Origin of the sequence: Acetobacterium sp. (assembly GCF_036508315.1) — a bacterium.
Lineage (GTDB): Bacteria > Bacillota > Clostridia > Eubacteriales > Eubacteriaceae > Acetobacterium.
The window spans coordinates 1-57,671 of sequence record NZ_DATCHP010000005.1 but is presented as its reverse complement, the minus strand read 5'-3'; the positions used below and the strand labels follow the sequence as shown (position 1 = coordinate 57,671).

Genomic DNA, 57,671 nt, shown 5'->3' with positions numbered 1-57,671 from the left:
AGCAAAACAGGAGCAGTGACTAATTTGCCGCTGCTCCTGTTTATTATGTGTTTATTTATTTTCAGGATTCAACATATCCTGTGCTTCAATGAACATTTTTTCCAGGTGTTCTTCCGGATGATTTTTAGTTGCCCATCCAAAGGAAACCGATAAAAAAATTTCATTCATTTTATTTTTGTCAATCGCATCCTGCATACGCTTCACAATCAGTTCTGCAACATCTGCATTGGTTTGTGGCAGTAAAAGCACAAATTCATCTCCGCTAATTCTTGTGACACTATCAACTGACCTGGATACATTTTTTATAATTTTCGCAATGGTCACTAACAGCTTATCCCCCATTGTAAACCCGTGTGCATCATTTGTGTTTTTTAAGCCATTTACCTGGACCAGAATCAGTGACATCGGACAATCTTTTTCTGTGTTTAGTCGTACTAATTCCTGTTCATAGAAACTTCTGTTATGCAATCCAGTGAGTTGATCGAAATAACTTAAGATTAATGCCTCTTCGTCCGCTTTTTTTCTTTCGTTAATATCACGGCTGACCCCGACAATTTCTATTTCTCCATCGGCGTTGACCCGGTATTTCATTGAAACTTCAATCCAGATAATACTGCCGTTCTTGCAAAATTGTTGAATCTCACTGATGTAATTTTTCGGATTTTTGGGATCAGCTCCAAACTCATCTAAATTTTTTCTGATTTCTTCATTGAATTTGATTAATGATTTTGGCGTTAACGATTCTTCCAGACTTTGGTTCATTGCTTCTTCAACCGTAAACCCTCTTTGTTGCATAATTCCCGGACTGATATAGGTGAATCTTCCTTTATCCAAATTTAACGCCCATATGACATCCGAAGCATATTCAGTGAGCAGCCGATATTTTTCTTCGCTTTGTTTTAAGGCATCGATCGCCTTTTTGCGATCGGTGATATCAATCATCAAATTCAGGATAGCCGGCTGGTCATTCCATAGGATCTTGATCCCATCAAATTCTACCCACCGAACCTCTTTATTTTTTTTGACAAGCCTAACTTGGAACTTCGTGTTTTCTTTCTCTCCCATGAATCGTTTTCTGTGAAAAATGCTTACCCTTAAACTGTCTTCGGGTCTGAATAAATCCAGGAAGGGCATTGATATCAAATCTTGAGTATTATACCCGGTTAATTCCTGTGACTTTGGGTTTGCTATTTTTATTTCCTGGTTTTGAATCACCATAATCGATTCCACAGCTTTTTCAAAAAGAATTTGGTATTTCTTCATATCAAAACCTTCGTGTTCATTTTCAATGATGGTATACTGGCCTTCTTTTAATTTAAATTTCTCATGTAATGCTTCATCTCTCATCTCCATGCCCCCCCCTTTGTGATATTGTGATATTGTGATATTGTTCGTACCCTAAACGGCTTCAAATTAACTTTTTGTAAAAAAAAACAGTTTGAACTTTATCAGGCTGTGAACTAACCCAATCATAGTCATTGACAAATTCTCGATAACCGTTATTTCGATTATATCATGCTGGTATTTAGAAAAACAGTCTTAAATGAAATTAATTTTTCTGATTTAAGTAATATCATTTGCTAAAATAATTGTCATAAAATATAATAAATCTGATCGGAGAAAAATATGAAAATTAAAGCTTATACACTAAATGCCTTTGCTAAAACAGCTGCAGGCGGGAATCCGGCGGGGGTTGTTATAAATAACCATAACCTCTCTGATAATGATATGAAAAAGATTGCCGCTAAGCTGGGCTTAAGTGAAACGGCCTTTGTTCTCAGGTCCGATTGTGCGGATTTTAAAGTACGGTTTTTTACGCCTAAAGAGGCGATTGATTTGTGCGGTCATGCCACTGTGGGAACCTTTTCCGCACTTACAAGCCTCGGAATCATTAAGCCCGGCCTTTATACCCAGGAAACCAAAGCCGGCATTTTTAATGTGGAAGTCAGGTCAGATCTGTCAATCATGATGAATCAAAGGGTTCCCGGTTTTTATGAAATAATCAATCGGTCGGAAATTGCCGATTCCTTGAATATTACTACCGGTGCGATCACTGCAGATTTGCCGGTGCAGATTGTTTCAACGGGGTTAAGGGATATCCTTGTTCCGGTTAAAAACATTAAAATCCTTGATTCCATTAACCCGGATTTTAAAAAGATAGCAGCAATCAGCCGGAAATATCAGGTCACTGGCTATCATGTGTTTAGCCTTGAATCACTTAATCATTCAAACGCCCAGTGCCGAAACTTTGCTCCACTGGTTGAGATCCCTGAGGAGTCTGCAACCGGAACCTCCAGTGGCGCCCTGGCCTGCTATCTGTTTAAATACGGAAAAGTCAATGCTATTGCAGCGAATCATCTCGTCTTCGAACAGGGTTACTCGATGAAAAAGCCATCGGAAATAATAGTTTCTCTTGGGATTGAAGATAATGAAATTATTGAAGTTAAAGTCGGCGGTAAGGCATTGACTTTGACTGAAATTGAAGTTGAATTTTGACACTGGGCAAACGTTTGTATGTGACACTAAACGTTGGTGTGAATGCCCGGGTTTAACGGGCGGGTAATACCCGCCCCTACGGGATAATGCGAAACCTCGTAGGGGCGATTATTAAGAATTTTTAAGCTCGATGTTTTCTTTAACCCATTCCAGAGCGCTGTAGGCATCGTCCGCATAGCCATCAGCGCCAATTTCTTTTGCAAACTCCGAAGTTACCGGACCTCCCCCTACCATGATTTTTATTTTAGTGAATTCTTTGGTGTTTTGTTTTCGAATTAAGTCGATAACACATCGCATTTCATTCATGGTTGTCATGAGTAAGGCACTAAGCATGACAAAGTCCGGCTTGTATTTTATGATTGATTTCACGAATTTTTCACCGGTTACATCCACGCCTAAATCAATCACATCAAAATTGTTGGCTTCCAACAATAAACTCAGCATGGTTTTTCCAATGTTATGAATATCCCCGTGGACGGTACCTATGACCACCCGAGTTCGACCCTTTATCATGACCTTTCCATCAAGTCTGTCTTGTTTTTCAATGGCTCTCAGTGCGGCATTGGCTGCTCTGGCCGATAAAAGAACATCGGTTATAAAAAAATCATCGGTCAGAAATTTTTTACCCACATCTTCAATGGATGGAATAATTGCTTCTTCTATAATCCTTTTTGTTGGCACCCTTCGCAATGCATATTCCTGAATTAATTCCTGAGCTCGTGGAACGTTGCCGCTATAAATGGACTCCTTAAGATCTTTAAACATATTTTCTCTTCCTTTAGCTTTTTAAAGCAATCTTTTCCGAAACTGAGTTGGGGTGATTCCCTCGTTTTTTTTGAATACCTTGCTAAAATAGCTTGTATCTCCAAAACCCAATTTTTCAGAAACATCTGCCACACTGTTTTTAGGATTGTGCAATAATTTTTTGGCTGTTTCCATTTTCACTTTTGTAATATACTCAATAACGGTACATCCTAATACCTCTCTGAAAACATGACTGAGATAGTACTGACTGATAAAAACAGCCTCTGCCACATCCAAAAGGGTAATATTTTTTCTTACATTTGAACGAATATATTCCGTTGCTGAATCCACAATTTGTTTTGTTTTAATCGAGGTTTGATTCCCCTCGAGTAAATCCATATAACTGTTTAGAATGATACAAACCCAACTGCTGATTTCCGCTGCATTGTCCAGGGTATAAATTTCATTAATGACTTTGGTATTAAGATGAATAACCTCAGACATCTCTGCTCCTGTTTCAATCACTGTTCTCGAAATCATAATGATTAGCTCAAGTACCATTGTTTTAAATAATTCCAGCTGTGTAATGTATTTTTTCATAATATCGGAAATGCATCCCAGAAGAGCCTGGTAAGCACCATCCCGATCTAAAATCGCAATTTTTCCTAATAGCTCTTTTTCTTTTTGGAGTTTATATTGTCCATACATGACGTCATTGGATTTCAACAGTTCCTGATGCAATCTTTTTTTCTCTTTAATTTCCTGATTCAGTAAAGACTGATGGTACATGATTTCTTTTTTGTGTTTCTTCGTTTCATTGTAGCTGTTTACAATCTGATTTGCGACCAGGTATAATAAGGATGCTGCTGCATGAACCTTGTTTGAGCTCACCACTTTTAATTCTGATGCGCTTTTTACCAAAGCCTCAATGTCCAGACCTTTGTTCTTTTCTCCCAGCTCCTCATAAAAAAAATCGTCTGGCTCCCACATAAGAATATTTCTGCAGATAATAATGCCTGAATATTTTTCATCAATCAGTAAAGGGGCTGCAAAGGCCAGAATTCCTGCATGGCACATGAAGATATAAGGCTCTGCGTATTTCATCGCCTGAAGGCCTGCGTTTTTATAACTGAGTTCACATTTTGTTTTACCACCAGGGGCTTTTTGAACAATCTCACAAAAGCTGACACAATTGGCACCGTCACCGGGTAATATTTGTTTTCCATTGATGTCCAAAATAACCGCATTAAATTCTGTGGCGCATTCAAAGGCATAGAGTATCTTTAATAATATCTCTTTAAATTCCTTATTTCCAAAATTTTCAATTTTATCCATCATTACCTCATTTTATGACAATTTTAACGCATGATACGCTAAATTTCAAGAAAAAACTCAAAAGAGAGGCATCCATCAGATAACTGAGGAATGTCTCCTTTCGGCGTTAGCGGTTTTAGTACCACTTTAATCCTTGGTATGTTCTTTCTTTGCATAGAGCCAAATAGGAATGAAAAGAAAAAGTAATAAAAACCCAATCAATGCCGGAACTAAACCATAATCCAGTTTATTTATGTAAAAAATTCCAGCTAAATATAACGGAATATTCAGTATACTGCAAGCAAGGGCAATATATTTCCACCATTTTGGAGCTAGTATTTTCTGTTCACCCTTCCCTTTGAAATAGGCAAACAGCGTAATGCCATTGGCAATGACATATCCCATTGCTGATCCAGCCACAATAGCAGAGGGAGTACCCACAAATATTAAGGCAAAATTTAAAATTGCAATTATAATCATGGCTTTAACAGGTGTACCGTGTTTATTCGTTTCAGCTAATACTTTCGGAAGATTACCCTCCAACGCCATTGACTCCATGGCTTTTGCGGATCCAAGTAAAGCGGTTTGAATGATTAATACCATTGCTGCCAACAGCATAATCAATGTAATGGCGGCGCCTGCATTTCCGAATGACATTTTTGCCATTAAAAGCATGGGTGAATAAGGTTCCTCAAGTATTCCCTGTATTCCCAATGTTCCGGTACAGGCAGTTTGGACTGCTAAAAATGTTATGAGACAAATAAATCCACAGGCAAACAATGCTTTTGGTAAATCTTTTTTGGGATTTTTATAGTCAGGACCATAAACTGCTGCGGTTTCCCATGCGCAGGCGCTCCACTGTGCCATTGCCAATATTCCTAAAAGGATCAGAATATGTGTGCCATCCCAACTCCAGGTTTCTGGAAATAAATTTCCAGTAATATTACTTAAATGAAATTGGCCCTTTATCACAGGTACTACCGAAAGAACGATGAGTGGTATCAGGGAAACGATTGCAAGAATATTCCCAATTGTAGCCCCACCTGATAAACCTTTCCAGTTGATAGCAATTAAAACGGTAAATATCAATGCTCCTGCCACAAGTGAAATGGTTTTATCGGAAACACCACTTAACACAGGGATCATGCCATGTAAATATTTACCTATCAGCAGTGAAAAAATTGCCAATACTGGATTCCAGGCCATCCAATATCCCCAGGAGCTAAACCCCCCTATGAATTTATTCATGTCATAATCTTTTGGATGTTTTCCTTTAAATACAGTCTGAACATAACCTGGCAAACCACGTGCTTCTGGATGCATTAGGGCAAAGTCAGCATACGCCATGTTTTGAAGAAATCCTTGTATGATTGAAATTAGCCAAACAATAATTGCAAACACTCCAACATAACCTGCAAAATACCCGATGCTTGGAAGTATCAACATCGGTACGCCTAATGCGATCACCAGACCTTGTTTCCAACTAATTTTATTTGAGTTTTCCGAGTTCATTTTTTTCCTTTCTATAATATGCATGAATACCCTGGTATTATTTACCAACAAATAAAATACACCGAATTGATCAATTACCTGTAATAATCAAATAAATTATTGCAGGTAATTTTATAAGACACTTGATTTTCAGAATTCTTTTAACTTAATTCACTCAAATAAAAGTAATCGTTGAATTGCTTTCCTTAAAAACGTCTTTTGCATAGGGAGTTATCATTGTTCCAGGGTGTAAAATTATCTCAGGCTCCACCACAAGCTGTTTTGCCAATTCATAAGTAATTAATTTCTTCTTGGTACTGTATTCAAGGTTTGAAGACGAGACTTTATTTTTAGACTCTTCAATCTTTTCTTTCTTTACAATTCCGGATGTTGTTAATTTTTCCTCTGAACTGAGTACACTTTCCAAAGCTACATAACTCATAATTCGAACTCCGCATCGGATTAATTGTTTTTCATATTCTCTGAAAATAGTGTAGTACAAAGGATTGGAAATAGCTTTGTACTGCCGATGTTCAATACCTTCTTCTATTATATAAACATGTTTTCCATTAAGTAAAAATTGGCGTAATGCTCTTGTTTTATCGTTAATGGCTATTCCGTTTACTGAAGAGGCTATTTCATCAATAGTAAGCTTACATACAACTAAAAATTCATATCCCGAAAATTCTTTTTTATCCTTGACATCATCTAAAAACACGGTCTCATATCCCGATATTATTACAGCGTCGCCATCACATTGAAGAAACTTTTTACTAGTAATCTCATCACATTTTACCTGATGGGGTTTTACTTTTTCCATCAACCGATTAAACACTTCATTGGTTATTAAATCAATGTCCATTTACTCACTCCTATCTTCTAGTTCTTCGGATTTTTTACGATTAATCCTAACATTCTTCCTTGAAGATTACAGGCATTTGCTTCATCATAGTCAATATGCATATAGGTATCGAAATGCTCTGAAACCCTAAGCTTTACATTTTTAAACATCATCGGACGATCTGTAAAAATTTCTACGTCAACGCGATCTCCATCTTTAAAAAACAGATTATCTGCATCTTCCATTGACATATGAATATGTCTTTCTGCTACCAGAACCCCCTCATTCAAATGCAACATTTTTCCGTTTGCACTTATTTCCAACCCTGGTGTCCCCTGAGTTTTACCGCTTGCTTTTACGGGCGCATTTATTCCCAGAATCTTAGCATCAGTTTTTGAAACCTCAATTTGTGGCTTGTCTCTTTCCGGGCCCAATACTACAACATTTTGAAGTTGACCTTTTGGACCTTTAAGCGTTACGCGTTCCTTACAGACAAATTGACCGGGTTGTGACAATGCTTTAATTTTTGTCAGTTTGTAATCCTTTCCAAATAATTTGTCGATTACTGCTCTTGTTAAATGAACATGACGTCCTGAAGCTTCAATTTCTACGTAACCCAATTTTTTAAACTTTCGGTAAATTTTATCAAAAATAATATCAACGTATTTTTCTAATTGATCACTCATTTGTTTCTCCATCCTGTATTAATGATCTAAATGCTTAAAGATGATAATATACATAACTGAAGATAAGCGATTGTACCCTTTTATTAAGTCACTCCTTGCTACAGTGCCATCCGTCAATTTAAAAGCTTCATAACAAGCTATTTCAGTCTTTCTAATCAACGCCCGGAGTGAATTCAGCAGAATCGGAATTTCTCCTATTTCATATGTAATATTAAATAAGTGTTCATGGCCAAAATATTTTTTAGGATTGTGGGACCTTTCTCTTATTTCGTTATGGTTGAGCCCTAAAATCTTAATTGTTTTTAGTGGTTCATCCAAAACTTCACTTCTGGACATTTCGCCGATATAATCGAAAACCTCTTGTAAATCTGAAACAAGGTCTTTTAATTTTAGTTCATTCGCTCTAATTTGAACCTTCATTATTTCAGCCATTAACAAATCCACTTCACCTCTGAGTTTAATACGTTTATGGTCCTTATTAACAAGCAGATTACCGTAAACCTGTGTCATATGCTCTGGCTTCTCGTCTAAATATCCGCCGCTTTCCAATATAAACTTACCTATATTATTTGCTGCCATCTCAGAAGCCTTTTCCAATACATTTGTAACTGGATTATCTATGATTTCATCAATCAAAACCAACTTTAATTTATGATCTGTTATCACTGATTTTGCTGAAGGCGTCAAAATGGAGCTTTTAGGGAGCCTCAATTCATTATTTTTAATAGTCTGTCCGGATTTAATGATTTTTTTCATTCCCTCTTCGGTTATTAGATTCATTGGTTCACTTCCTTAATTAAACTATAATAAAGCGCATGGCGTATTATTCTTGATAATTCAGGGAGACTTCAACTCCCTGAATTTCATTGAATATCAGTTTAATCCAACTAATTGTCTAAACCTTTTTCCTTTGGTAACATCTCATTTACATCGGCATGGGGACGTGGAATAACATGTACTGAAACCAATTCTCCAACTCTTTCAGCCGCAGCAGAACCTGCATCTGTAGCCGCTTTCACTGCGCCAACATCTCCTCTTACCATAACGGTTACCAGTCCGCTGCCAATTTGTTCTTTTCCAATTAAAGTAACGTTTGCCGCTTTTACCATAGCATCAGCTGCCTCAATAGCCGCAACCAATCCCCGTGTTTCAATCATTCCTAATGCATTTGTGTTTGCCATTTTATTTACCTCCCAGTAAAATTAAATATTTAATTGATTTTTTAGTTTTTCAAAAATTAAATCTGTAACCAGTTCCAGTCTATTCTCAATAGTTCTGTCCATTTCCGCTTCTTCGGTGGATTTTTTCTTTGAATGGTTTTTGCATTTACAATCCACGATGTTTCGTATTTCGTCCAGTTCTTTTATGCCATAGGCTACCCTCCGCAAGTTGAGTAAATTAAGGGGTGAAATATTATCTGAAGTTGCACTTCCACCAATCGCCCCACATCCTAAGGTTAAGGCAGGTGCTAAGTTGGTCGTTGCTCCAATTCCACCCAAGGCTCCAGGGGTGTTAACCAGCAATCGGCTTACTGGCTTCTTTAAAGCAAATTCCCTTATTCTTTCTTCATTCCTGGAATGAATGATCATTGTATGACCGGCACCTTCATTGCTTAAAATTTCAATTGCCCTTTTACAGGCCTTTGTCCAATCATCTTCAACATAAAAAGCTAATATAGGGCAAAGCTTTTCTCTTGAAAATGGAATTTTGTGTCCAACACTGGATTCTACGCCAATTAGAACTTTTGTATCTTCAGGCACATTTACTCCTGCCATTCCAGCAATGTAAGACGCCTTTTTTCCAACAATTTTAGGATTCATGGTCAGCTTGGGTGTTAACATTATTTTTTCCAGATGCTTCTTTTCTTCTGAGGACAATATATAACAGCCCTGTTTTTTCAATTCTTTTAGTACGCTGTTTTCAGATTCCTTTTCAACGATAATCGATTGCTCTGATGCACAAATAACGCCATTGTCAAAAGTTTTTGAGTCGATTATCTGCTTTACTGCAAGTGGAATATTTGCGCTCTTTTCAATAAAAGCGGGTCCATTCCCGGGACCTACGCCAATGGCAGGATTACCTGATGAATAAGCAGCTTTTACCATGGCTTCTCCGCCTGTCGCTAAAATTAAACTGGTATTTTCATTTTTCAAAAGTTCATTGGTGCCTTCCATTGTAATTTCAGTTACGCATCCTATACAATCCCCTGGCATTCCAGCCGCCACAGCTGCTTCCTTTATCACTTTTACGGTTTCGATAATGCATTTTTTTGCACTTGGATGGGGTGAAAACACAATGGAATTTCCAGATTTTATGGATATGAGGGTTTTATAAATAACAGTTGAAGTTGGATTTGTTGATGGAATGAGTCCTGCTACAACTCCAACCGGTACTGCTACTTCATATAGTTTTTTTCCTTTATCCACATTTACTATACCAACAGTTTTCATATCTTTTATACTGTCATATACAACTTGTGAGGCAAAATAATTTTTAATTATTTTATCTTCATAAACCCCAAAGCCTGTTTCTTCGTTGGCTGACTTTGCAAGTTTTTCAGAATTTTGCAATCCAGCATTTTTGATGGCTTCGCATATTTTATCAATTTCTGTTTGACTCATTTGGCCAAGTTTTACCTGTGCGTCTTTTGCATTTCTCAGTAACAGACGCGTTTCTTGAATTGATATAAGATCTTTGTCAACTAGCTGCACAATTTATTCCTCCTCTCTTTTTAATTCACTTAATATGGTTGATATAAGGTCAAATTTTCGGGATCTCTTAATTTTTTCTTTGCTCATACCTATCAGATTCATTTCACGAGCCAACTTTCTTAAGTTAGAAACTGTCATCATGTTTAACTCTTCTTCTGAATAATTCCAACTCTTAACTGCTTTATTTTCATTCTGTCCAAAGACTGTGTTTGTGTGAAAACATAGTTCTTCTTCTGATTCCTCCACACCTTCAATAAACGCTTCATCAATGTTTTGTTCTTTTGCATTATCGGGATTTTCATTAAGTCTTTTTTCTGTTTTAAGCATTTCTTCTGTTTGATCGTCCAATCTTGCAATGACCGTATGGTTTCTGTATCCTCCTACTGATTTTGCTGCCTCAACCCCTGCAGCAATACTGGCTGACACTGCCGCAACATCCCCATGTATCACTAGTGATACAATTCCCCCTGACATTTTTTCAGCCTTTACAAATTCAACTTCAGCTGTTTTAAGACATGTATCCAAGGCTTCAACAGATCCTACAAAGCCAAACGTATCAATGATACCGACGGCAATCATTTTTATACCACTATTGGATTGTTAGCAATATACTGACACGCTTGTGCAAAGGCCTCACAGGCAGCTTTACATGCTGACTGAGATCCTGTCATTAACGCTCCGCCAAAATTCGACGTCGCTGTAGGAGGCAGATATGTCTTGCAAATTTTTACATCGGCTGCTTTCAAAGCGGCATCAATACCATAAATTGACTCAATTGGTGGAGCTATACAATATGCCAGAGGCGTTCCAACAGGTATACCAGCCATTTCGGATAAATAAATGCCTGTACTTGAAATACAATGTGCTAAATATATTGATTCCCCATTATCATTTCCATTTACGAAAAATGCACCGTTTTTAATATAATTCGCACACGATTCAAGTCCGCTTTTCACTTCAGCTGGATTTTCACCTGCCAATATTCCGATAGCTTCTCCCGCAAATGTTGTAAAGTTCCCAACAAATGCCGAGAAAACACATTCTGCATATACTACCTCTACATCTGCTGCTTTTGTTGATTCATCAAGTGCAATAAAAGTAACATCATCAATTGACCCCGTAATAAGACCTAAACTCCTTTGATGGGGTTTAAGGTTTAGCGCCCTGGCTAAATCTTCACTTACATTGGGAATTACATTCTGACAAACTACATTGGCACGTATAATTTCTCCTATCACTGGTTAACGCTCCTTTCTAATCTATACTAATTTCAAATCAACGCCTGACATTTTATACTTGATCATTGTTTGACAAAGCTCGGCTATCTGGGCGCCGGCCTCAACGGGTACTGTTCCGAGTGCATGGATGTTGGAAATAACTGTTCTCCCGGCTTCTTCCATGCCCATTGTGGGTTTATATGTAATATATGCGCCCATTGATCCGGTAGAGTTTAAACCTGGTCTTTCTCCAACAAATACTGCAATAACATCCGCATCTGTTATTGCTCCAATTTCATCACCGATGGCGACACGACCATTGGTGACAAAGAATGGTGTTGAATAACTTAATCCCAATGATTTGAGCCCTTGCTCTAAAGCCGGTAAAAAATCTGCTGCGTTTTTCTCGATGGCACGGGAACTTAATCCATCAGCAAAAACAATTTGAACATTTAAATTCTTCACCGTATTTTTTTTGACGATTTCTACTGCTTCATCGGTTAGTTTTTTTCCAGTGTTTGGATTCTTGATATACTCGGCTTTGTCAACTGCAATGGTGGAAAGTGTAATAAATCCAAGTTCTTTAATAAGAGCAGGATTAACATCGGACCATACCGCATTTTGCGCAGCAGAATGGTCTGCTAAAAATCTCAAATATACTTTTGTTAAAGGTCTGGGACCTGCTCTCCAAATTCCTAATCGACCGGTTGTTGATTCCTTCATCTTCATATATCCGTCTCGATCATATGGATTCGGCACATAAAACGTTTCTTGCATCGTTGGTACAGTTAAATCTTCCACATAGCCATCATCGGTATTATCGGTTTTTGCTGAAACTTTCGATTCATCCTGATTAGAATGTGTTCCACTTTCGGCTAATTCTTCCTTAATCACATTTTTAATAATGTCACGAATTGTATCTTTTAAAGTAGCTTCGTTTAACATTTCATATCACCCCTTCTTATTATTTTAAGAAAATTGAAGCATCGCCGGCTTTTTCTGTAAATCTGCAGTTTTCATCGAGTATTTCCATTTTTTGCAACCATTTTTCAAATTCAGGTATTCTTCTCATTCCGGATAACTCTAAAAGTGTTTGCCAATCATGATTACCCAGTAATTGATAATTCAGCATAATGTCATCACCCATTGGTGCTGTTACAAATGCTGGCATCCCTGCATGGGCCAATAATAACGCAAGATTTTCAGAATCATTTTGACTTGCGGGCATATGATTGGTGTAACATACATCAACGCCCATAGGGAATAATGAAAGTGTTCCCATGAAGTGTTCTTCCAGTCCGGCACGTAATTGTTGTACTGAATCATAAATATACTCTGGTCCAATAAATCCGACTACGGACATGACATAAAATGGATCATAATGTCTGCCATAACCATAAGTACGTGCTTCGAGGGTAAGCATATCAACGCCCATATGTGCGTCAGCAGAAAGTTCTGAACCTTCTCCTGTTTCAAAATACATAATATTTTTCCCTCCGGAAATACACTCGCGTTTCCCAAGATCATAGGCCTCATCCAGTAATGCAGTGGTTACACCAAATGATTCATTTGCTTTTTGAGTCCCTGCAATCGATTGAAAAATCATATCCAGGGGTGCTCCCTTACGAAGTGCTGCCATTTGAGTGGTAATATGAGAAAGAACACAGTTTTGTGTGGGTATTTCCCATTTCATTCTAAATTCATATAATTTGTGAAGTAAGAATGTTGTTGATTCTACCGTATCCTGAACCGGATTCAGTCCAAGCATTGCATCCCCAACACCATAAGCAAGTGCTTCATAAAGTTCTGCAAAAATTGCATCGATGTCATCTGTTGGATGATTAGGTAATGCTCTGTTCGCTGCAATACCTCGGTTTCCTATGGTCGTAACACATGTGGCAACATTGTCAATTTTTTTCGCAACATAAATTAAATCCATATTAGACATAATTTTTGTTACTGCGGCAATCATTTCTGAAGTTAAACCCGTTGCGATTCTTTGAATAATCGGTCCTGTTGATGCGTATTGCATTAAAAAGTCGCGAAATTCTCCGACCGTCCAGTTTCTTATTTCTTTGTATACTGCTTCATTGACCTGATCCTGAATGACTCGGGTAACATCGTCAATTTCATAGGGAACTGCCGGATGATCCCGAATATCTGATAACAACATATCAGCCAGTACAATTTTTGCAGCAGCTCTTTCTTCTTTCGAAGTCGCAGCAAGACCTGCCAGCTCATCGCCTGACTTCTGTTCACTTGCTTTTGCCTGGACTTCATTAAGGTCTTTGAATTGATAGGTTCTTCCAAACAATACGGTTTTTAGTTTCATGCTTTCACTCCTTATTTTTTTAGATTATCCTGTATGCGATAATCAAAACTTTGATTCGTTCAGCTTTTCAGTTAACTAATCAAAGGATAAATGATCTTGTCTGCGGTAATCTATCCTTTGATCAGTTTAGCCTTACAGTTGAACTGATCTTATTTAAAGATTAAAGTTTTTACAACCACCGGCAATACCATCCCACCGGCAATCGGATTTCCAATATCAATGTAATCTCCATCACTGACTAAAATACTGTCAATACAAATAACCGGATGTTTGTTATCTAAAATCCGCTTAATTGTTTGCCCTAAAACTTTTGCTATATCCTCTTCAACTACAATTATTATGGGATAATTATGTTTGATCATTCCATTCAAACCTTTGATCAGTTGTTCAGCACAGGCTTCTATTTGTTTGAAAGTTGGTGAACATATTCCTTTAAATCCAATCGCTACTTTTTGAAATTCTCCTTCCAGTTTAAACCATTCAATACGCTTTGCAATCTCACCTGAAATTTCAGGAATACCACTATTTTCATTAAAAGGTATTCTCACAACTGGAATGTTTTTTAAAGGCAAAACTGATTTGTCATAGGTAACAGTACTCCCACTAATTTCAGCGGTGTGTGAACCCGCGCCTACTACTGTAGCTCTGATGGTTTCTTCTGATTCCATCACTTTTAATCTTGTGAACAGTTCTGATTGACGGATTTCACGACCTAAAATGATTCCAATATCCTGATACTTGAAAATGTCTTCGTTTTCATCGTAATGGTAAACAATATCTGCTACACCCCCAGAAAATGTAATGCAATCGATGGGCTTCTTTATTGGCATCTCTTTTGCCGTTAGCATCAACTCGTAGTATTGATCCCTGGCTTTCATACCAACAATAGTCTCAAGCTGACGAACCATTATTTTTGCCAATTTTGATAAACTCTCTTCATCAGCCATTTGACCCAACTCAATACCAAGTTTCTCAGTTTTAATTATTTGATTTATTTTTTCATTGATGTAAATTATTTTCCCATGATCGTCCATTTTAATTAAACGACCACCAATATCAAGACATCCTGTGCTGATTGGATCTCCATGATCAAATACGACTATGTTTGACGTTCCTCCTCCCACATCAATGTTTGCTACAACCGTATTCTGTTCTTTTGAAATCTTGTCTGAACCTGCACCTTTACCTGAAATGATACTTTCTAAATCAGGACCTGCCGTTGCCACTACAAAATCACCGGCATAACCGCTCAGTTTATGCAGAACCTCACTGGCATTAGCTCTTCGAGCTGTTTCTCCTGTAATAATAACTGCACCGATGTTAATATCTTTTTTTTCAATGTTCGCATTGCAAAACTCTTCATCAATTATTTTCATGACTTCATTCATATCAATACGATCATCTGAAGTCAGAGGGGTAAAATAGATTTTACTTTTGTAGATGATTCTCTTTCCAATAATTTCAATCCGGGCGATGTTAAAACTCGAAGCCATATTTTCAAGAAGGATCTTAGAAAATATCAGTTGCGTCGTTGATGTTCCAATATCTATTCCAACACTAAGAATCTCTTGTCTTTTAAAATTCTCCATAAATTATTCACCTCCTGGTTTCTTTATGAATTTAAACAATCACGAAAAAAGACGCAGCTTAAATTTTAAATATCTCTGTTAGATATTTAAACCTTAAGCTGCGTCGCCTAATACCATTGCTTCGTTGCAATGTAATAATTTAAATTATGTTCAATAAAAAAACGTAACCAAAAATATAAACATCTAAAAATAAGATATTCAAACTTTAAGCTACGTCACTTAATTAAATTGCTTCGTCGCAATTTATAGTTTAAATGCGAATGAAGTCGTTGTGCCTTCATTTCCTGTTTCAATGACTAATTTACCAGCCAGTTTTTCATAAACATAGGTTTTCACAATGGTAAGACCCAAACTATTTGATTTTATCTGTTCGGGATTGTAACCGATTCCATTATCTTTTACATCTACCACTTTGATTTTTCCATCACATGCAGTCGTAATTTCAATACAACCACCGCAACCATTAGGAAATGCATGTTTGAGTGAGTTTTGTATCAACTCATTCACGATTAAAGCGACTACCGTCGACTTTTCGCTGTCAATATAAAAATCAGTACCCTTCACAGAGATCTCAATCTTTTTATTCTCTGTTATTCCGTATGATAGCATATTTTGTTTTATTTTGTCAAGCACTTCTTTTACCGGCACCTTGTTGTTCGTTTTTTTTTCTAAAAGTTCATGTGTAACAGCTATACTCAGTATACGATTGATACTGTCACTTAATATGGCTTTAACTGCACTATCACTGCAACTCCGACTTTGAAGCCTAAGTAAAGACGCTACTGTTTGAAGATTATTTTTAATACGATGATGTATTTCATGAGAGGCTACCAAATAGCTGTTTACCTCATTTTCAAATTTTCGTATTTCCGTAATATCATCAATGAATACAATAATATCGATATTTGTTCTTTTAAGGACGAATATTCGTATTTTATAAAATTTGCTGCCAACTGAAACTTTTCCTTCGAAACTCTTTTCAATTACAAAATGACTATGATTTTCGGTATTAAATGAATCATTTACATTCGAAATGATATCATCAAAATTCTTTGATGAATAGTTCAGATTATCAAAATGCTGATTTTTTATGGATTTATATCCAAATTCCTGATATATTTTAATCGCACGCTGATTGAAATATTTTAAAAGGCCTTTGGCATCAAATATTAAAATCCCCTCGCGTATTTGCAAATCTTCATTTTCACTGTTAAATCCGAAAATTGAAATCAATATTTCATTTATTTTTTCAATATCAGGAAATGACTGCAACGAAACAATCGGTTCCACTGAGGAATTCAAATCAAGTACTTTTTCCAGTATTAAGGTGGCTACAACATTATTTTTATGAATAATTGGGACGACGGTTTGTCTTGTCCAAATTTTATTCTTATTTTTATCATAACTCACACCAATCGTATCTTTTGTTGTTACACCCAAATCAAAAGATCGAAACACAGCAGGTTCATTCTCCCTATATATAAGCTGTCCCATATATGAGTCAATATAAATCGATTTTCTTTTTTTATATGATTCGGCAACAACAACCGCAAGATCATCATCATGGACCTTAATATCGACAAAAGTCTCGCAATCAAATCCATCGTTAAAATAGGGAAGAATCTTTGCCACATCGATGATCGCCTCTATTTCATCGTTATTTAAAAGTGTAAACTCTTTACATTGCTTAACGATAAACTCTCGGTCACAATTATATGTCATATTGTCACCCTTTGCCTTTTTCCGCTGATAAAAGCAACACTTCGCTGATTACGCGGAGTGAACAACTTTTCTCCATACTTAGTGTTCTTAGTTTTTTATAGGCTGCGTCTTCATTAAGACCCTGGGTTTGCATTAAAAAACCTTTAGCCTTTTCAATTATTTTACGATCTTCTAATCTTTTTGTCACTTCATCAAGTTTTTGTTCAATATCTTCTGACTCAAGCGCTTTAGCATAAGCAATCTTTAATGCCGGAACCAATCTATTCTCATCTATGGGTTTTACGATGTAACCAAAAGCTCCGGCTTTTTTAGCACCCTCAATGTATGCATCGTCGGAGTATGCTGTTAAGAAAACGACACCCTTGCTAAGTTTGTCCCTGCGAATTATCTTAGCAGCACTCACCCCATCCAGATTAGGCATATTAATGTCAATAAGTACCATATCCGGATGATGCTCTTTGCATAAATTTATTGCATCAAAGCCATCTTTCCCTTCACCCAGAACTTCAAATCCCGCATCTTCCAGTATACACCTTATATCCATGCGTGTTATCGGTTCATCTTCAACAATGATAATTCTCATGATTAACCTCAACTCCACTCAAGAAATTTTCTTAACTCCTTGATTTTTTGATTTTTAAGTGATGAAATTTTAAATATTTCGTCAACACCTGATAATCTTAATGATTCTTCAGCATAAATATAATCTTCTTCATCCTGTATCAGGTCAATCTTAGTTACTATTCCAATGATCGGTTTGGTAAACATTCTGGCGAACCCTGGTGGGAATACATTTTGCCTGCTTTTGCAGTCCATTACCAGCGCAATAACATCAGCCTCTACGGATGTGACCTGTAAAGCTGAATAGTACCCTCGGTTTTCCAGATATTCTCCAGGTGTATCGATTACGTTTTTATGAAATTCTATTACTTGAGTTTTGTCATAATCAAACCTATAAGACTCCAATCTTTGAAATAATGTTGTCTTACCACTCCCGGATGAACCAATAAACATTACTTTTTTCATTGTAAAAACCTCACGTTCTAGTTACTATTGGTATTGACATCCCCTGTAACTTTGACAATGTTTTAAGAATCTTATCTACAGATGCTTCCACAGACGCCACATCACCCAGGATCACGAGAGAACCGTTAAAACGATCAACATAACCTATCGTAACGTCTCCAGCTTTTACTGCAACATCCGCTGCAATTATAGCAGCTTCACTGGGTGTTATTGTCAATATTCCAATAGAATTGTGATTCTCATCCAATCCTAATTTTTTATAGATGCTATTATCAGGATTTACAATAATATGCGCTAACGTAACCTGCTTACCTGGAACGTATTCCTGGATAACTCTTTGAACCTTTTCATTCATTATTGAACTCTCCTTAATTGGTTAAAGCGCTACCAACTTTTATTATCATATTAAATAATCATTTGTTTGTCAACACTTTAAACATTACATTCTTTATTTGAAATTTTATTTGTCATTCAACATAAAACTTAAATTACTGGTTATTCCTGATATGAGTTTTATACGTATTTCTTATTCCTTTTTTTCACAAAAATCCTGCCAATTTGCAGGGTATGCTGTAAAGAAAAATTTACAATGATCTGGGGAACCGAATGTTACGGATGAATCCTTTGGAATATAAAAGACATCCCCTGAATAACCAGTATATGTTTTCTCATTAATCGTTATTTTTAATGTGCCCTCTATTATGTAATCCAATTCATCATAACCCAAATACCAATCGAAGGATGATTTCTCAATTTCCAAAAATCCCGTCGCCATGTTTGGACATTCATCAATCGTTAATATTTCCTTAAACACAACGTTGTCTTTAGGATTTCCGGTATCGAATTTTTCACATACGACACTGTTTCCTCGTATGAGTCTCAACCCTTCAGGATCACAAACCTTATTCAATTGTTGTTCTTCTATTTTTAATTCTCCCATAACTTCATCCACAATACGCGATATGAGTTCTTCAGAAATGTTTGATTCTAAAACTCTCTCTTTAACTATTTGTTCAACGTTTTTATTCACTGTTATTGTCCTTTCTATAATAAAGTCTTCTTGAAGTCTTCATGTGGTGACGGGATCACTGTGTAGTAAACTAAATTCCCACTTTCTTTAATAATCTCTACACCAGCTTCAATGGATGCATTGACCTCTGAAACATCTCCTGTCATTATTAAATAGGATTTACCTCCTATTCCAGAACCAAGCCTTAATTCAACAAGCTGTACTGCTGATGTTTTAACACAAGTATCAGCTGCTACAATTAAAGACGCCATTGACAGACTTTCAATAACACCGATTGCGCCTATTTTCTCAATATTGCTGGAACCGGTTATGGCTGGAAAAATTTGCTCATCGACGTTTGGTATCATTAAATCATCAATAATAAATTCGTTACCCAAAAGTTTTGCACCTTTAATTGAATTTTCCACCGAGGCTACGTCCCCATATATGAATGTTATGTATTTTCCCGGACAAGTAGCTGTTGAAAACATAAGTTTTACATTTGCAATTTTCAGCATATGATCGGCTACTTCAATGCCTTTTGCGATACTGTTAAGTTCTATAAAACCAATTGCATTTAACATATTCTACCTCCTTTATATTCTTTCAATGGTTATCGATTCTTTTGAAACATCTGTGATCATTCCTGAAATACTGGCGTGAATACTCGCGCCCAGTTTTCCATCTTCCATTTCCCCAATGAGTGTCCCTTCATTGACAATCATGCCTTTTTCCACTATAGGCTTGGCAGGACCTCCGATATGTTGCTTCAGGGGTATGACTGCTTTTTTCAAATTGTAATCACAACTCATTAATGGGGCACTTAGGTCATATTTTTTTAACCCAAGCCTTTCAACAAGTCTTTTAACCGGTATTTTCCGATATTCAATCATTTCTGATACCGGTTTTTTTTCACCTTCTTTATCAATCTTTATACCTGATTCAGTCAGCTCCTGTTTAATCATTGCATTTACTTTTCTTGGGGATAACCCATTTGGACAGGCGTACAATTCACAGGCCCCACACTCAGAGCAACCTAATGCTGTTTTCATTCCAGAAAAATCAGATAAACCATAGTTTACAATTCTCATTACTATGTGGGGTTTAACATTATGACCAAGCAAATCCCTGGGACACAAATCTGTACACTTTTGGCATTGTATGCATGCGGTCTTTGACTGTTTTAATACCTGTTCTATATTTTTAGTTTTTTCTCTGACTAGTGAACAGCTTTTATCTAAGAGTATGATTGCTTTAGTCGTTTTCGTTATTGACATGTTAAAATCAGATATAATCTTTCCCATCATTGGTCCGCCGTCAATTCCAACTTTTTCATCTAAATTTTCGATACCGCAACACTCTAAGGCTTCTTTATAGCTCATTCCTATGGGAATGCAAAATGTACCAGGTTTTTTCACTTCCCCGGTAATGGTCACGTATGTGGAAGTCACCCTTTTACCTTTGCTCGCATTACTAATATTTAATACTGTTTCCACATTGCAAACGATACACCCTACATTTAAGGGAATACCACCTTTAGGTACAATCCTTTTTAAAACCTCATATACTGTTATTTGTTCGTCACCGGCAGGATAAAAATCTTTTAACAGACAAATCTCGATATTTTTATTGTTTTCTAATTGTTCTTTTAAACGATTGATCACTTCAGAATGTTTTGCTTTGATTGCAATGTAGCCCTTTTTAGCGCCTGTTTCTTGAATAATTCTGTTTAATCCTTCTATAATATCCCTGGTGAAGTGTAACAGTAATTCCTGATCAACTCGTATTAACGGTTCACACTCTGCCGCATTAACAATAATAACTTCGGCTTTCGCCGATAATTTCACATGTGTGGGAAAACCAGCGCCTCCTGCTCCGACAACACCGGCTTCCTTAATGGTATTTATAAAATCACTACTCATCCATATCCTCCTCTCCATCGGTTTTTGCATCAATAATGCCGATAATAATACAATCAACCGGTGAATTTTCCAGGCCTTTAGACCTTCTTGCTGCGCTTCCTTTTGTCAATAATACCAGTTCCCCGATTCCAGCTCCGATTAAATCAGTGGCAACAACTATTTCACCATCCTCACATTCTTTTTCTCGATTTAATAGCTTTACTTTAAGAAACTTTAAACCCCTTAAACCATCTTCTTTTCTTGTACACCAAATACTGTCTACAACCCGTCCAATGTTCATTAAATATTCCGCCTTTCATCGAACTCTTTTAAAATACGCTCCACAGCTTCATTAACTGAAGCTGTATCACCCAGTACTGCTATCATTGCAAAATGCTGTGGACATATCCCTTTTATTTCAACAACATTTACATTTGCTGCTTTTTCGGCAATATCTGTCGCAGCAAGCATTTCCACAAGTTTTCCCTGAATTAATCCTACCGTATCAAATTCCTTGCTTTCCAGAAAATCATTTGAAAGTGATCGATTCTTCAGCATTTTTATAACGCCTTCTGAAGGAGACTTAATTATTTCAATATCCATATTGGTCACTATTTTTATCTTGTATACAATTCATTGCTATTCCTATGGGGGTTACAAAATGAGGGTTTCTCGGTTTATATGTTTTAATTTTCAAGTCCTTTTCTATTACTTTTTCTATGTTTAAAAGACAGCTGGTACCTCCTACTAAATAAATACCATCAATATTATACTTTTCAATGTGCTTTTTGATTATTGACGCTATTTTCTGTGCTACTGGCTTAAGCAATCCAGAAACTTCTTCCTGTTTTTGTGGGTCCTGCTTAATAATCTCTGCTTCTTCAAATGAAATTCTATAATTTCCTGCAATCACTAAAGTGCATTGGGTTCCTCCGGTAGGTTCATCAGCAACAGAAACTATTTTTCCATCTTTTATTATGGCCAGGCCTGTTGTACCACCACCTATGTCCACAACAACACCATTCTTTATTCCCAGCACTGCATTTGCAGCGGTAGGTTCATCTACAACATTAATCACTTCAAACCCAGCACCTTCAACTACATTTTTAAGATACCTTGTATCATTAATTGTTGTACCCGGTGGTATTGCTACAGCTGCATTTTTCAATTCGCAACCAATTTTGTCTTCAATTTCTTTTTTCAGTTGTTTAACAATTTTCAATGCTCCCAGATAATCCAGAACTAAGCCATCTTTAACAACTTGTGCAAATCGGTATGCACCAGCAATGGGTTTTTTGTTCTCGTCCAATACACATATTACGATATAGGCTGTGCCCAGATCCACTCCTACAAACAACTGCTCTTTATTTTTGGGTATTATTGGATTCTTAAGAGCACTTACAAATTCAGATGTAATTTTATCAGAATCTTTAAAAAAATACATTCCTTCTCAACCTCCATTCTATTTTGCAATCCTTTACAAATAAAAAACAAAAAACTTCCACGTCATTACCCATTTTATTGGATAATCACATGGAAGCTTCGTCGCTTTTATACAAATGCCTCGTTGCATTTATATTATATATCTTTGAGTCATTATCTCAAATTAATTTTATATTGTCAACCTTCATTATTCAGAACAATAAATAAATCGTTTAAAGCAACTGAAACAAAAACCTCTTTGTCTATTATGAATAATACACAAAGAGGCTGGTTTTATACTTCTAATTTTTTCTTTCGGTAAGCTTTGAGGTACTTGACATTAAAACTGTCTCGGCCTGCCAGTGTTTCTGCTGCGCAAATGCTGGACATCATTTTCCTGTCCAGTGGGTCAATCAGAAGTGAATCCAGGCCTTTGGCAATGGCCATGACTGCAAAATTCCGATTAAGAAATTTACGTTCAGGCAATCCAAAGGAGATATTTGATAAACCGCAAATGGTATGAATGCCTTTATATTTTTCCATGATGGTTTCCACGGTATCAATAAACCCCATACCAAAGGTGTTATTTGTGGAAATGGGTTGAACCAAAGGATCCACATAGATATTTTCAAGCTTCACATTATTTTGGATCAGCCGATTAATTAATATATCTGCGATTTTTAAACGATCTTCTTTGGTTTCCGGCATTTTCTGATCATTCATACACAATGCCACAACTTTTAGAGATGTTCCTGCAATCAGCGGTAAGATCGTATCCAGTCGTTTCTTTTCCAGAGATATGGAATTAACCATGGCCTCTTCTCCATTGAGTTTGATTCCCCGTTCAATGACTTTGGGATCAGGACTGTCAATGGAGCATGGGAGTTTAGTGACTTCTTTGATGTTTTTGATGAGCCACTCCATGTAGTCCCCTTCTTTGCCAACAAATATTCCTGCATTGACGTCGATATAGGTGGCTCCGGCTTCGGTTTGGTCAATGGCCAGCTTCTGAATAAAGGCCGCATCATTTTGTTTAATGGCCTCGCCAACCGATTTACGGCTGGCGTTAATTAGTTCTCCTACAATAATCATATGATTTTCTCCAGTCTATGAAGCTATGAGGGTTCTTGCCAGTACAACAGCTTCCCCGGCATCTTCAGAAAAACCATCAGCGCCGATTTCGTTGGCAAACTCCTGAGTAACCGGAGCCCCGCCAACCATTGTTTTTACATTCAAATCAGAATTGCGAATGGCTTCCACGGTTTCCCCCATGGTTGTCATGGTGGTTGTCAGCAGTGCTGACAAACAAATAATATTGGCTTTATTATCTCTGGCTGTCTTCATGAATTTTTCAGCCGGTACATCAATGCCGAGATCGATGACTTCGAAGCCTGCACTTTCCATCATCATGGAAACAAGGTTTTTACCGATATCGTGGAGATCTCCTTCTACTGTTCCAATAACCACAAGGCCTCGTCCGCCATCATCCCCTTTGAGGTATGGTTTAATCACTTTCATCCCTGCTTTCATGGCGTTTGCCGCCATAAGCATTTCCGGTACAAACAGATCACCGATTGAAAAAAGTCTGCCGACTTCATCCATGGCACCGATGAGACCTTCATTAAGAATCACCTGACTGTCCACACCCGCTTCAATGGCTTCTTTTACCGCTTCAACGACATCGTCATCTTCAAATTCCATAATTGCATCATAAATTGCTTGTGTACTCATTATTTTTTCTCCTTAAATTTCATTTTATTTTTACCAGACCATATCGCCTTTAACAAGGCCGGGGAAATTATTTCTGATTTTTTCATCGATCTCTTTTGTAAATGTTTTCTGTTCAGACTTTTTGAAAATTTTATTCACTTCCTGGAAGGCTCTGTCTTCTGCTGTAAATCGGTTGCTTTCCCATTTTTTACGCATTTCTCTGGTGGCAACTTTAGGATAGAACGCCATTTTCCGCATATTCTTTTGGGTATGCTTGAGATCCAAATAGGTTCCTCCCGGGCCAACTTCATGGATGAGATCCAAGCAGAGGTTTTCTTCGCTGAATTCCATACCACGTTTCATCCGTTTAAGCATCAAAGCTATTTCATTGTCAATGACTGCTTTGGAATAATCAAAGGCCATTAAGCTTCCCAATAGGCCGCCCATATTAAAAAGATCTGATCCGGCCAATAGGGCGCCGGTGGTATTAATGCCTGTTTCGTATCCGCACTGGGCGTCATTGATCTGGGAATTGGTCAGACCAATATATCCCCCTGAAGGCACACCATAATATCTGGCCATTTGGGAATGGGCCATTTGTAAAATACCTGTTTCAACGGCACCTGGTGCATAGTTCCCTGTTCTTAAATCTGCCACCGTTGATAAAACGGCATAGATCATGGGTGCTCCTGGACGAATGAGTTGTATTAGTGTGGAAAGGGCTAAAAATTCAGCATTTCCTAAAACTAAGGTCCCAGTCATGGACATTGGGGATGTCATTCCTGCATTGGGAACAATGGTTCCGTAAACAGGTAATCCCTTTTCGGTGAGATAAATCACCGCGTCTGTGGAATCCACATCCATGGTGAGTGGCGAAACCACCGGGCAATAGTGGTGGTTAATAAAAGGTCTTTCATAATAAGCTTCTTTACCACCGGCAATGATTTCTCCAATCTCCAGAACATCTTCTAAATCTTTAATGGTCGGTGTGTTGCTTCGCACCGGTTTTTTGCAATTTTTCAGGGCTGGATAAAACCGGGAAACGCTGATTTGACCTTTCGGTGCATCCTGAGCCAGAGTGGAAATGGAAAAGACATCAAATCCATCAAGTTCATTAATGAGATTTGCAATGTTTGCAATATCCGAGGAAGTTGCCCGACGATCTTCCCCGGTTTTAGGGTCGATGACATTGGGAGCAGAGCTTCCGGTAACGACTACCGGACGATTATCAGGCAATACAATATCATATTTGGGATCCTGCGCTGTAAATACATATTTGGGAACATAAGACTTCCGACATTCTTCCACGATTTTTCCGGGAATTTTCACAAGGTGGGTTGTTTCATCAACAGAACAGCCAGCCTTTTTGAAAATTTCTCTGGCTTTTTCATTTCTCACGCTTAATCCTGTATTTTCTAAAATATCCAGGGATGCTTCATGAATCCGCTTTACTTCTGCTTCTGTATAATAATCCATAAATTTCATTGATTGTTCCTCCAAGTAAGTTAAATTTTTTATTTATATGCTTTCGGTAAATATTTCAGTCGGCCGATACCTGATTCTGAAATTTTATAATTTTCGATAAGCTCATCATTTTTATCAATGCTCACTTCTGAAATTTCAATTAATCCCAAAGCTCGCATGGATAATAAATGATTGTCCATGGCTTTTTTCTTGAATTGTCTTTCTTTTCCGTAATCATTCTCAAGTTCCTTCATAATATCTTCAGAGTTCACACTATCTTTTTTTGTTGACATCAGATAAAGGATTCTGAAGCGCAGGGGAAGCTTAATCGCCATTTTTCATACCTCCATATGCTTTATTTACTTCTTAAATTGATTAATTCTTTTGGGTTCGCTCCTACTAAAATGGCTCCACAAGTTATTACGAGACCACCAATGATAAGATTGGGTGTGATTACTGTTCCAATTAACAACCAGCCAAAGAATACTGACCATAAAGCATAGGTAATGTTTAATGCCATTGCTCTTGAAGCCCCGGTCATATTGATTGCCTTATACCAGCAGATGTAAGAACCGCCGCCTAAAAGTGCGGCGACAATGATGATCCAAACACTTGTAGTTGTAAATGCTGCTGCAATCATTTGATATCCAACGACTCCAAACATGATGGGAAGGACTGCCACAAGATATACACTAAATGAGGCTGCTTCACGAATTCCCACAGCAACTTCTGGATCTACCATATCCATACCAAATCCTGAGATAACGCCTTCTGTTCCCCAGCCGATGGCTGCTAAACAGGCAAGTCCGATTCCAGCATAGAAATATGGATACATCCCTGCAGCAGGCGGAACCCAGCTTACGATCATAACCCCAGTAATTGAAAGTAAAATACCGATCCATGTTCTGATACCGATCTTTTCCTTAAGAATGATAACGGAGAGTACGGCGCCAATTGCAGGATATATTGCGGTAATTGCAAGTGCGTAGGATGGCCCGGCAAGGGTGATCCCCAGCATATAACCGGACATTCCGATTGGTCCTCCGAAACAAGCGGCCAAACATACCAGCATCCCAGGTTTTGTTCTTATGGTACGACCGTATTCCCGCCATTTACCATTGAATAAATTATAGAAAAAAACCCATAATCCTGCAAAACCATCATGCATTGCCGCCCCGACAATCGGTGCCAAGAGTAGACTGACACCATCAGTAAATGGGGCCATTCCGAAAGCAATGCTCATGATTACTCCACTTAATCCCCAGGAAGCACCGGAAACCACTCCAAATAATAGCCCTCGTTTTGCATGGCCTATTTCCTGTTTTTCTAAACGTTCAGTAGTGTTCATAAAAATCCACCTTTCAAAATTTAAATTACTATATACTAGAGTTTACTGACCATTTCTTGAATTGCTTCTTCGTTATCTTCGATCCAATCCATTAACTTGATTTGGTGTTTTAAATAGGCAAGATATTCATAATCATTGAGCTCTTCCATATCGTTGTAGTAAGCATCCGCACACCAGTTAATCAGATACATATTGGCAAAGGCCATCATATTTTTCATTGAGGCTTTTTCTTCTTTGGTAAAGCCTGTTAATCCTTTAAGCTCATGCATCCGCTGTTCGTAAGCATTTAAGAATATTTCACACTTATCCAAACGCAGCTTATCCTCTTCTTTATCCTCCCAGTAACAGCAGGTGTAAACCATTCCCAGACAAACATCAAAAAGTCTGAGTTCAATTTTCGACCAGTCAAAATCGAATATTCCTACAACCTGTTCGTCTCTGAATTTCACATTTCCTGGGTGATAATCATTATGGGTAGGGTTATAGGGCATTTTTCCAGCCAGGTCTTTATCGATCTTATTTTTTTCAATAACCTCAATAATAGCATTAAGTTTTTTATTGAAAAATTCATGGTAAATATTATCGCAGTCTTTGGCTGCATACTCTTTAAATATGTTTGGCAGTGTATCCACAAAATCCAAAATTTTTAGTTCAACACGTTCCAATCCCTTAGGATCAAAATCCCTCGTTGCATTGTGGAAGGTTGCCATGACCTCTGCCATACTGGCAAATTCTTTATCTGTACAATAGGGTGTAAGCCAGGTGTACTTATCTTCCCCCTCTAAATAATCGTAAACTGCATAGTATTCAATATTATTATCTTCTCCGTTTATGATCGGGTTTTCAACTTTGATAAAACCCCTGCCATCAGCGGCGGGAATGATGCCTGCGGCTATGTCCAATCCGTGTTCTTTTGCAAAAGTTATGAGTTCATGTTCAAACTCAATTTCCTTTGCCTGAACCCCACTCTTATATTTTCTGATAAATAGTTCCTGGATCTCACCATTCTTTTCCACTCGAATGCCAAAACTTCGATTGACATAACCACCGAAAATTTCGAATACTTCAACGACTTTTCCAAAATCGTATTCATTTTCAACAATTTCAATGACCCGTTTTCTTAAAAATAACTTATCCAGATCTTCCTGAAGATTTGTGACCCCGGTACTGATTTCCTTAATCTGAGTATACATAAGATACAGTTGTTCTGATGTTTTTGGTTTGAACTCCAACATTTTCGACGTGTCCATCTTCATTTTGTACTCCCCTTTGTTAATTAATTGTAATCGACTACTTGCTTTACAGTATATATAAACCTGACTCTTATTTAAATAAAATTTCTTGTTTGCTTTGGTAATATCCTGTTATTTTTAATTTTTAATAAACTTTCCATTGACTTATCGTTTTTCAGCTCTCTTACTCTGGCAATAAAACAGGAAAAGTCAATGCAGTTGAAACGAGTCCTCTCGTCTTCGAAATAAAAAAAACGTTTGGATTAGAAGCACACCGTGCTAATAATTCAAACGCTGATAATATTATACAAGAGGCGATTATCAATCGCCTGAGGTTCCAATACCTAAAAAAACGCAATCTGATTCGAGGCCGGCAGCTGGTTGAGGCAGCCTTGTTTTTCCAGGGTTTCGATGATTGACTTGCCTATTTTTGTTCGAACCTGTAAATCCTCCCGGGACATATACGGGCGGATCTGGGCTTCTTCAAAAATCCGCTGAGCGGCTTTATCACCAATGCCTTCCAGGGCATTGAGAGGTGGCAACAAAGCATCTCCGACAATACGAAATTGGGTATGGTTTGATTCATAGACGTCCACATTTTTAAAGGTATAACCCCGGCACATCATTTCATGGGCAATTTCCAAAACGGTGAGAAGGTTTTTTTCCTTATTGGAGGCCTTATTCCCAACATCTCTGATATGATTCATCATATCCATCACGTGACTTTTACCCTGACTGATAAGCTGGGCATCAAATTCGCTGGCACGAACCGTGAAGTAGGTGGCGTAGTAGGCTAAGGGGTAATACACTTTGTACCAGGCAATCCGAAAGGCCATGGTTACATAAGCGGCGGCATGGGCTTTGGGGAACATGTACTTGATTTTTTTACAGGAATCAATATACCATCCCGGGACTTTGTTCTTTTTCATTGCTTCTTCCCATTCCGGTTTCAATCCTTTTCCTTTTCGAACCGCTTCCATAATGGTAAAGGCGGTTTTTGCTTCGAGTCCGGCGTAAATGAGATAAATCATAATATCATCACGGGTACAGATGGCTTCTTTAATGGTGGCTTTTTTGTCTCTGATTAATTCCTGGGCGTTGTTAAGCCAGACATCGGTTCCATGGGATAGTCCTGAAATCCGGATCAGGTCTGAAAAGGCGGTGGGTTTGGTATCCATGAGCATTTCCCGGACAAAGCTGGTACCGAACTCTGGAATGCCGCAAACACCCAGTGGGGATTCAAAATCGTCATCGGATAATTCCAGGGCCCTGGTGGAGGTGAAAAGACTCATGGTCTTTGCATCATCCAACGGGATTTTTACGGGATCAACCCCGGTGAAGTCTTTTAGCATCTTAAGCATGGTGGGATCATCATGCCCGAGAATATCGAGTTTCAAAAGGCGGCCGCTGATGGATTCATAGGCGAAATGGGTGGTAATGGTATCACTTTCGGTATCGTCGGCCGGATGCTGCACCGGACAGAAATCATAAATATCCTTATAGGTTGGAACAACCATAATCCCCCCGGGATGCTGGCCGGTTGTTTTTTTCACGCCGGTACAGCAATTAATCACCCGGTCCAGTTCGGCCCTTGGGACTTTGATGTCATTTTCATCATAATAATTTTTTACAAAACCAAAAGCGGTTTTATCGGCAATGGTTGAAATGGTTCCGGCGCGAAATACTTTTCCTTTGCCAAAAAGAACCTCGGTGTAACGGTGGGCCTCGGCCTGATTATCGCCGGAAAAGTTAAGGTCAATATCCGGTTCTTTATCGCCTTCAAAGCCCAGAAAGGTTTCAAAGGGAATATCAAATCCGTCTTTTTCCATTTTGGTGTTGCACTGGGGACAGTTAGCTTCTTTTAGATCCGGACCCACGCCGACTTCGTTGCTGTCAAAAAATTCGGAGTGTTTGCACTTGGGACAGCGGTAATGGGGGGCCAGGGGATTCACCTCGGTGATGCCGCAGAGGGTGGCCACAAAAGAAGACCCAACCGACCCCCGGGAACCCACTAAATAGCCGTCTTCCATGGAATGGTGGACTAATTTCTGGGCGATCAGATAAAGCACGGAATAGCCGTTGCCGATAATGGAATCCAGTTCTTTTTTTATCCGCTTTTCCACAAGCTCGGGTAAGGGGTGACCGAACAGCTCTTTGGCCTGGCTTTCAACCATTTCTCTGATTTCATCGTCTGATCCTTCAATAATGGGAGGATAGGTGCCATCGGGAATGGGCATTACCGAATCCATCATATCAGCAATTCTGCGCGGATTTTCGATAACCACTTCCCTGGCAGTGGCCTCATCCAGATACGTGAATTCTGCCAGCATTTCATCGGTGGTCCGGTAAAATAAGGGGGGTTGTTTGTGGGCGTCCTTATAGCCCTGTCCGGAAAACAGAATTTCACGATAAAGGGAATCCTCTTTGTTGACAAAGTGAACATCACCGGTGGCAACCACCAGTTTGTTCAGGCTTTTTCCCAATGCAATGATGCCTTTGTTAATTTCAATCAGGGCTGCCTGATCGGGAATGCTGTTTTTATCAATGAGATACTGGTTATTTCCCAAAGGCTGAATTTCCAGATAATCGTAGAAATTTGCGATTTGGACCAGCTCGCTGTTTGATTTATTGTTGACAAATGCGGTGAACAATTCCCCGGCTTCACATGCTGAACCGATGATGAGATTCTTTCTGCTTTCTGCCAATAGGGATTTTGGAATTCGCGGCTTTTTGTAAAAATAATTTAAATGGGATTCGGATACCAGTCGATAAAGATCCTTAATCCCTGCCTGGTTTTTTGCATAAATGATAATATGGTTGGTATTGTTAATCCGAATACTTCGCTCTCTAGTGGATAGGGTATTCAGGCTCTGGATGGAAGTGCATCCCTTTTTTTCGGCCAGATCAAGTAGCTTTACAAAAACCTTGGCAGATGCTGCGGCATCGTCAAGGGCGCGATGGTGATTTCCCATATCAATTTTAAAAAAACTGCAGAGTTTCTTCAGATTATGTTTATTGATCTGGGTTAAAAGACATCTGGCCATGGCCAGGGTATCCACTGCCGTGAATTCCCTAACCATGTCATGGTCTTTTAAGGCTTTGGTCAGGAAACTCATATCAAAGGGGGCATTATGGGCGACTAAAACAGACTCCCCGGCGAAATCGAGAAAGCCTTTAAGGGCATGGTCTTCTTCAATGCCTTCGGCAACCATCTGGTTGGTAATTCCGGTAAGATTGGTAATGAATGCCGGAATTTCACAATGGGGATTCACCAGTTTTGTATAGCTGTCAATGATCTGTTTGTTTCTGATTTTAACGGCTGCAATTTCAATGATTTTATGGTTTCCGGGAATCAGTCCGGTTGTTTCCAAATCAAAGAAAATAAAGTCACGGTCAAATGCTTCATCCTGTTCTCCAAATACCATATTAAGCTGATCTTCTACCAGATAGCCTTCAACGCCGTAAAGAACCTTAATGTTTTTCTTTTTTCCCAACTCCATCATTTCAGGGTAGGCCTGTAAAACCCCGTGGTCGGTAATGCCAATGGTGTCATGACCGAAATCAGAGGCCTGTTTCATGATTTTTTCAACTTTGCTCACTGCATCCATGGCACTGAATTGACTGTGAATGTGGAGCTCAATGCGTTTCTCCGGGGCATCATCGGTGCGGATGATTTCCCGGGAAAGGTTAATGTTGCGCGGGTGAAGAAGCAGTTCCTGGGAATATTCATCATAGTTGATTTTCCCTTCGATAAGGTACCAGCTGTCGTTTTGGATGCCGTTCACCACTTCTTCTTTATCCGTAAATATTTTACAGGAAATACTTCCGGTGTTATCGGTAATGTTAAAGGTTAAAAGGGTTTTTTTATTTTTTAAAGGTCGATTATTGATTCCAAAAACCCAGCCCTTAAAAACAAAGGTTCCGCCTTCGGAGTGGCCGTTATCCGTAAAATCAATTTCGCTTAAAGGCAGAATTGGTTTGGTGATTTTCTTTCCCAGAACCACATCTCCGGGCTTTTCTGCTTTGGGAAGATTCTTTTTCGGATCGGTTTTCTCGGCCACCGGTTTAATGGCTGCCAGACGCTTTTGTAAATCCTCTTCCCCTTTTTCGGCTACGGCCTCATTATCTGAAAAACGAACCACCAGGTTTGATTCCAAACCATAGTGTTCTGAAACCAGGCGTTTAAAACGATTTTTAAAGATGTCCAGGGCTTCGCCATCCAGGGTTCCGGTTGAACGCCCCCTGACGTAAAATGTATTGCCTTCTGCCACCATGGTATTAATTAAAAGAATATTGGTAACCTTTGTGTTAATAGTGGTTAAAAGCTGAGTAACTCCCGGACCATCGGCAAGCAGAAGGGCTTCACCGCTGGGATAAATTTGCGGGGCAACCTCAATTTTCAGGTCGTCCACATAGTCGAAAATCTTTCCCAGTTCGGTTTCTATGATCTCTGAATTGGTTTCTTTTTTAGGGCATGAAAACTTAAAAATCAATTCCCCCTGGGCGGAATTGATTTTTATGCTATCCGTTATTAATCGATATTCATCAATAATTTTTTGATAACGCTCTTGGCGTTGGGTTATTATACTCAAGGGTGACCTCACATTTTTTCTATTTCTGCCATTAATACTTTAATAATTTCATCCTCTTTTAAGCTTCGGATGATTTCACCTTTTTTAAATAATACGGCTTTATTTTTTCCGCCGGCAATGCCGATATCCGCTGATTTTCCTTCACCGGGGCCATTGACAATGCACCCCATAACGGCAACTTTAATGTTTTTTTCAACGGTTCTCAGCTGTTGATTGATTTCTTCGGCAATGCCGATTAAATCAATTTCTGTTCGACCGCAGGTTGGACAGGAAATAATTTCAACCATTCCTTTTTTGCCTTTATAAAGGCCAATGGTTTTAAGAATATCCCGGGCCACTTCTATTTCCTCCACCGGGTCTCCGGTAACCGACACTCTGATGGTATCCCCTATTCCGTTAAGAAGGAGGTAACCAATGCCCATGGCTGATTTCACCGCCGAAGTTCTTAAAATTCCCGCTTCGGTAATGCCTAAATGCACAGGGTAATCATATTCCCCGGCAAAACGTTCATAGGATTCAATGGTCAGCCGAACATCCGAGGCTTTCATGGACACCACAATGTTATCAAAGCCGGCATCCTCTAAGAGATGAATGTGCTTTTTAGCGGATTCAACCATGCCTTCAGGGGTGGCCTGGCCATGATTCTTTTCCAGAATCTCTTTTTCTAATGAACCGGCATTCACCCCGATGCGAATGGGAATGCTGCGTTCGATTGCCATGGCCACAATTTCCCGCACCCCTTTTTCACAACCGATATTCCCGGGATTGATCCGAAGCTTATCCACACCATTTTCCATGGCGGTCAGAGCCAGCTGATAGTCAAAATGGATATCCGCCACTAACGGCAGCGCAATGCCTTTGCGAATGTCCGCAATGGCGTTGGCGGCTGCCTGATCCGGTACTGCCACCCGCACAATTTCACAGCCTGCGGCTTCAAGATCACCTATCTGGGCGATGGTGGCCTTGACGTTTCGGGTGTCGGTATTGGTCATGGACTGGATGGCAATGGGGTTTGATCCGCCAATGGCCACATTTCCAATATTTACGATTCGGGTTCTTTTTCGGGTTTCCAAAATAAGTCCTCCTAGGACGCTAACCGCATGATGTCATTCACTGCAATGATGAGTGCCAGGGCTATTAATGCCATAAATCCAAAATAGTTAATTCTGTTTTCCACTTCCGGACTGAATTTTCGCCGGGTAATGATTTCAATAAGCAGGATAAATACCCGACCGCCATCCAGTGCGGGAAGGGGAAAAAGATTGATAATCCCTAAATTGACACTGATCAGGGCGGTAAATGCCAGTAAAGCAATGAATCCCTGATTCACAAAAGTATCAACCATGGATACCAGGCCAATGGGACCGGCCAGGTCATTAAGACCCACCTTTCCAGTGAACAGCATTGCAAAGGATTGAAAAATCAGTCCGGCAAACCGCCAGGTATTAATAAATGCATTGCCAATGGATTCAATAAAATTTGACTTCCCCATTAACAGCGAAACCGCAAAAAGGCAAACCCACGCAAAAATAATGTTCATCCCGGAGCCGGCCACTAAAATAAGCAGCTTCTGCCCTTGGGTTTTTGATTCATAACTTCCTTCAACCGGCGCTAGCAAGGGGTCAGCGGGAATTAGTTTCCCTTCCTCATCCTTTTGTGGCTCTTCCCCACGCATTCTGCAAAAACCGCCAATTGGAAAGGCTCTGATGGTAAACAGGGTTTCTTTCCCCTGATGACCAAAAAGCTTTGGACCCATTCCCATGGCAAATTCTTCCACAAAGACGCCGGTTTTTTTAGCGGCCAGAAAATGTCCCAGCTCATGAACCACAACTAGGACACTTAAGAGTATCAGTGTTATTAATATTGTAACTATATTCAAAATATCTCCTTAGGCGATGCCATCCGTCAGGCTGGCAAAGATATAAATGAGAGGAATAATAAACAGGATGCTGTCGAAGCGATCCAGAATTCCTCCATGGCCGGGTAATACATGTCCAAAATCTTTTATTTTGACGCGTCGCTTGATCATGGATGCGGTAAGATCTCCGCATTGGCCGGCAATGCTTGCCACCACACCAAGTCCTAAATATAAGTACCAGGGTAAAATGAAACCGAAAAACTTTGCAAGGATGACTCCATAAAGAATGGTACACACTGCTGATGCGATAATACCGCCCACTGAACCCGCAATGGTTTTTTTGGGACTGATCTTTGGTGCAAAATGTGTTCTGCCAAATTTTCTGCCAACAAAATAGGCGGCGGTATCTGTGGAAAAGGCAATTATAAATATCATCCATAAATAATATACTCCACTTTGGAGATTTTCAAACAGGAATAAATATCCGAACATAACAGGCACATAAATCAGCCCGAAGAGCATGGTGCTTCCCCGCTGAATGCCCACATTTCCGGATAATATTTCATAGCAGAATATTGCAATAAATACAACCAGTAATACCGGCATTAAAAAATAATAGTCAAGCTTTATGGTTATGATTATAACGACCGCCAATAACAGCATAAAATACAAGTTTATTTTTGGGCGAATGGATCGATTAATAGCATTGGTATATTCTGTCACTCCGGCAAGGGTAAGAATACTTACGCCGATAACCAGAACGAAGCCGCCTGTGTAAAAAATGAAAATCAGTATTAGAATCCCAATAATTCCTGTCCATACTCGAGCACGCATTGTATTCTCCTTCGCTTTTTTAGGCGGTTCCAAATCGTCGATTTCTTTTCTGATAAACCTCGATGAGGTTGTAATAGGTGTCTTTATCAAAATCCGGCCAATAGGTGTCAATAAAAAAGAATTCGGTATAGGCACTTTGCCAAAGCATAAAATTACTCAGCCGGCTTTCTCCGCCGGTTCGAATGAGTAAATCAGGATCGGTTAGCCCTTTTGTATAGAGCTCTGCGTTTAATCGTTCCTCTGTGACTTCTTCGGGTAAAACCCCCTGAACCATTAAGGCCCTGACGGCATGAACAATTTCATCCCGGGAGCCATAGTTTAAAGCGACATTAAAAATCAGACCGGTATTGTTTGCGGTAATGTCCATGGCATTCTGCGCTGCCTTTTGGACCTTATGATTCAGGCCATTCACATCACCAATCACTTGTATTCTGACATTGTTTTCGTGGAGTTCTCCCACTTCTTTTTTAAAGTATTCCACCGCAATGTTCATTAAGCCGTCAACCTCTTCCTGGCTTCTTTTCCAGTTTTCGGTTGAAAAGGCGTATACTGTGAGTATTTTTATGCCGGCATCCGATGATGCCCGGACAATTTTTCTCAGGGTTTTCATGCCGGCGTTGTGTCCGAATAATCGCGGGCGTTTTTTCGCTTTTGCCCAACGTCCGTTTCCATCCATTATAATGGCTATATGTTCAGGCAAGTTTTCTTTTGATAACTGACGCGTCACCTTGCACCTCAACTTCCCTTTCTGATATCCAAATTTCTTATTCATGTATTATATGCTATTTCTGCGGATTTGTAAATTGCAACAGGTTTCAATCCTTCAAAAATAATTTATTTAAGAATTGCTCTTTTTATTTTACGGCAATGGCCTCTATTTCAAAAAGCGCTCCTTTAGGGAGTGCGGCAACGGCGACACAGGAACGGGCCGGAAATTCTCTGACGTCCTTGAAGTATGCGGCGTAAATTTCATTGACGGTTGCAAAATCACTCATATCGGTTAAAAAAATGGTTGTTTTAACAATGTCAGCCGGTGTCATCCCCGCGGTTTTTAAAATGGCTGCCAGATTACTGAGGCCCTTTTTTGTTTGGGCTTCGATTCCGGCTTCTAAAACACCAGTTTCCGGATCTAATCCCAACTGCCCTGAAATATAAAGCGTTTCCCCTGCTAAAACCCCATGAGAATAGGGACCCACTGCTGCCGGGGCATTTTCTGAATTGACTGCTTTTCTGTTCATTGTTATCTCCTTTTTTTTATTTGTCAGCTGTTTTTTTGAAATGCCAGAACGTACTTCTCAATAGCATGGGCAACGCCATCTTCCTTATAGGAAAGGGTTACTTTATTTGTAATTGCCTTAATGTCATCCGGTGCGTTCCCCATGGCAACCCCAAAGCCGGCAAATTCCAACATGCGACGATCGTTATCACTGTCACCAATGGCCATGACGTTTTTAGCTTCAAGGTTCAGGATTTTACAGATCTGCCTTAAGCCTTCGCCTTTATTGGCGGAATGATGATTCACTTCAATGTTATTGGCAATGGCACTGGTCAACGTGACGCCTTTAATCTGGGAAAATTTTTGCCAGAGATTTCGAAACCGCTGATCGCTTAACAACGGAATATTGATTTTTTCTATTTCTGCTGCATGGGTCAGCGCAAACTCTAAAATACTTTCAACATGCGTCGACTTATTGCGAATGAAATCGACTAATACCTGGGGAAAACTTTTTGTTCCCACAAGATCTTCAAAGTAACCGTGTTCGGCATAGGATTGTCCTTTATAATAAACCTCGCAGAAGATTTTTCGGCGGGTAATCATATGAATGATTTTTTCGAGACATCCTGACCCGATATAATTGTTGCTGATGACTTCGCCTGTTTTTAAATTGATAACCGCCGCACCATTGGAGGTCACAGCATAATCCACTCCGGGAATATCAACCACTGATTCCGGAAGCTGTCCAAAAATTCTTCCCGTTGACGGAACCACATAAATCCCCAGGGCAATGGCATCTTTTAACGCTTTCTCGGTTCTAAGGGAAATGGATTCATGATCTGCCCCCAGAGTGGTCCCATCCATATCCAATGCAATTAATTTTATTTCCATGTTTATCTCCGTTCTCTATTGTACATAAGCAATTACAAAAGAAATAAACACTACCGTAAATTGCTTTGATGTCAGTTTTCATAAACAATTTTATAACGTATAGGCGAACAGTCGTTAGACTGTACGCCGTATAGTGGAAAAATTGTTTAATGTAAACTAACAGCGAAGCTCACAGTACTTTTGCAAATGCCTGCTAGTGTAAACATATAGTGTATCACAGGAAAAATGCTTTTGCACCTAGAAAGCCTTTGCAGGATCTTTAAGTCGCATTTTATTCTACGGATTTAAGGGATTCCACCATGCTGATCTTTTTAATCATCGGGGTCATCATGACATTGACGAGCATTGTAAATCCCAAGGTAATCAGGATGGAATAAATATAACTGGTCGGTTCTATGCCGCGGCCAAACATGGCAATATCGGTTTCTACCGAATTAATAATAAAGCCGTTAAGAATAATACCCAGTCCTAATCCAACAATAATTCCAATAATGGATAACACAATGTTCTCCCTGAAAATATATTTGTACACCTCCATATCGTAAAAACCCAGCACCCGAATGGTTGCTATTTCACGAATACGCTCTGAAATATTAATATTCGTCAGATTATAAAGCACAACCACCGCCAATGCTCCGGCTGAAAGAATCAGGATTAACACCACAACATTAAGGGTGCCGATGCTGTCTGTTGAACTCTTGACAATATTAGTTGTAAAGTTAACCGCAACCACACTGGGGTTTTCCAGCCAATCTTTGGCAATGGCATTTTCAACATCCGTTGATGGCTCTGACATGTTGAAATAAGCCGTGTTCACCTTTAGCGGATGTCCAAAGGCTTCTTCATACACCTTTGGTGAAAGATAAATATAATTTTCCAGGTAATTCTCGGTGATGGCTCCCAGGGTTACCTCATGACTTTCGTCATCACTGTAAATCCTGATCGTATCCCCAACCTTTAGATTGAGATCCTTCGCTACTTTTTCCGACAGTACCACGCCTGCTTTTTCCAGGTCAATGGCCTCACCGCTGTTTCGATTCTGGAGGTGAATAAAATCATTAAAATTCCCGGTGGTCTCAGGAACGAAAACAAAGGCTTTTTTTTCTAAACCCGTGTCTTTCTTTTCAATATTAAACTTGGATTGATAGGCTAGCATATTTCCGCTTAAACGGCTGTCCCCGTTGAGCTGGGCTTTAATATCAGCCTTTTCGGCGGGAGTCCCTTCGGTTTTAAAGGCCAACATGCCATCGTAAACCGAAATATTTTCGAACTGCCGTGGAATCATGGAAAATATCGCATCCTGAAGGCCAAAGCCTGCCAGGATCAGTGCGGTGCACCCGGCGATGCCGATGACGGTCATAAAGAAACGTCCTTTATAGCGCATCAGGTTACGGGCGGTGACCTTTTCAATAAAGCCTAAACGATTCCAGATGAAAGGAATTTTCTCGAGAAAAATACGCTTTCCGATTTTTGGTGCCTTAGGCCGCATTAACTGCGAAGGTTCCTCTCTTAATTCAATATAGCTTATGACTACCGCCGCCGCAACGGTACATGAAATTGCAATCAAACAGCTGATCATAACGGGAATCCATGGCACGGCAATGGATAATTCCGGCATCTGATACAGCAGATTATAGGCTCCGGAAATAAAATATGGCAGGGTGTTCAGGCCAACCAATAAACCAATCACTGAACCCAACACGCCGGCCAGCATGGCATAAATGAAAAATTTAGAAGCTATTTGATAGGCTTTATACCCCAGCGCTTTTAATGTTCCGATTTGGGTGCGCTGTTCCTCGACCATTCGGGTCATGGTGGTAAAGGATACTAAGGCCGCCACCAACAGGAAAAATAATGGGAAGACTCCGGAAATATTATCGATGCGCTGGGCATCCTCACCATAGCTGGTGTAACCCGGATTGTCGTCCCGATTAAAAACAATCCATTTTCCAAAGTCAATGCTTGCCATTTCTGCTTCGGCAGCAGCAAGCTTTTGAGTGGCATTGCTGAGTTCATTTTGACCGGCGGCTTTTTGCTCTGCCAGCTGAGCCTCACCGGCTTTAAGGTCTGCCCAACCCTGATCGATTTTATTTTGGCCGGCATCCAGTTCTGACTGGCCCTGGATTTTACCTGCTTCAAAGGCCGCTCTTCCATTGGCCAGATCGGTTTTACTCGTTTCCAGGGTTGCCGCCCCGGCATCCAGTTGCTGCTGACCGTCAATGGCCGCCTGGCTCAGAGCTGCCTCGCCTGAAGCCAATGCGTCTTTCAATCCGGCCAGCTTATTTTGGAATGCCTGAATAGCATCAATGGCTCCTTGAATTTGTGCTTCCGAGCCACGGGCAGTTTCTAAACCTGCCTGGGCAATGGCTATTTGAGAGTTAACCTGTGCCAGCTGGGCATTAAGCAGTGCTAATTGGGCTTCGTAATCCGAATCCGGTGCTGTTGGGTTCAGCTCATCAATTTGTGCCTGAATTCCTGCCTGGGTAACATAAAGAACCTGTAACGCAGCTTCTTCCTGGTTAATCTGGGCCTGAACCTGGGTCAGCTGGGCTTCCAGACCCGGCAGCTGCCCTGACGGATCATTGGCTTCGGACTGAGCAATACCATTCCTTAATTGGTCGAGCTGGGCGTTTCCGGCAGCCAATTCCTGTTGCAAATTCACTTGTCCCTGGGCAAGGTCCGCTTCTCCCTGGATAATCTGATTGTTGGCGTCGGTGAGCTGGGCTTCAGTATCTGCAATCATCTGATTATAGTTTTGCTGACCACTGGCAAGATCGGCTTGTCCGGATATTAACTGGGCTCTGGCGTCTGCCAGAGCGGCTTCGCCCTGGGCAATGCCATCCTGATACTGTTGTGTCGCATCATTTAACTGGGCTTTGCCTTTATCCAGTTCGACCTGTGCTTTATTGATAATGTCCTCATGATTCACTTCCAGACGTTTTATTCCAAGGTCTGCCATCTCCGGCGCTAATGCATTAATGGCGGTTTGATACTCGGGTGTATATGCGGAAACGCCATCGGCAGATGCCTGGGACCATACATAAACCTCTGTGAATCGTTCAAGAGTAAAAGTTGCTGGTGTAACAAAACCATAATACTGCACCTCTCCGCTTCCAATGCTGGTGCTTCCCCGTTCAATGGAAACAAACTGAGGCGAACGTACAAACCCGACAATGGTAAAACTATCCCGGTTCAGTGAATCTGATAAAGGTTTGTCACCCACTTCCGATGACAGCTTAATGGTATCTCCCAGCTTATAATCGGATCCTGAAACAAGGTTGTTATCCTTTGCCTGTGGCATTTCCATCAGCATTTCCCCATCGTTTTCCGGCAGGCGTCCTTCCTGGAGTACCGGTTGATTCAGACCCTGGGGTTCCGGCTGGGATATGAGCTTAATCACCGGCCGATTATCCCCTTGTTCAATAATTACATCTGCTGAATAACCGGGCATAACGGCATTAACCCCGGGACTCGCTTTAATAGCCGCCACATCCGCCTCCTGAAAACCGTAGGTCGAAACAAGACGGGTATCCATGAGCCGTTGTTCCTGATAATAAGAATCGGCTGTGTGGATCATGCTTGGGCCGGTGGTTTTTACTCCAGCAAAAAAACAGATCCCCAGAGCGATAATGGCGATAATGGATAAAAACCGGTTCTTTGAGTTTTTTATTTCTCTGAAGGTATCTTTTTGTAATGATTTCATCGTTTTTTCCTTAAATTCTTATTATTTTGAATATTGCTATTTAATAAAAAGATCATTCAAATTCAAAATGTGCAATAGTTTATCGGTTTGAACCAGATTAATGGTGCAGCCCAATAAAATGAAAACCAACCCAATCACAATGTTCAGGGTAATGGCTTCGCCCAGGATAAAAAATGCGATGACCGGAGCAATCACCGGTTTGATGAAAAATGCGATGGAAGCTGTGGATGGCCCGGATATTTCAATAATTTTAACGTAAAAATAATACCCGATGCCGGTTACAAATACCCCCAGATACAGAAGCAGAGGGGTGGTTTCAAGGCTTATGCCCTGGAGAATCGGTCCGCCGGTTAGCACAAGCATTAGCAGCAGGGTGCCTGATCCCATCAGAAAGCTCACACTGTTCAGGGTTAATCCTCCCAGTTTTCCAATTCTTTTTTTCCCAAAGGCCGTATAGAATCCAAAGGAAATGGCCGCCACCAAAGTGACCAATACAAACCAGATATTGTTTTCTCCCGACATGAGTTTGGCAGGATTCATGACAATAATTAAACCGATAATGCTGATGATTAATACCAGGGCTTTTTTCCAGGTGAATTTTTCGTTAACAAGAAAATGTGAGAAAATCATGGTAAACACCGGATTAATGGAAATAATCATCGCCGCCAAATTGGCGTTGATATTCATCACGCCTACCTGGAAAAGCAGCATACTGATGCAGATACAGACAAACCCCAACACAAAAAGATAGCCTAAATCCCCTTTGGTAAGGATAACCTGTCTTTTCTTTAAATCGAGAATGGCGAAGGGCAGCAGAATGAGCCCGCCAATAAAAAAACGTATAAATGTCAGTTGAATGGCATCAAAGGTTACTCCGCCAATTTTCAAAGCAACCTCCATGGAACCAAATAACAATGCCGTCAATAAGACATAACCATAGCTTTTCTTCATATTACCCCTTTTTATTCTTTTTATTGATCGTACCCTCAGGTTAATTTAAAATAATATTCAGGTTGTCGACAAACTACCGTACCGATCAATTGTTAATCAGTTGTATGCGCGCAATTCGAACAGGCTATCGCCTGTTCGCCTTGAGGCACACAACACGATTCAACAATTGTCGGCACTGCTTTATCTGTTTATCTACAATCTAATATTTTCTTTCATGGTAATCAGGGCAATTATTTTTTCTTTGACTTTAATGCCGGTCAGGGTTTCAAGGGCCTGGGCATACAAATCCACCTGGATTTTATAACCGCGGATGATGGCGTCCCGTGCCCGGGCGTCTTTATAATAGTCGGTTTTATAATCAATCAGCACCCATTGTCCGTCTTCAATAAAGGCGCAGTCAATGATCCCCTGGACCATAATTTTTCCGTCAACCTTTGCCCATTCATCCCGGACGTTTCCGGGATCGTAGCAAAAATTAAAGGGAATTTCCCGTTTTATTTTTTTTGCTGCCAGCAGCCGTATTCCCAGGTTTGAACTGTAAAAAGCAACGAGCCTGGACAAATCAATGGCCCTTGCCAGTTTTTCAGGTAAAAATTCTTCCTGAATAAGCCGTTCCACTTCTGTCAGCAAATGTTTTTTTATATAGGCCTGGAGATCCTGGGATCCTTGGGCCCCTAACCGCTTTTGAATTGGTTTCAGGTTGACCGTTTCCATTAAAAGATGGAGAGCTGATCCTCGTTGGGTTGCGGTAAAATCGTCCTGCTCTTTTTCTAAAAACTTTGGTCTTTCAATGCGTTGGGGCATTTTTTTCAGCTCAATGTCATTTTCATTTTTTGCGTCCTGGTTTCGGACATTTTTTATTTCGGTGACGCTCATTTTACTGGGCAGCGCATTGTCCATTTTTTCCGGGTACTGATAATTCAATCGTCGGAAAATAGCTTCTCTTTTTTCCGGATCCGGAGCTTTGATGTCAGTTTCTTCCGGGATTTCAACTGGCAGTTCTTCATGGATCTCGACCCCTAATTCAGGGGTTTCAGTGATGTCGCCATGGCGATAAACCATAAAGTGGTCCAGGGACAGCACCGGTGGCAGCTCCTCAAGATCCTTTCCGCCAATGGCGCCCAGCATGACCCAGTGAAGTAACCCGCTGGCCTTTAACAGCTGATAGTCATCGGGAGCTTCCAACCATTTAAAAACTTCGTTTTCCAGTTTTTTTACGGTGCCGACAATATAAAGCTTTTCCTCGGCTCTGGTCATGGCCACATAGAGCAGGCGCATTTCTTCGGAAAGCATTTCCATATTGCTCTGGGATTTACACACTTCTTTGGCCAGGGAGTTACGCTTAAATCGTTTTTCCAAATCCACATAGTCCGGACAAATCCCCAGATCTTTATGAAAAAGGATCTGATTGTTATTGCTCTGCTTGTTAAACCGCTTCCCGGTGCCGGTTAGAAAAACAATGGGAAATTCCAAACCTTTGCTTTTATGAATGGTCATAATGCGCACAACCGCATCCGCATTGCTTAAAATCCCGGGAGGGGAAATATCCTGTTTATGCTTTTTCATGTTCTCAACGAAACGGATAAACTGATAGAGCCCTCTCAGGGTTGATTTTTTATAATCCCCGGCACGTTTTAACAGAATTCTTAAATTGCATTGCCGCTGTTCGCCGCCGGGTAAGGCTCCTGCAAAGGCATAATAACCGGATTCTAAATAGATCTTCCAGAGAAAATCTTCAATCGGCATGATCTTTGAGTCATCGCGCCAATCGTTTAGTTTTTTATAAAAGTTCCTGATTTTTTCTGACAGCGAATCGGTTTCATCTTTCCCGTAGGCTTCAACTGCGCCATAATAAAAACCCTCGGGCTGAATGATCCGCAGCATGGTGCACTCTTTGGTTGTAAATCCGCCAATGGGAGAGGTCATCACGCTGAGTAACGGCAAATCCTGATGCTGATTATCCATCAGATTCAGAAGATTCAGAATCATGTTGATTTCCAGGGACTCGTAGTAATTGGCGCCGCCATCAAAATAAGCGGGAATGCCCAGTTCACTGAAAACCTTAAGGTAAACATCCCCTCTTCCCGCGGCGCTTCGCATCAGGATTCCAAAATCCCGATAGGTGATCATGCGTTCTTTGTTTTGTCGGGTGTCAAAAAACGAGGTGCCCACAAGGGATTGGATTTTTCCCGCCACAAACCGGGCTTCCATTTCCACATCAGTCATGTCTTCCAGGATCTCCCCGTCAATCTCTGAGGGTTCCTGGAATGCATCCTTAATATTTAAAAGATGGATTTCTGTTTTTACATAAGGGCCTTCATGGGAGAGGCCTTTATAGAGCATGGCCCGGTGATCATAATCAATTTCCCCTAATTTTGGGCTCATAATCCCTTGAAAAATCGCATTAACCCCGTCAATGACGCCTTGAGCACTGCGAAAGTTTTTACTCAGGGTGACCAGGGCATTTTCCGCTTCTTCCACCTGGCTGAAGGCATCGTATTTTTTGATGAAAATCGTTGGATCCGCCAGGCGAAAACGATAAATGCTTTGCTTCACATCCCCTACCATAAAATAATTATTTTCCCGGACTACACACTGGAGAATGGTTTCCTGCATTTCGTTGGTGTCCTGGTATTCATCTAAAAATACATACCGGTATTTTGCCTGGACCTCCTGGGCAACCATGGGATCTTTGAGGATTTTCAGAGTGAACTGTTCTAAATCGTTGAAATCCAACAGATTTTTCTTTCCCTTTTTTTCTCGAAAGGCCACCCTGAATTTTTGGGTGAGGTCCACTAAATCGCCCATGGTTTCCCTGAGGTTGTTAAGCTCTGTCATTCGGGTGTCCATGTCCGTTAGAAACCGTTTCTGAAGATCAACAACAATCGACTTGGACTTTGTCCGGTATTCCTTATTAATGGTATCACTCATGGCTTTATCTATTTTTGTGCTGCCCTTGTACTTTTCATATTTTAAATTTTCCAGGGCTTTCAGACCCATTGGAAAATCACTTTTCATTAATGCCCGAATGTCTTCAATTGCTGAAAGCTCTCTGGCCATTTGTTCGTGGGTCGTTTCAAAACCCGGGAAATAACCGGCTATTAATTCAGCCTTCTTTGCATAATCCCGTGCACCGGTAAGTTCGGCATTGATGACCACCAGCAGGGATTCTCCCCATACCGTGGTCCAGAAATTTTCACGGTCACAGCTAAACATGGACAATGACTTTTCGCACCAGCCTTCAGGGTCCGGCTGAGTAACCAGAAAACGGTAAAAGCATTCCACAATATCCTTTAGCCCCTGGTCATTGCGATTGCCGCTGTATTTTTCAACCAGTGTGATAAAGGGTGCTTCTTTATTATTCTGAGCCTGCAGGTATTCGGCTTCAAAAATCTCTTCCAGAGTTTCTTTCAGCATCAGGGCAATTTCTGTTTCGTTCCCCACCATAAATCCCGGGTCGATGTCTCCTTTTTGGAAATATTGCCTGAGGATCCCAAGACAGAATGAATGAAGGGTGGAAATGGCGGCGCCTCCCAGGATGTTCATTTGCTTCAGTAAAAATTGTCGGTCATTTGCCGGATCACTCAATGCTTTGGCAAGGGCCTGACTTAATCGGTTTTTCATTTCTCCTGCGGCGCCTCGGGTGAAGGTGAGAACGAGGAGCTCATCCACTCCTACCTTTTCTTCAAGGATGATCCGGATAATCCGCTCAATGAGCAGGGCTGTTTTACCTGAACCTGCGGCGGCGGATACCAGCATGTTTTTTTCTCTGATTTCGATGGCTTCAAGCTGATCACTGGTCCATTTCATCTAAAGACCCAGCAAGGATACCCCCCGTCTTCTATAAGCGGGGGAGGAATTGCCGAAGCTCATCCCTTGCACCTTGCGTTTCCTTTCTTTCGTTAATTTTTAAGCAACACAGGCGATGCCTGCATTGTACTGTATTAATTTTAGCTTCCTGGGTGTGATCGAACGTTTCAGTTCCAACAGTTTGACACTGTTGCCCTTGTTGTGGCTTCCGCCACTGGTATAACAAATACCCTCATAAGAAACGATGTTTCCTGATCGAAAAGGGTACCGCCTGGTGCGGATACTGCGTCGGCCGACCCGGACTTTTTCACCACGGTAAGGACGGAGGTTTTCGCCGTTCTCACTGAGGTTACGACTTGTGCGACCACTTGAAAGTTCTTTACCGCTTTTTTTGATCCCGTCCCGTATGTCCAGATAGGATGCGTCGTAAAACTTTTCAAGGGAGCGGTTGTTGCGTCGCCGTTGCAGATAGTCAATCGCTGACAATCGTTTCTGTTCTTCGCCATGTGCAATGCAGAAGGCATCGTTGTGATGGCTTTTCTCCAAACCTAAAGTTATGCGATTAGACTTGGTCTGATATCCATAGGCGATGTCAGTGGCGCCTACGTCTTTCAGAATGTCCACCAACCGCCAGCGCACCATGGTCATAAAGGTCGCCCCTTTGAGACTTGGGGCTTTCTTGCCGTTTTGCATCCAGTCATGCAGGAACTGTCCCGCCTGATGATTTTTAGAAACATGACACTGGGTACACAGGGTAATCAAGTTAGAAGGTTTATCTGTGCCACCGTTGTCTCTAAATACAATGTGATGGACACGCAGGATCGGCTGACTGGCTTTGTTGGTACAATCAGGGTTCTGGCATTGGTGATTATCCCGATGTAGAACGTACTCTCTTACATTCCAGAAGTCTTTTTGCGCGCCTTCCTGATACTCAAGGCCTTCAATATCTGGTTTTAATATTTTCTGTGTATCAAAGGAGGCGACCTCAATGATCGTTTTGGTGATGGGCAGAAGCTTTTTGATGCGCTCAATAAACCGCAACTGGCTGTCAAGCTTGTGTTGAATGGAGGGTGCCAGCCATCCCTTCTTTCTTGCACGGTTTGAAAACCGTGACTGGCGGTACCTCAAGCGGTTACGCCTTATACGGCGATATATCCTTCGTTCTTTGAGACGGTTTTTCTGGCCCGTGAGCAGTTTTAAAGTGCCACCCATGAGTTCTTTTGTTTCAGTGACAGCCGAATAGCCCACTTCGGCATATCCGCTGTCAATACCCAGCGTTACGGGTTGCGTAAACGCCTTACTATCATAAAGCAGTTGGATCGTAAACGGGTTACGACACACCACTTTGGCTTTTTTGGTTTTTAACAGAATTCGGACTTTCCCGCCACGCTCGGTTGGCATGAGGGGGTTGCCGTTTTGATCCAATACATACGTCATTTGAAACTCCTTTGTAAAGTTAATCCGCACCGTCTCGGCAAAAGTTGCGTTAACGGCGGTTTGTCCACATCGCCAATATTATGCTTTTGTTTAATATGCGCAACACGGTTTCGACCCATCGAAACGGTTTAATCACGCACCGTAGAGCATGAGACTTGTGGGGCATCCCATGGTACCTATACATTAAAAGCTAATGGAGCCCTTCTTCAAGGACTAAGGCTAATCAACTGAGCTTATACAAGCCCCCACTTCAAAATTCGTTAGAATTTAAGTGGTGGGTAATTGACGGGGTTCCCCTTCCTGAATTAATTCAAAAAACATACTTTTTTTCATGGTCTTTTTCAATACCTCATACCCGCTTTTCTGAATGTCGTCATCAAACTGGCAGATTCCCTTATATTCACAAAATTTACACCCGTATTCGGCGCCTTTTCTGTAGGGACGAATATTAATGTCGCCCTGATAGATCCGGGTGATCTGACGGACAACGGTTTCTCTGACGTATTTAATAACCGCTTCAAACTCAGCCTGACTGAGTTTTGACCCTGAATTAAAATTAAGGGGTAAAATATCGGACTTGCTTTTATCGCTGTTACCATCCATGGCGGCAATGACATCGGGATCATCCAGGAGTAAACCGTTCAGCTTGAAGGCCTTATTAATTTCACCTTCAATGTTTTGGGAAAAATCAACCTGCGGAATGGGATCATCCACATGAAAATAAAAGGTTCCTCCCGGGAGAATGTCGTCTCCCTCGATGACTGACATGGCACCGTCCAAATAAACCAGGAGTTGAAGAGAAAGACCATAATAAATATCATCATAGTTGATTTTCTGATTCCCGGATTTATAGTCAATCACTTTTACCCAGGTGGTGTCGTCCTTTTTGTATAAATCCAATCGGTCAATTTTTCCGACTATTTTTATTTCGCCCAGATTGATTTCAGGAATCGAAAGTTCCTGTTCGAAGTTAAACTCCGTATATTCTGGTTCAAATTCTCCTGCGCATAAATGCTTCATGAGAATATCAATGGATTTCTTTCCGACCCGCTCCAGTTTTTTTCCTAAATACTGGTACTGTCCGGTGCTGTTAAATACATTGGTTTTGATCTGAGGCAGCGACTTTGCCATGACCTCTTCGATAATCGTATCCCGTTTTTCCTTCGGGATCTCCCTCAGATTTAAGTTTTGATGATCAACCGCCTTGAAAAATCCGTCAATGAGCTCGTGAAGCAGAGTTCCGATTTCCGGAGCCTGAATGGTGTAAATCGGCCGACCTTCAGGCTTTAACCCATACTTAACATAATGTGAAAAAGGGCACTGCCTGAAACGTTCTAAACGTGAAATACTGGTGCGCATGGTGTTCCCGTATAGCTTTGTGGCGTCCTGGGAAGTCAGTTCTCCGGGAACGCCTTTATAATTCAAGGCCGCTTCCAGATTTTTATACCGTTTTCCATATTTCTCGCTGTTTTCATACCACAGCCGAACCATGTTCCAAAGCGCATCGACTTCCTCAGAAGCTGGGACCCCTTCATTCTTTTTATTTCTTAAATAACTGGTTAAGTGCCACAGGGTGCTTTCCGGGGTGCTTATTTTATCCCAAAGGCCTTCGGTGTCATTATTCAAGGTTGAATGAACCTTGATTGCTGGAAATATAACCGTGATCTGGCTGAGCAAAATGGATGGCTGCCGGGTATTCCCTTCCATATCTGAAAGTGCCCAGTAGAGACAGAGATGTGATTGAGGTCTGGTTAAAACATCATAAACCAGAAAACGTTCCTGATCCATTTGAAACTCCCGGTTATTTTGAAGCAGAATCTGGTGACTTGCCAAAACCAGCCGTTCTGAATCCGAAATAAGGTTAGGTTCCGTTCCAATGCCGGGAATGAGCCCTTCATTTAAGCCAAAAACCAACAGGACTTCAAAATCACCGCTGCGACTTCGTCTTAAATCAGTAATACTCACAACATCCCGGTGGGGTGGCAGTATGCCAAGTCGATAGCCCTGGAATCCACTTCTGAGAATGCGCAGATAATCTTCCGAATTCACCGGGTCTGCTCCCATGGTTTCGGCAATCTGATCGAAAACTTCCATGAGGATGTTCCAAATCTGATGGTAGCTTCCCATGGCCTCATAATTCTCGGCTTCAAAAAGTTTTTCGACGATAGCATCAATTTTTTCCGGAATTTTAATGGTCACCAGAAATTCATAAAGGGCCTGAGTCCGAAGAGCACAGGTTTTTTTCCCTTTCATTTTCTCAGCCAGTTCTGCCAAAGGGGTAATGAGTCTCAGCCGCAGGGAGTTAAGACTCTCTAAATCCAGAGCGTCGTTTTGACTGATTTTCGTAAATTCCCGTTCCCACTTCTTCCCTCTTATTCCAAATTCCACAACATAGTTTTCAAGGTCTTCGCATTCACTGAGGCTAATGGGTGAAAAGCCGGTTTTAACAAATCCGAAAATATCATCAAAACGAAAATTATTCTGCAGGGTTTCCAGAGCTGCAATAACGGCTTCCACCAAATGATTATCCCCAATGGATCTGAGATCGTCCATGAAAAAGGGAATCTTATACTGGGTGAAAATCCGCTTGATAATACTGCCATACTCCTCAATATCTCCGGTAAGCACCACAATATCCCGAAAAGAAAAGCCATCATCCCGAATGAGTCCCAGGATTTTCTGGGCGCCTTTTTCGACTTCTTCCCAGGTATTCTGACACTGGGTCAGTGCTATGTCGGCACTTTCGGATGGGTCTTCCAAATGGGGATAAGCGAAGAGGTTGCCCTCCAGGTGTTGAAGCCCCGGACTTTTTGATTTCGGGCATTTGATTTCTTTGACTTCGAAATCGACTAATGCCTCGGCCCCCATTTGTTTAATGGCCTTAAAGGTATTGCCGGTGAGCTGGAACACTTCGGCATCCCGGGTATTCGGGTTTGGATCCCAGGGCAGGGCAATGCTGAATACCGGCACGGTGCCGATTAACATCCGGATCATTTTATAATCCTGGTGTGAAAAGTTTTGAAAACCATCAAACCAGAGCTGTGCCGATTTTAGAAAGGGTGTGACCGGGATTTTTTCGCAAACCAGATTTTGAAGATCTTCTTCGTCAAGGCGGTTTTCTCCCAGCAAAAAGTTAAACTGATCAACAATTTTTATAATATCGAAAAGCTTCTGGGTGATGATCCCCTGATCCAGGGTTCCCATCATGCTTTTTAAACTTTCGGTTGAGATTTCATTTTGTTTTAATTCACTGATAAAATCCCCGATATTCTGAACAAACCCGGGCTTTTTCACACTGCTGCGATAAATGGTCAGATCCTCCTGGATTTCTCCCAGCGTTTTTTGCAGCAGCATGTTTTTCCCGTGGGTATCCATAAAGGTTTTGGTCAGCCCTCCGGTGGCTCTCAGAACCCGATCTCCCAAACGTTTCGGGCTTAAAACCTCAGCCCCCAGAAGCCCCCTGAGATCGTTGGCTTTAATCAGAGCAGCCTCGGCCCCAAGCGTATATTGTTCCGGTACAATTAAAAAAAGATTCTCTTCTCCCCTTTTGATTGCTGCTCCGATTTCTTTATAAACAGTCTGGCTTAAAAACTCTGACCGCCGACCTGCTATGATTTTAATTCCCATGGAAGTGTTCCTTTCTGTGCTATAATGCGCATCATTTCCTCTGCACATTTTAATTTGATCCCCAGCCGTATCATGATTATTTTATTTGTTGAATTCTTCTATTCAAATTGATAAATATATATTATAATAACATATATGTTTATCAATTTTCAAATTAATGTATTTTAACGAATGTTTAATACAAAATTATAAAGGAGCGTATGCAATGAAGGATATTGATATTAAATCACCCTCTTATTTTATGGAAGATTCCAGTGCTTTTCACATTGCCGAAGAAAAGCGAAGAGAAAAGATTCTTCACAACCGAGAGGAACGTTACCGGATTATTTTGGAACAAACCGATGACATTCTTTATGAATGGAATTTCGCTTCAAATAAAATACATTACTCAGACCAGTATCGAAGGAAATTTGACTATGAGCCGGCTGAATACAGCCTTGATCCCTCATTTACTTCACATATCATTCATCCTGAGGATTTGCCCAGCTATCTTCAATGGATAAAAGACACTTATCGGTCTTATACGAAGACCAGCCTTGAATTCAGGCAAGTAAAAGCGGATGAGTCCTATCTTTGGGTGCGTATTCAATCAAGCCCTGTGCTTGATGAGAAGGGCATTCCCTATAAGGCTGTGGGACTTATTAGAGATATTGATCAACAAAAACGAAAGCTGACTGCTTTGGAAATAAAAGTCCAATTGGATCCTCTCACCAAGATTTACAATAAAATAACCACCCAGGAGCTCATTGATGATTATCTTGAAAATAATCCCCTGGATGTTCACGCCATTCTACTGATTGACATTGATGATTTCAAGTCTGTTAACGATAACCTGGGCCATATGTTTGGTGATGTGGTACTGACTGAAATTTCTGCCAAGGTTCGAAAGCTTTTTCGCACGACTGACATTGTGGGAAGAATTGGGGGAGATGAATTTGTGGTATTTCTCAAAAGCATTCGTGAAAAAGATTTAATTAAAGAAAAAGCCGAAGAAATTTGCAATGTTTTCAGACAGACCTTTAGCGGCATCAATAAAGATTATTCCATATCCGGAAGCATTGGCATTGCTCTTTTTAAAGAACATGGCAGCACTTTTTCTGAACTCTACAATCACGCGGATATTGCCCTATATTATGCAAAAAAAATGGGAAAAGACCAATTTTCTTTTTATGATGAAATAAAAACCATGCGTTTGGACACATCTCCGCTACCTCGAAAAGGGTCGTTAATCGATTCTGATGAAACCTTTCAGCATTATGAAATCCACAGTTATTTGTTTAATATTCTTTATCAATCAAAGGATATTAAAATCAGTATTGATCTCATTCTCTCTCTCATTGGTGAACGGTTTAACGTCAGCCGTTGCTATTTTATAAAAAATTCCAGGAATGATCAAAGCTTTTCGGAAATTTACGAATGGTGTGGCCAGGGTATGACACCGGGGAAAGCTGACTTTGATCAGTTGTCTTTTAATCAATTTAACGAATATTATGATCATTTTGATGAAAACGGCATTTTCTATTGTTCAAATATTAAAGAATTAGATCCGACCATGTCTCAGTTTTTAGCATCTCAGAATATTGTCTCAACGCTCCAGGTTGCCATCATTGCTAAGAACCGCCTTAAAGGGTTTATCGGCTTTGACCAATGCAACACCCATCGACTGTGGACCCAACAGGAAATTGAAACCATTTCATATGTGGGCAAACTCATTGCCACCTTTTTGTTAATCATTCCCCTTGTTTCAGAAGATGATTTCCTTAACTAAATGATATTTAAAAAAATCACCCGTCTTCTTTTAGAAGCTGGTGATTTTTGTTACGGTCAAAGATGTAAAAAAAACCTTTTCAAGGATAATTATTTTATGAAGTTGTGTGCCTCATGGCGAACATAGGTCGTGTTTAGGCTTTCAGGCAATAAAACGTGGTTACATCAGTGTCCGATATTGCTATTTATCAATTGTCTTCGTTGAGGCGAACACCCAACGAGTGTCCGATCTCAAGAAAGACAATGATAATAGCAAGGGCGGACATTGATGTTTGCGATCCTCTATACTGTCACAAATCCGACCTGTTTTCTGGCTTTTGCCAGGGTTTTCCAGGCCATCATGGATGCCTTTTCAGAATGGGTACGCATGATTTGTTTAAGATAATCTTTTTCTTTTAATAACCGGTGGTAGTCTCTTTGAACTGGAAGCAGGGTTTCAGCCACCGCTTCGCCCACAGCCGCTTTAAAATCACCATAGCCTTTACCTTCAAATTCAGTGGTAATATCATCCAGGCAATTTCCGGTGGCACAGGCGTAAATTTCCATAAGATTGGAAACCCCTGGTTTTTTTTCCCGATCGTGATAAACTGCCATTTCTGAATCAGTCACTGCCCGTTTGAATTTTTTAATAATGGTTTTTGGGTCGTCTAAGAGTGAGATAAAGCTATTAAGGTTGTCATCGGACTTGGACATTTTCCTGGTTGGCTCCTGAAGGCTCATAATCCGGGCTCCGGATTCTCCAAAATAAGCCTCGGGTACCTTAAAGGTGTGCCCAAACTGTTGGTTAAAACGGATGGCTATGTCCCGGGCAAGCTCGACATGCTGACGCTGATCATTCCCCACCGGTACCAAGTCTGTTTGATATAACAATATATCCGCAGCCATAAGCACTGGATAGTCGAAAAGACCGACCCGAATGTTTTCGCCTTGTTTCTGAGATTTATCTTTGAATTGTGTCATCCGGCTTAACTCACCCATGTAGGTACAGCAATTTAATATCCAGGTAAGCTCGCAATGTTCCGGAACCATGGACTGAACATATAAAATTGATTTATCCGGGTTAATGCCAAGTGCCAATAACAGGGCAATTGATTCATAAGTCCGGCGTCTTAATTCCTCTGGATTTTGTGGCATGGTGATGGCGTGAAGATCCACGACACAAAACAAACTGTGATAATCCTCCTGAAGATTAACCCAGTTTTTCATGGCTCCAAAATAATTACCGACGGTAAAGGTTCCCGATGGCTGTATGCCACTGTATACAATTTTTTTATCTGGTATTTCTATTATTTTCATAATCTTCTCCTTGTTTGCTTCTTATTATAGGCATTAGGCAAAACCTTTTAATTTTGTCATTTCTAAAGAATCGCAGTTGAGTTCAAGCTCACTGATCATATTCTCAAATATTTCAAAGTCACCGGTTGTGAGAATTTGAGTCACGAAGGCTGCTTCCCCTGGATTAAAACCATCATTTTCCTGAAGATTCTCTTCCAGGAGCCTTACCAGTCCCTCTGCAGGGTTAATCAGATTCAGCTCCGGGTACATTTTCCTAATGGTACCGGCTACAATAGGAAAATGGGTGCAACCCAGCAAAAGGTCCTCAATAATCATGCCTTTTTTTACACCCCTTAAAAGTATGGGCTCGACGGCTTCCCGGATATTGCTTTTTAATATTTTCAAATCCCCCTGGCCATCGTTAATCACCTTCCCTAGGGTATGTGTTCCCTGGGCAATGTATTCTATTTCAGTGGTCAAAAGACCAAGTTCCCGTTCATATCCTTTGTTTTTCACTGTGGCGATGGTGGCGATCAGCCCTACCAATCCCTGTTCACGACAGGAAAGCGTTTCCTGTACACCGGCTTCAATGACACTAAACAATGGCACCTGTGATGTAAATTCAGAAATCAGGGATGAAAGGGTATTACATGCCAGCACAATGGTTTTAACGCCGCGACCTTCCAGATTTTTAATAATTGCGTTGCCAAGGCAAATCAGTTCTTCATTTTCTCGTTCTCCATATGGCATCCGTTTTGAATCCCCAAAATAGATATAATTCTCATTGGGAAGCCGCATTTGCAGCTCCTTCAAAACGGTGAAACCACCGATGCCCGAGTCTATGAGCCCGATTGGTCCATTTTGTTCCATATTATTCACTTCTTTCTCCATTAGTCCCGGAATATAATTCCTTTTTCTTCACTCATTTCATCAACAATGGCCAGGGATTCCAGGGCTATGCCTTGTTCCCGAAGGCGTGCTCCACCACCCTGGAATCCTTTTTCAATGGCAATGCCTACCCCAATGAGGGTGGCACCGGATTGTTTAATCACATCCATTAAAGCTTCCACTGCTTTCCCATTGGCAAGAAAGTCATCAATAATAAGAACACGATCGTCTTTATTCATATATTTTTTAGAAACCATGATTTTATAGGACTGTTGCTTGGTATAGGAATATACGTCGCTGGAATAAATATCATTATCTAAATTTAATGAAACATGTTTTTTGGCAAAAACCACCGGGCAATAGTCAAAATATCGTGCTGTACTGGTTGCAATGGCAATTCCTGATGTTTCAATGGTCAATATCTTATTAATGCCTTGTCCTGCAAATCGTTTTGCAAAGGCTTTACCCATTTCTTCAAATAATGCCACATCCAGCTGGTGATTTAAAAATGAATCCACTTTTAATATCCCCTGACCTTTGACCTGGCCTTCTTTTCTGATTTTCTCTTTTAATGAATCCATTCCTGCTCTCCTTAATTTCCCAATTCCACTATTATAACATACTGCAAAGCTTTTTAATTAAAAAAAAAGACGGGAATTTCTTCCCGTCTTAAAACTGTGAAGCAAACTTATTTTGAATAACCCTGATTTAGCATTGTATGGGCCCGGCTCGGACAGGCTTTGCCGGTTCAACCGCATCACACCCAAAATCCAGTGACCAACCTAGGATATTTTCAATTCTTTTTCCTTAAGTGCTGCTGCAATCACCTTTTCTGAAATGATCGGTGGGGCCTCTTCATAGCGGACAAAATTCATTGAGAATTCGCCTCTTGCCTGGGTCATTGATCTTAGCTCTGTGGCATATTTAAACATTTCTGCTAAAGGTGCTTCTGCTAAAATTTGTTGTTTCCCGCCAGGCACGGCTTCCATTCCCATAATACGTCCGCGCTTTTTATTTAAATCACCCATAATATCTCCCATATATTCTTCGGGGACAATGATATCGATATGGTAAATCGGTTCAAGAAGTACGGGTGCCGCATCTTTCATTCCTTTTCGGTAGGCCTGGGATGCCGCCATTTTAAAGGACATTTCATCGGAATCCACGGCATGGTAGGATCCATCAAAAAGGGTGGCTACAACTCCGGTAACGGGATAGCCTGCAAGAACGCCTTCAGTCATACAGCTTTCCAAACCTTTTTCAACTGCTGGAATAAAGTTACGGGGAACAGATCCGCCGACAACCTTATCAACAAATAAAAACGGATCATTCGGTGTAGCCCCTGGTTCGAAATTAACATAAACATGACCAAACTGTCCATTTCCACCGGATTGTTTCTTATGTTTCCCTTCGGCGGTTGATTTCTTTTTAATGGTTTCACGGTAAGGTACCTTCATGGGCACCAGGTTAACCTCAACGCCAAATTTTTGTTTCAGCTTTTGAGAAATAATTTCAAGATGCATTTCTCCAAGGCCGGAAACCAGGGTTTGTTTGGTTTCCTTGTTTCGTGACACCGTCATGGTTGGATCTTCTTCAACCAGTCGGTGGAGTCCAGTGGCTAATTTATCAATATCGGCCTTTGTTTTGGGTTCAATGGCCATGGAAATAATTGGCTTTGGTAAAACAATTCTTTCATAAACAATGGGTGATTTATTGGTACACAGTGTATCTCCGGTAACAGTTTCGCTTAATTTTGAAAAGGCACCAATATCCCCTGCTTCCAATTTTTCAACTTCAATTTGTTTGTTTCCACGAAGGACGTAGATATGGTTTGCTTTTTCTTTTGCCTCCCGGGTGGCATTAAAAATTTCAACTGAATGATCCAATACCCCGGACATCACTTTAAAAATAGATAGCTTGCCAACATAGGGGTCAGCAATGGTTTTAAATACCAGTGCTGAGAAGGGCTCAGTATTCGAGCAATAGCGTTCGATTTCTTTTAAATTTCGGGGATCTTTTCCTATTTCAGACTTTCCTTCGCCTGGAGATGGCAGGTATTCAATCATCATATTTTCTAGGGTTTCAACCCCAATGTTTTGAATGGCGGATGTACAAAGAACCGGAATTAAGTCGCCTTGAATAACCCCATGTCGAATGCCCTGATGGATTTCCTCCTGGGTGAGTTCTTCACCATCGAAATATTTTTCCATCAAGCTTTCACTGGTTTGGGCAACCGATTCCATAATCATATCACGGAAAGGCTCGAGATCAGCCTTCATGTCATCGGGTACAACCACATCGAAGCATCGGTTCTCTTTACGTTCACTTCCTGTCATATCCACAATATTAACAACACCGCGCATTTCCTCGCCTTCGCCCATAGGAAGCTCAAAAGGAACAACCTTGTTTCCAAAAGTCACTTTTAATTGATCCATGACCTTGGCAAAGGTTGCATTTTCTCTGTCCATTTTATTGACAACAATAAAGGCAGGAACATTGGCTTTCCGGAGTAATTCAATGGCTTTTTCAGTGCCAACCTGTACACCTGAAAGAGCATCAACTACAAT

General features: G+C 40.5%; 48 protein-coding genes. 2 read left to right on the top strand and 46 right to left on the bottom strand.

Annotation, left to right across the window (positions count from 1 at the left end):
* Positions 1-51: 51 nt before the first annotated feature.
* Positions 52-1,353, bottom strand: coding sequence for a PAS domain S-box protein (locus VIK44_RS00620; RefSeq protein ID WP_331551886.1), 1,302 nt, complete (start codon positions 1,351-1,353; stop codon positions 52-54).
* Positions 1,354-1,626: 273 nt separating this feature from the next.
* On the opposite strand from VIK44_RS00620, the gene VIK44_RS00615 reads away from it, so the two are divergent.
* Positions 1,627-2,496, top strand: coding sequence for a PhzF family phenazine biosynthesis protein (locus VIK44_RS00615; protein ID WP_331551885.1), 870 nt, complete (start codon positions 1,627-1,629; stop codon positions 2,494-2,496).
* A 111-nt stretch (positions 2,497-2,607) separates the two neighbouring features.
* Here the strand turns inward: VIK44_RS00615 and VIK44_RS00610 are convergent, their stop codons facing one another.
* From VIK44_RS00610 to VIK44_RS00410, 41 genes are all read right to left on the bottom strand, one after another.
* Positions 2,608-3,261 (bottom strand): cobalamin B12-binding domain-containing protein, encoded by a 654-nt coding sequence (locus VIK44_RS00610; protein WP_331551884.1) that lies wholly within the window; start codon positions 3,259-3,261, stop codon positions 2,608-2,610.
* A 21-nt stretch (positions 3,262-3,282) separates the two neighbouring features.
* The gene (locus tag VIK44_RS00605; protein ID WP_331551883.1) at positions 3,283-4,575 is read right to left on the bottom strand and encodes a PocR ligand-binding domain-containing protein; all 1,293 of its coding nucleotides are present in this window, start codon (positions 4,573-4,575) and stop codon (positions 3,283-3,285) included.
* A 126-nt stretch (positions 4,576-4,701) separates the two neighbouring features.
* The gene (locus VIK44_RS00600) at positions 4,702-6,066 is read right to left on the bottom strand and encodes an APC family permease (protein ID WP_331551882.1); all 1,365 of its coding nucleotides are present in this window, start codon (positions 6,064-6,066) and stop codon (positions 4,702-4,704) included.
* A 154-nt stretch (positions 6,067-6,220) separates the two neighbouring features.
* Positions 6,221-6,907 carry a hypothetical protein gene (locus tag VIK44_RS00595; protein WP_331551881.1) on the bottom strand — a complete coding sequence of 229 codons (687 nt, stop codon included), beginning with the start codon at positions 6,905-6,907 and terminating at the stop codon, positions 6,221-6,223.
* Positions 6,908-6,924: 17 nt separating this feature from the next.
* Entirely contained in the window at positions 6,925-7,572 is a 648-nt protein-coding gene (pduL, locus tag VIK44_RS00590; RefSeq protein ID WP_331551880.1) for a phosphate propanoyltransferase, read from the bottom strand.
* An 18-nt stretch (positions 7,573-7,590) separates the two neighbouring features.
* Entirely contained in the window at positions 7,591-8,328 is a 738-nt protein-coding gene (locus VIK44_RS00585; RefSeq protein ID WP_331551879.1) for a cobalamin adenosyltransferase, read from the bottom strand.
* 131 nt (positions 8,329-8,459) lie between these two features.
* The gene (eutM, locus tag VIK44_RS00580; RefSeq protein WP_331551878.1) at positions 8,460-8,753 is read right to left on the bottom strand and encodes an ethanolamine utilization microcompartment protein EutM; all 294 of its coding nucleotides are present in this window, start codon (positions 8,751-8,753) and stop codon (positions 8,460-8,462) included.
* Between the two features lie 21 nt (positions 8,754-8,774).
* Positions 8,775-10,283, bottom strand: a complete 1,509-nt coding sequence (locus VIK44_RS00575; protein ID WP_331551877.1) for an acetaldehyde dehydrogenase (acetylating) — start codon at positions 10,281-10,283, stop codon at positions 8,775-8,777.
* 3 nt (positions 10,284-10,286) lie between these two features.
* The gene (locus VIK44_RS00570; protein WP_331551876.1) at positions 10,287-10,862 is read right to left on the bottom strand and encodes a BMC domain-containing protein; all 576 of its coding nucleotides are present in this window, start codon (positions 10,860-10,862) and stop codon (positions 10,287-10,289) included.
* 2 nt (positions 10,863-10,864) lie between these two features.
* Positions 10,865-11,521 (bottom strand): ethanolamine utilization microcompartment protein EutL, encoded by a 657-nt coding sequence (gene eutL, locus VIK44_RS00565; RefSeq protein WP_331551875.1) that lies wholly within the window; start codon positions 11,519-11,521, stop codon positions 10,865-10,867.
* Between the two features lie 21 nt (positions 11,522-11,542).
* Positions 11,543-12,445 (bottom strand): ethanolamine ammonia-lyase subunit EutC, encoded by a 903-nt coding sequence (gene eutC, locus VIK44_RS00560; RefSeq protein WP_331551874.1) that lies wholly within the window; start codon positions 12,443-12,445, stop codon positions 11,543-11,545.
* Between the two features lie 19 nt (positions 12,446-12,464).
* A complete protein-coding gene (gene eutB, locus VIK44_RS00555) occupies positions 12,465-13,832 on the bottom strand; it encodes an ethanolamine ammonia-lyase subunit EutB (protein ID WP_331551873.1) in 1,368 nt (455 codons plus the stop codon).
* 149 nt (positions 13,833-13,981) lie between these two features.
* Positions 13,982-15,421, bottom strand: coding sequence for an ethanolamine ammonia-lyase reactivating factor EutA (gene eutA, locus VIK44_RS00550; protein WP_331551872.1), 1,440 nt, complete (start codon positions 15,419-15,421; stop codon positions 13,982-13,984).
* A 243-nt stretch (positions 15,422-15,664) separates the two neighbouring features.
* Positions 15,665-17,143 carry a histidine kinase N-terminal domain-containing protein gene (locus VIK44_RS00545; RefSeq protein ID WP_331551871.1) on the bottom strand — a complete coding sequence of 493 codons (1,479 nt, stop codon included), beginning with the start codon at positions 17,141-17,143 and terminating at the stop codon, positions 15,665-15,667.
* Positions 17,144-17,147: 4 nt separating this feature from the next.
* On the bottom strand, positions 17,148-17,726 hold the full coding sequence (locus VIK44_RS00540; RefSeq protein ID WP_331551870.1) for an ANTAR domain-containing response regulator: 579 nt from the start codon (positions 17,724-17,726) through the stop codon (positions 17,148-17,150).
* Between the two features lie 8 nt (positions 17,727-17,734).
* The gene (locus tag VIK44_RS00535) at positions 17,735-18,169 is read right to left on the bottom strand and encodes a EutP/PduV family microcompartment system protein (protein WP_331551869.1); all 435 of its coding nucleotides are present in this window, start codon (positions 18,167-18,169) and stop codon (positions 17,735-17,737) included.
* A gap of 10 nt (positions 18,170-18,179) precedes the next feature.
* Complete coding sequence (locus VIK44_RS00530) at positions 18,180-18,527, bottom strand: BMC domain-containing protein (RefSeq protein WP_414637032.1); 348 nt, start codon at positions 18,525-18,527, stop codon at positions 18,180-18,182.
* A gap of 168 nt (positions 18,528-18,695) precedes the next feature.
* Complete coding sequence (locus VIK44_RS00525; protein WP_331551867.1) at positions 18,696-19,199, bottom strand: cupin domain-containing protein; 504 nt, start codon at positions 19,197-19,199, stop codon at positions 18,696-18,698.
* A 14-nt stretch (positions 19,200-19,213) separates the two neighbouring features.
* On the bottom strand, positions 19,214-19,762 hold the full coding sequence (locus tag VIK44_RS00520; protein WP_331551866.1) for a BMC domain-containing protein: 549 nt from the start codon (positions 19,760-19,762) through the stop codon (positions 19,214-19,216).
* Positions 19,763-19,774: 12 nt separating this feature from the next.
* A complete protein-coding gene (locus tag VIK44_RS00515) occupies positions 19,775-21,100 on the bottom strand; it encodes a 4Fe-4S dicluster domain-containing protein (protein ID WP_331551865.1) in 1,326 nt (441 codons plus the stop codon).
* Positions 21,093-21,380, bottom strand: a complete 288-nt coding sequence (locus VIK44_RS00510; protein WP_331551864.1) for a EutN/CcmL family microcompartment protein — start codon at positions 21,378-21,380, stop codon at positions 21,093-21,095. Before VIK44_RS00510 ends, VIK44_RS00515 begins: the two co-directional genes overlap by 8 nt.
* Positions 21,380-21,682: a BMC domain-containing protein gene (locus VIK44_RS00505; RefSeq protein ID WP_331551863.1), complete on the bottom strand. Its 303-nt coding sequence runs from the start codon at positions 21,680-21,682 to the stop codon at positions 21,380-21,382. The genes VIK44_RS00510 and VIK44_RS00505 overlap by 1 nt, the downstream gene beginning before the upstream one ends.
* On the bottom strand, positions 21,672-22,523 hold the full coding sequence (gene eutJ, locus VIK44_RS00500) for an ethanolamine utilization protein EutJ (protein ID WP_331551862.1): 852 nt from the start codon (positions 22,521-22,523) through the stop codon (positions 21,672-21,674). Before eutJ ends, VIK44_RS00505 begins: the two co-directional genes overlap by 11 nt.
* Positions 22,524-22,795: 272 nt before the next feature.
* Positions 22,796-23,593: a methyltetrahydrofolate cobalamin methyltransferase gene (locus tag VIK44_RS00495; RefSeq protein ID WP_331551861.1), complete on the bottom strand. Its 798-nt coding sequence runs from the start codon at positions 23,591-23,593 to the stop codon at positions 22,796-22,798.
* 15 nt (positions 23,594-23,608) lie between these two features.
* Complete coding sequence (locus tag VIK44_RS00490; protein WP_331551860.1) at positions 23,609-24,232, bottom strand: corrinoid protein; 624 nt, start codon at positions 24,230-24,232, stop codon at positions 23,609-23,611.
* 30 nt (positions 24,233-24,262) lie between these two features.
* Entirely contained in the window at positions 24,263-25,696 is a 1,434-nt protein-coding gene (locus VIK44_RS00485; RefSeq protein WP_331551859.1) for a trimethylamine methyltransferase family protein, read from the bottom strand.
* A gap of 29 nt (positions 25,697-25,725) precedes the next feature.
* Complete coding sequence (locus tag VIK44_RS00480; protein ID WP_331551858.1) at positions 25,726-26,010, bottom strand: hypothetical protein; 285 nt, start codon at positions 26,008-26,010, stop codon at positions 25,726-25,728.
* Between the two features lie 20 nt (positions 26,011-26,030).
* Positions 26,031-27,023 (bottom strand): DMT family transporter, encoded by a 993-nt coding sequence (locus VIK44_RS00475; RefSeq protein ID WP_331551857.1) that lies wholly within the window; start codon positions 27,021-27,023, stop codon positions 26,031-26,033.
* Positions 27,024-27,058: 35 nt separating this feature from the next.
* The gene (locus VIK44_RS00470) at positions 27,059-28,279 is read right to left on the bottom strand and encodes a phosphotransferase (RefSeq protein ID WP_331551856.1); all 1,221 of its coding nucleotides are present in this window, start codon (positions 28,277-28,279) and stop codon (positions 27,059-27,061) included.
* Between the two features lie 320 nt (positions 28,280-28,599).
* A complete protein-coding gene (locus VIK44_RS00465; protein ID WP_331551855.1) occupies positions 28,600-32,847 on the bottom strand; it encodes a PolC-type DNA polymerase III in 4,248 nt (1,415 codons plus the stop codon).
* Between the two features lie 8 nt (positions 32,848-32,855).
* A complete protein-coding gene (ispG, locus tag VIK44_RS00460) occupies positions 32,856-33,920 on the bottom strand; it encodes a flavodoxin-dependent (E)-4-hydroxy-3-methylbut-2-enyl-diphosphate synthase (RefSeq protein ID WP_331551854.1) in 1,065 nt (354 codons plus the stop codon).
* A gap of 11 nt (positions 33,921-33,931) precedes the next feature.
* Positions 33,932-34,726, bottom strand: coding sequence for a site-2 protease family protein (locus VIK44_RS00455; protein WP_331551853.1), 795 nt, complete (start codon positions 34,724-34,726; stop codon positions 33,932-33,934).
* Positions 34,727-34,735: 9 nt separating this feature from the next.
* Entirely contained in the window at positions 34,736-35,539 is an 804-nt protein-coding gene (locus VIK44_RS00450; protein WP_331551852.1) for a phosphatidate cytidylyltransferase, read from the bottom strand.
* A 19-nt stretch (positions 35,540-35,558) separates the two neighbouring features.
* Positions 35,559-36,311, bottom strand: coding sequence for an isoprenyl transferase (locus VIK44_RS00445; RefSeq protein ID WP_414637030.1), 753 nt, complete (start codon positions 36,309-36,311; stop codon positions 35,559-35,561).
* Positions 36,312-36,393: 82 nt separating this feature from the next.
* Complete coding sequence (locus VIK44_RS00440) at positions 36,394-36,777, bottom strand: RidA family protein (protein ID WP_331551850.1); 384 nt, start codon at positions 36,775-36,777, stop codon at positions 36,394-36,396.
* 23 nt (positions 36,778-36,800) lie between these two features.
* A complete protein-coding gene (locus VIK44_RS00435) occupies positions 36,801-37,646 on the bottom strand; it encodes a Cof-type HAD-IIB family hydrolase (protein ID WP_331551849.1) in 846 nt (281 codons plus the stop codon).
* Positions 37,647-37,917: 271 nt separating this feature from the next.
* The gene (locus VIK44_RS00430) at positions 37,918-41,349 is read right to left on the bottom strand and encodes an FtsX-like permease family protein (protein WP_331551848.1); all 3,432 of its coding nucleotides are present in this window, start codon (positions 41,347-41,349) and stop codon (positions 37,918-37,920) included.
* A 36-nt stretch (positions 41,350-41,385) separates the two neighbouring features.
* A complete protein-coding gene (locus tag VIK44_RS00425; protein WP_331551847.1) occupies positions 41,386-42,300 on the bottom strand; it encodes a DMT family transporter in 915 nt (304 codons plus the stop codon).
* 192 nt (positions 42,301-42,492) lie between these two features.
* Positions 42,493-46,110, bottom strand: coding sequence for a helicase-exonuclease AddAB subunit AddA (gene addA / locus VIK44_RS00420; RefSeq protein WP_331551846.1), 3,618 nt, complete (start codon positions 46,108-46,110; stop codon positions 42,493-42,495).
* Between the two features lie 99 nt (positions 46,111-46,209).
* On the bottom strand, positions 46,210-47,547 hold the full coding sequence (gene iscB, locus VIK44_RS00415) for an RNA-guided endonuclease IscB (RefSeq protein ID WP_331551845.1): 1,338 nt from the start codon (positions 47,545-47,547) through the stop codon (positions 46,210-46,212).
* A 267-nt stretch (positions 47,548-47,814) separates the two neighbouring features.
* Positions 47,815-51,174 carry a PD-(D/E)XK nuclease family protein gene (locus tag VIK44_RS00410; RefSeq protein ID WP_331551844.1) on the bottom strand — a complete coding sequence of 1,120 codons (3,360 nt, stop codon included), beginning with the start codon at positions 51,172-51,174 and terminating at the stop codon, positions 47,815-47,817.
* Between the two features lie 205 nt (positions 51,175-51,379).
* Here VIK44_RS00410 and VIK44_RS00405 point away from each other — a divergent pair, with 205 nt between their 5' ends.
* On the top strand, positions 51,380-52,942 hold the full coding sequence (locus tag VIK44_RS00405; RefSeq protein WP_331551843.1) for a sensor domain-containing diguanylate cyclase: 1,563 nt from the start codon (positions 51,380-51,382) through the stop codon (positions 52,940-52,942).
* A 281-nt stretch (positions 52,943-53,223) separates the two neighbouring features.
* On the opposite strand, the gene trpS is transcribed toward VIK44_RS00405, so the two are convergent.
* The 4 genes from trpS to VIK44_RS00385 all read right to left on the bottom strand — a co-directional run.
* Positions 53,224-54,237, bottom strand: a complete 1,014-nt coding sequence (gene trpS / locus VIK44_RS00400) for a tryptophan--tRNA ligase (RefSeq protein WP_331551842.1) — start codon at positions 54,235-54,237, stop codon at positions 53,224-53,226.
* Positions 54,238-54,270: 33 nt separating this feature from the next.
* Positions 54,271-55,086, bottom strand: a complete 816-nt coding sequence (locus VIK44_RS00395) for a glutamate racemase (protein ID WP_331551929.1) — start codon at positions 55,084-55,086, stop codon at positions 54,271-54,273.
* 20 nt (positions 55,087-55,106) lie between these two features.
* Positions 55,107-55,685, bottom strand: a complete 579-nt coding sequence (locus tag VIK44_RS00390) for a xanthine phosphoribosyltransferase (protein WP_331551841.1) — start codon at positions 55,683-55,685, stop codon at positions 55,107-55,109.
* 201 nt (positions 55,686-55,886) lie between these two features.
* Positions 55,887-57,671 (bottom strand): elongation factor G (locus VIK44_RS00385; protein WP_331551840.1); only part of this gene is annotated, 1,785 nt, incomplete at its 5' end.

Excerpts from the sequence above, each read along its gene's own strand:
- VIK44_RS00595 (WP_331551881.1), bottom strand. The coding sequence starts at position 6,907 with ATGGACATTGATTTAATAACCAATGAAGTGTTTAATCGGTTGATGGAA.
- VIK44_RS00520 (WP_331551866.1), bottom strand. The coding sequence starts at position 19,762 with ATGTTAAATGCAATTGGTTTTATAGAACTTAACAGTATCGCAAAAGGC.
- VIK44_RS00435 (WP_331551849.1), bottom strand. The coding sequence starts at position 37,646 with ATGGAAATAAAATTAATTGCATTGGATATGGATGGGACCACTCTGGGG.
- VIK44_RS00405 (WP_331551843.1), top strand. The coding sequence starts at position 51,380 with ATGAAGGATATTGATATTAAATCACCCTCTTATTTTATGGAAGATTCC.
- VIK44_RS00495 (WP_331551861.1), bottom strand. The coding sequence starts at position 23,593 with ATGATTATTGTAGGAGAACTAATTAACGCCAGCCGTAAATCGGTTGGC.
- VIK44_RS00390 (WP_331551841.1), bottom strand. The coding sequence starts at position 55,685 with ATGGATTCATTAAAAGAGAAAATCAGAAAAGAAGGCCAGGTCAAAGGT.
- eutJ (WP_331551862.1), bottom strand. The coding sequence starts at position 22,523 with ATGTATTTTTTTAAAGATTCTGATAAAATTACATCTGAATTTGTAAGT.
- VIK44_RS00570 (WP_331551876.1), bottom strand. The coding sequence starts at position 10,862 with ATGATTGCCGTCGGTATCATTGATACGTTTGGCTTTGTAGGATCTGTT.
- VIK44_RS00620 (WP_331551886.1), bottom strand. The coding sequence starts at position 1,353 with ATGGAGATGAGAGATGAAGCATTACATGAGAAATTTAAATTAAAAGAA.
- VIK44_RS00505 (WP_331551863.1), bottom strand. The coding sequence starts at position 21,682 with ATGGATATTGAAATAATTAAGTCTCCTTCAGAAGGCGTTATAAAAATG.
- VIK44_RS00510 (WP_331551864.1), bottom strand. The coding sequence starts at position 21,380 with ATGAACATTGGACGGGTTGTAGACAGTATTTGGTGTACAAGAAAAGAA.
- VIK44_RS00615 (WP_331551885.1), top strand. The coding sequence starts at position 1,627 with ATGAAAATTAAAGCTTATACACTAAATGCCTTTGCTAAAACAGCTGCA.
- VIK44_RS00430 (WP_331551848.1), bottom strand. The coding sequence starts at position 41,349 with ATGAAATCATTACAAAAAGATACCTTCAGAGAAATAAAAAACTCAAAG.
- VIK44_RS00445 (WP_414637030.1), bottom strand. The coding sequence starts at position 36,311 with ATGAATAAGAAATTTGGATATCAGAAAGGGAAGTTGAGGTGCAAGGTG.
- pduL (WP_331551880.1), bottom strand. The coding sequence starts at position 7,572 with ATGAGTGATCAATTAGAAAAATACGTTGATATTATTTTTGATAAAATT.
- VIK44_RS00600 (WP_331551882.1), bottom strand. The coding sequence starts at position 6,066 with ATGAACTCGGAAAACTCAAATAAAATTAGTTGGAAACAAGGTCTGGTG.
- VIK44_RS00450 (WP_331551852.1), bottom strand. The coding sequence starts at position 35,539 with ATGCGTGCTCGAGTATGGACAGGAATTATTGGGATTCTAATACTGATT.
- eutC (WP_331551874.1), bottom strand. The coding sequence starts at position 12,445 with ATGTTAAACGAAGCTACTTTAAAAGATACAATTCGTGACATTATTAAA.
- VIK44_RS00395 (WP_331551929.1), bottom strand. The coding sequence starts at position 55,086 with ATGGAACAAAATGGACCAATCGGGCTCATAGACTCGGGCATCGGTGGT.
- addA (WP_331551846.1), bottom strand. The coding sequence starts at position 46,110 with ATGAAATGGACCAGTGATCAGCTTGAAGCCATCGAAATCAGAGAAAAA.
- eutB (WP_331551873.1), bottom strand. The coding sequence starts at position 13,832 with ATGAAACTAAAAACCGTATTGTTTGGAAGAACCTATCAATTCAAAGAC.
- eutA (WP_331551872.1), bottom strand. The coding sequence starts at position 15,421 with ATGGAGAATTTTAAAAGACAAGAGATTCTTAGTGTTGGAATAGATATT.
- VIK44_RS00490 (WP_331551860.1), bottom strand. The coding sequence starts at position 24,232 with ATGAGTACACAAGCAATTTATGATGCAATTATGGAATTTGAAGATGAC.
- VIK44_RS00515 (WP_331551865.1), bottom strand. The coding sequence starts at position 21,100 with ATGAGTAGTGATTTTATAAATACCATTAAGGAAGCCGGTGTTGTCGGA.
- trpS (WP_331551842.1), bottom strand. The coding sequence starts at position 54,237 with ATGAAAATAATAGAAATACCAGATAAAAAAATTGTATACAGTGGCATA.
- VIK44_RS00540 (WP_331551870.1), bottom strand. The coding sequence starts at position 17,726 with ATGAGAATTATCATTGTTGAAGATGAACCGATAACACGCATGGATATA.
- VIK44_RS00410 (WP_331551844.1), bottom strand. The coding sequence starts at position 51,174 with ATGGGAATTAAAATCATAGCAGGTCGGCGGTCAGAGTTTTTAAGCCAG.
- VIK44_RS00605 (WP_331551883.1), bottom strand. The coding sequence starts at position 4,575 with ATGGATAAAATTGAAAATTTTGGAAATAAGGAATTTAAAGAGATATTA.
- VIK44_RS00485 (WP_331551859.1), bottom strand. The coding sequence starts at position 25,696 with ATGAAATTTATGGATTATTATACAGAAGCAGAAGTAAAGCGGATTCAT.
- VIK44_RS00585 (WP_331551879.1), bottom strand. The coding sequence starts at position 8,328 with ATGAAAAAAATCATTAAATCCGGACAGACTATTAAAAATAATGAATTG.
- iscB (WP_331551845.1), bottom strand. The coding sequence starts at position 47,547 with ATGACGTATGTATTGGATCAAAACGGCAACCCCCTCATGCCAACCGAG.
- VIK44_RS00470 (WP_331551856.1), bottom strand. The coding sequence starts at position 28,279 with ATGAAGATGGACACGTCGAAAATGTTGGAGTTCAAACCAAAAACATCA.
- VIK44_RS00535 (WP_331551869.1), bottom strand. The coding sequence starts at position 18,169 with ATGAAAAAAGTAATGTTTATTGGTTCATCCGGGAGTGGTAAGACAACA.
- VIK44_RS00425 (WP_331551847.1), bottom strand. The coding sequence starts at position 42,300 with ATGAAGAAAAGCTATGGTTATGTCTTATTGACGGCATTGTTATTTGGT.
- VIK44_RS00440 (WP_331551850.1), bottom strand. The coding sequence starts at position 36,777 with ATGAACAGAAAAGCAGTCAATTCAGAAAATGCCCCGGCAGCAGTGGGT.
- VIK44_RS00475 (WP_331551857.1), bottom strand. The coding sequence starts at position 27,023 with ATGAACACTACTGAACGTTTAGAAAAACAGGAAATAGGCCATGCAAAA.
- VIK44_RS00610 (WP_331551884.1), bottom strand. The coding sequence starts at position 3,261 with ATGTTTAAAGATCTTAAGGAGTCCATTTATAGCGGCAACGTTCCACGA.
- VIK44_RS00545 (WP_331551871.1), bottom strand. The coding sequence starts at position 17,143 with ATGACATATAATTGTGACCGAGAGTTTATCGTTAAGCAATGTAAAGAG.
- eutM (WP_331551878.1), bottom strand. The coding sequence starts at position 8,753 with ATGGCAAACACAAATGCATTAGGAATGATTGAAACACGGGGATTGGTT.
- VIK44_RS00480 (WP_331551858.1), bottom strand. The coding sequence starts at position 26,010 with ATGGCGATTAAGCTTCCCCTGCGCTTCAGAATCCTTTATCTGATGTCA.